52 protein-coding genes (1 of these 52 only partly in view) are annotated in these 56,459 nt (G+C 64.5%); 19 read left to right on the top strand and 33 right to left on the bottom strand.

Annotated elements, in window-relative coordinates; genetic code table 11:
- A protein-coding gene (locus U4Y90_RS15560; RefSeq protein ID WP_321795697.1) for a cytochrome b crosses the window boundary here: on the bottom strand, positions 1-417 show its 5' portion. Its footprint begins 117 nt before the window's first position; 417 of the gene's 534 nt are visible here — the first part of the coding sequence; it begins with the start codon at positions 415-417; the stop codon falls past the left edge of the window.
- A complete protein-coding gene (locus U4Y90_RS15555; RefSeq protein WP_321795696.1) occupies positions 414-1,475 on the bottom strand; it encodes a catalase family peroxidase in 1,062 nt (353 codons plus the stop codon). The genes U4Y90_RS15560 and U4Y90_RS15555 overlap by 4 nt, the downstream gene beginning before the upstream one ends.
- A gap of 422 nt (positions 1,476-1,897) precedes the next feature.
- On the opposite strand from U4Y90_RS15555, the gene U4Y90_RS15550 reads away from it, so the two are divergent.
- The 3 genes from U4Y90_RS15550 to U4Y90_RS15540 all read left to right on the top strand — a co-directional run bounded on the left by U4Y90_RS15550 (position 1,898) and on the right by U4Y90_RS15540 (position 6,026).
- The gene (locus tag U4Y90_RS15550) at positions 1,898-2,950 is read left to right on the top strand and encodes a glycosyltransferase (protein ID WP_321795694.1); all 1,053 of its coding nucleotides are present in this window, start codon (positions 1,898-1,900) and stop codon (positions 2,948-2,950) included.
- Positions 2,943-4,067, top strand: a complete 1,125-nt coding sequence (locus U4Y90_RS15545; RefSeq protein ID WP_321795693.1) for an FAD-dependent oxidoreductase — start codon at positions 2,943-2,945, stop codon at positions 4,065-4,067. Before U4Y90_RS15550 ends, U4Y90_RS15545 begins: the two co-directional genes overlap by 8 nt.
- Positions 4,068-4,154: 87 nt before the next feature.
- Positions 4,155-6,026: a hypothetical protein gene (locus U4Y90_RS15540; RefSeq protein WP_321795692.1), complete on the top strand. Its 1,872-nt coding sequence runs from the start codon at positions 4,155-4,157 to the stop codon at positions 6,024-6,026.
- A gap of 20 nt (positions 6,027-6,046) precedes the next feature.
- Here the strand turns inward: U4Y90_RS15540 and U4Y90_RS15535 are convergent, their stop codons facing one another.
- The 4 genes from U4Y90_RS15535 to U4Y90_RS15520 form a co-directional block, all read right to left on the bottom strand.
- Positions 6,047-6,376, bottom strand: coding sequence for a ribbon-helix-helix domain-containing protein (locus U4Y90_RS15535; RefSeq protein ID WP_321795690.1), 330 nt, complete (start codon positions 6,374-6,376; stop codon positions 6,047-6,049).
- 88 nt (positions 6,377-6,464) lie between these two features.
- Complete coding sequence (locus tag U4Y90_RS15530) at positions 6,465-8,048, bottom strand: GMC family oxidoreductase (RefSeq protein WP_321795689.1); 1,584 nt, start codon at positions 8,046-8,048, stop codon at positions 6,465-6,467.
- Between the two features lie 36 nt (positions 8,049-8,084).
- Positions 8,085-8,726, bottom strand: a complete 642-nt coding sequence (locus U4Y90_RS15525; RefSeq protein ID WP_321795688.1) for a twin-arginine translocation signal domain-containing protein — start codon at positions 8,724-8,726, stop codon at positions 8,085-8,087.
- Positions 8,727-8,792: 66 nt separating this feature from the next.
- The gene (locus U4Y90_RS15520; protein ID WP_321795687.1) at positions 8,793-9,191 is read right to left on the bottom strand and encodes a VOC family protein; all 399 of its coding nucleotides are present in this window, start codon (positions 9,189-9,191) and stop codon (positions 8,793-8,795) included.
- A gap of 298 nt (positions 9,192-9,489) precedes the next feature.
- Here U4Y90_RS15520 and U4Y90_RS15515 point away from each other — a divergent pair, with 298 nt between their 5' ends.
- The 3 genes from U4Y90_RS15515 to U4Y90_RS15505 are packed head-to-tail and all read left to right on the top strand — an operon-like array spanning position 9,490 to position 14,438.
- The gene (locus U4Y90_RS15515; protein WP_321795685.1) at positions 9,490-10,776 is read left to right on the top strand and encodes an MFS transporter; all 1,287 of its coding nucleotides are present in this window, start codon (positions 9,490-9,492) and stop codon (positions 10,774-10,776) included.
- Between the two features lie 24 nt (positions 10,777-10,800).
- A complete protein-coding gene (locus tag U4Y90_RS15510; RefSeq protein WP_321795684.1) occupies positions 10,801-13,215 on the top strand; it encodes a glycoside hydrolase family 31 protein in 2,415 nt (804 codons plus the stop codon).
- A 32-nt stretch (positions 13,216-13,247) separates the two neighbouring features.
- On the top strand, positions 13,248-14,438 hold the full coding sequence (locus U4Y90_RS15505) for a porin (protein WP_321795682.1): 1,191 nt from the start codon (positions 13,248-13,250) through the stop codon (positions 14,436-14,438).
- A gap of 51 nt (positions 14,439-14,489) precedes the next feature.
- Here U4Y90_RS15505 and U4Y90_RS15500 read toward each other — a convergent pair whose 3' ends face one another.
- A complete protein-coding gene (locus U4Y90_RS15500; RefSeq protein WP_321795681.1) occupies positions 14,490-16,052 on the bottom strand; it encodes a glycerol-3-phosphate dehydrogenase/oxidase in 1,563 nt (520 codons plus the stop codon).
- A 1-nt stretch (position 16,053) separates the two neighbouring features.
- Positions 16,054-17,580, bottom strand: coding sequence for a glycerol kinase GlpK (gene glpK / locus U4Y90_RS15495; protein ID WP_321795679.1), 1,527 nt, complete (start codon positions 17,578-17,580; stop codon positions 16,054-16,056).
- 221 nt (positions 17,581-17,801) lie between these two features.
- Between glpK and U4Y90_RS15490 the strand changes: the two genes are divergently transcribed.
- Positions 17,802-18,578, top strand: a complete 777-nt coding sequence (locus tag U4Y90_RS15490) for a DeoR/GlpR family DNA-binding transcription regulator (protein ID WP_321795678.1) — start codon at positions 17,802-17,804, stop codon at positions 18,576-18,578.
- 13 nt (positions 18,579-18,591) lie between these two features.
- Here U4Y90_RS15490 and U4Y90_RS15485 read toward each other — a convergent pair whose 3' ends face one another.
- The 7 genes from U4Y90_RS15485 to U4Y90_RS15455 all read right to left on the bottom strand — a co-directional run bounded on the left by U4Y90_RS15485 (position 18,592) and on the right by U4Y90_RS15455 (position 27,349).
- A complete protein-coding gene (locus tag U4Y90_RS15485; RefSeq protein ID WP_321795677.1) occupies positions 18,592-18,993 on the bottom strand; it encodes a hypothetical protein in 402 nt (133 codons plus the stop codon).
- Positions 18,994-19,035: 42 nt separating this feature from the next.
- Positions 19,036-22,320, bottom strand: coding sequence for an adenylate/guanylate cyclase domain-containing protein (locus U4Y90_RS15480; protein WP_321795675.1), 3,285 nt, complete (start codon positions 22,318-22,320; stop codon positions 19,036-19,038).
- A 111-nt stretch (positions 22,321-22,431) separates the two neighbouring features.
- On the bottom strand, positions 22,432-22,815 hold the full coding sequence (locus U4Y90_RS15475; protein WP_321795673.1) for a hypothetical protein: 384 nt from the start codon (positions 22,813-22,815) through the stop codon (positions 22,432-22,434).
- Between the two features lie 44 nt (positions 22,816-22,859).
- On the bottom strand, positions 22,860-24,038 hold the full coding sequence (locus U4Y90_RS15470) for a porin (RefSeq protein ID WP_321795671.1): 1,179 nt from the start codon (positions 24,036-24,038) through the stop codon (positions 22,860-22,862).
- Between the two features lie 255 nt (positions 24,039-24,293).
- Positions 24,294-25,109, bottom strand: coding sequence for a poly(3-hydroxyalkanoate) depolymerase (phaZ, locus tag U4Y90_RS15465; protein WP_321795670.1), 816 nt, complete (start codon positions 25,107-25,109; stop codon positions 24,294-24,296).
- 39 nt (positions 25,110-25,148) lie between these two features.
- Positions 25,149-26,840 carry an alpha/beta fold hydrolase gene (locus tag U4Y90_RS15460; RefSeq protein ID WP_321795669.1) on the bottom strand — a complete coding sequence of 564 codons (1,692 nt, stop codon included), beginning with the start codon at positions 26,838-26,840 and terminating at the stop codon, positions 25,149-25,151.
- 44 nt (positions 26,841-26,884) lie between these two features.
- On the bottom strand, positions 26,885-27,349 hold the full coding sequence (locus U4Y90_RS15455; RefSeq protein WP_321795668.1) for a MaoC family dehydratase: 465 nt from the start codon (positions 27,347-27,349) through the stop codon (positions 26,885-26,887).
- Between the two features lie 404 nt (positions 27,350-27,753).
- On the opposite strand from U4Y90_RS15455, the gene U4Y90_RS15450 reads away from it, so the two are divergent.
- Positions 27,754-28,809, top strand: a complete 1,056-nt coding sequence (locus U4Y90_RS15450) for a 3-keto-5-aminohexanoate cleavage protein (protein ID WP_321795667.1) — start codon at positions 27,754-27,756, stop codon at positions 28,807-28,809.
- 113 nt (positions 28,810-28,922) lie between these two features.
- Positions 28,923-30,254, top strand: a complete 1,332-nt coding sequence (locus U4Y90_RS15445) for an MFS transporter (RefSeq protein ID WP_321795665.1) — start codon at positions 28,923-28,925, stop codon at positions 30,252-30,254.
- 30 nt (positions 30,255-30,284) lie between these two features.
- Here U4Y90_RS15445 and U4Y90_RS15440 read toward each other — a convergent pair whose 3' ends face one another.
- Positions 30,285-30,740: a cupin domain-containing protein gene (locus U4Y90_RS15440; RefSeq protein ID WP_321795663.1), complete on the bottom strand. Its 456-nt coding sequence runs from the start codon at positions 30,738-30,740 to the stop codon at positions 30,285-30,287.
- Between the two features lie 7 nt (positions 30,741-30,747).
- Positions 30,748-31,608 (bottom strand): class I SAM-dependent methyltransferase, encoded by an 861-nt coding sequence (locus U4Y90_RS15435; protein WP_321795661.1) that lies wholly within the window; start codon positions 31,606-31,608, stop codon positions 30,748-30,750.
- Positions 31,609-31,712: 104 nt separating this feature from the next.
- Here U4Y90_RS15435 and U4Y90_RS15430 point away from each other — a divergent pair, with 104 nt between their 5' ends.
- Positions 31,713-32,636, top strand: coding sequence for a DMT family transporter (locus U4Y90_RS15430; RefSeq protein ID WP_321795660.1), 924 nt, complete (start codon positions 31,713-31,715; stop codon positions 32,634-32,636).
- A gap of 4 nt (positions 32,637-32,640) precedes the next feature.
- Here U4Y90_RS15430 and U4Y90_RS15425 read toward each other — a convergent pair whose 3' ends face one another.
- Entirely contained in the window at positions 32,641-34,383 is a 1,743-nt protein-coding gene (locus U4Y90_RS15425) for an IlvD/Edd family dehydratase (RefSeq protein WP_321795659.1), read from the bottom strand.
- A gap of 12 nt (positions 34,384-34,395) precedes the next feature.
- Entirely contained in the window at positions 34,396-34,608 is a 213-nt protein-coding gene (locus U4Y90_RS15420; protein ID WP_321795657.1) for a hypothetical protein, read from the bottom strand.
- Positions 34,609-34,711: 103 nt separating this feature from the next.
- On the opposite strand from U4Y90_RS15420, the gene U4Y90_RS15415 reads away from it, so the two are divergent.
- From U4Y90_RS15415 to U4Y90_RS15395, 5 genes are all read left to right on the top strand, one after another.
- The gene (locus tag U4Y90_RS15415; protein ID WP_321795655.1) at positions 34,712-35,818 is read left to right on the top strand and encodes a sugar ABC transporter substrate-binding protein; all 1,107 of its coding nucleotides are present in this window, start codon (positions 34,712-34,714) and stop codon (positions 35,816-35,818) included.
- Positions 35,818-36,828: an ABC transporter permease gene (locus U4Y90_RS15410; RefSeq protein WP_321795654.1), complete on the top strand. Its 1,011-nt coding sequence runs from the start codon at positions 35,818-35,820 to the stop codon at positions 36,826-36,828. The genes U4Y90_RS15415 and U4Y90_RS15410 overlap by 1 nt, the downstream gene beginning before the upstream one ends.
- Positions 36,828-37,634 (top strand): ATP-binding cassette domain-containing protein, encoded by an 807-nt coding sequence (locus U4Y90_RS15405; protein WP_321795652.1) that lies wholly within the window; start codon positions 36,828-36,830, stop codon positions 37,632-37,634. Before U4Y90_RS15410 ends, U4Y90_RS15405 begins: the two co-directional genes overlap by 1 nt.
- Before the next feature lie 21 nt (positions 37,635-37,655).
- Positions 37,656-38,399 (top strand): FadR/GntR family transcriptional regulator, encoded by a 744-nt coding sequence (locus U4Y90_RS15400; RefSeq protein WP_321795650.1) that lies wholly within the window; start codon positions 37,656-37,658, stop codon positions 38,397-38,399.
- Between the two features lie 301 nt (positions 38,400-38,700).
- Positions 38,701-39,957, top strand: a complete 1,257-nt coding sequence (locus tag U4Y90_RS15395; RefSeq protein WP_321795648.1) for a hypothetical protein — start codon at positions 38,701-38,703, stop codon at positions 39,955-39,957.
- Here the strand turns inward: U4Y90_RS15395 and U4Y90_RS15390 are convergent.
- The 10 genes from U4Y90_RS15390 to U4Y90_RS15345 all read right to left on the bottom strand — a co-directional run bounded on the left by U4Y90_RS15390 (position 39,950) and on the right by U4Y90_RS15345 (position 48,917).
- Positions 39,950-40,285, bottom strand: coding sequence for a Rieske (2Fe-2S) protein (locus tag U4Y90_RS15390; protein WP_321795646.1), 336 nt, complete (start codon positions 40,283-40,285; stop codon positions 39,950-39,952). The genes U4Y90_RS15395 and U4Y90_RS15390 overlap by 8 nt on opposite strands.
- On the bottom strand, positions 40,282-41,100 hold the full coding sequence (locus U4Y90_RS15385; protein WP_321795644.1) for an intradiol ring-cleavage dioxygenase: 819 nt from the start codon (positions 41,098-41,100) through the stop codon (positions 40,282-40,284). The genes U4Y90_RS15390 and U4Y90_RS15385 overlap by 4 nt, the downstream gene beginning before the upstream one ends.
- Complete coding sequence (locus U4Y90_RS15380) at positions 41,097-42,152, bottom strand: maleylacetate reductase (RefSeq protein WP_321795642.1); 1,056 nt, start codon at positions 42,150-42,152, stop codon at positions 41,097-41,099. Before U4Y90_RS15380 ends, U4Y90_RS15385 begins: the two co-directional genes overlap by 4 nt.
- A gap of 14 nt (positions 42,153-42,166) precedes the next feature.
- Positions 42,167-43,630: an aldehyde dehydrogenase family protein gene (locus U4Y90_RS15375; RefSeq protein ID WP_321795640.1), complete on the bottom strand. Its 1,464-nt coding sequence runs from the start codon at positions 43,628-43,630 to the stop codon at positions 42,167-42,169.
- An 87-nt stretch (positions 43,631-43,717) separates the two neighbouring features.
- Complete coding sequence (locus U4Y90_RS15370) at positions 43,718-44,713, bottom strand: hydroxyquinol 1,2-dioxygenase (protein ID WP_321795638.1); 996 nt, start codon at positions 44,711-44,713, stop codon at positions 43,718-43,720.
- 35 nt (positions 44,714-44,748) lie between these two features.
- Complete coding sequence (locus U4Y90_RS15365) at positions 44,749-45,240, bottom strand: hydroxyquinol 1,2-dioxygenase (protein WP_321795637.1); 492 nt, start codon at positions 45,238-45,240, stop codon at positions 44,749-44,751.
- Positions 45,241-45,377: 137 nt separating this feature from the next.
- Entirely contained in the window at positions 45,378-45,824 is a 447-nt protein-coding gene (locus U4Y90_RS15360) for a nuclear transport factor 2 family protein (protein ID WP_321795635.1), read from the bottom strand.
- 23 nt (positions 45,825-45,847) lie between these two features.
- Positions 45,848-46,225 carry a c-type cytochrome gene (locus tag U4Y90_RS15355; protein ID WP_321795633.1) on the bottom strand — a complete coding sequence of 126 codons (378 nt, stop codon included), beginning with the start codon at positions 46,223-46,225 and terminating at the stop codon, positions 45,848-45,850.
- On the bottom strand, positions 46,222-47,946 hold the full coding sequence (locus U4Y90_RS15350) for an FAD-dependent oxidoreductase (protein WP_321795631.1): 1,725 nt from the start codon (positions 47,944-47,946) through the stop codon (positions 46,222-46,224). Before U4Y90_RS15350 ends, U4Y90_RS15355 begins: the two co-directional genes overlap by 4 nt.
- 26 nt (positions 47,947-47,972) lie before the next feature.
- The gene (locus tag U4Y90_RS15345) at positions 47,973-48,917 is read right to left on the bottom strand and encodes a transporter (protein ID WP_321795629.1); all 945 of its coding nucleotides are present in this window, start codon (positions 48,915-48,917) and stop codon (positions 47,973-47,975) included.
- Between the two features lie 257 nt (positions 48,918-49,174).
- On the opposite strand from U4Y90_RS15345, the gene U4Y90_RS15340 reads away from it, so the two are divergent.
- The gene (locus U4Y90_RS15340) at positions 49,175-50,020 is read left to right on the top strand and encodes an AraC family transcriptional regulator (RefSeq protein ID WP_321795627.1); all 846 of its coding nucleotides are present in this window, start codon (positions 49,175-49,177) and stop codon (positions 50,018-50,020) included.
- Between the two features lie 31 nt (positions 50,021-50,051).
- Positions 50,052-51,017, top strand: coding sequence for a LysR family transcriptional regulator (locus U4Y90_RS15335; protein ID WP_321795625.1), 966 nt, complete (start codon positions 50,052-50,054; stop codon positions 51,015-51,017).
- 9 nt (positions 51,018-51,026) lie between these two features.
- On the opposite strand, the gene U4Y90_RS15330 is transcribed toward U4Y90_RS15335, so the two are convergent.
- The 4 genes from U4Y90_RS15330 to U4Y90_RS15315 all read right to left on the bottom strand — a co-directional run bounded on the left by U4Y90_RS15330 (position 51,027) and on the right by U4Y90_RS15315 (position 53,947).
- Positions 51,027-51,947 (bottom strand): AEC family transporter, encoded by a 921-nt coding sequence (locus tag U4Y90_RS15330; RefSeq protein WP_321795623.1) that lies wholly within the window; start codon positions 51,945-51,947, stop codon positions 51,027-51,029.
- A gap of 118 nt (positions 51,948-52,065) precedes the next feature.
- Complete coding sequence (locus tag U4Y90_RS15325) at positions 52,066-53,112, bottom strand: catalase (protein WP_321795621.1); 1,047 nt, start codon at positions 53,110-53,112, stop codon at positions 52,066-52,068.
- Between the two features lie 59 nt (positions 53,113-53,171).
- A complete protein-coding gene (locus U4Y90_RS15320; RefSeq protein WP_321795836.1) occupies positions 53,172-53,546 on the bottom strand; it encodes a c-type cytochrome in 375 nt (124 codons plus the stop codon).
- 23 nt (positions 53,547-53,569) lie between these two features.
- The gene (locus tag U4Y90_RS15315) at positions 53,570-53,947 is read right to left on the bottom strand and encodes a hypothetical protein (RefSeq protein WP_321795619.1); all 378 of its coding nucleotides are present in this window, start codon (positions 53,945-53,947) and stop codon (positions 53,570-53,572) included.
- 463 nt (positions 53,948-54,410) lie between these two features.
- Here U4Y90_RS15315 and U4Y90_RS15310 point away from each other — a divergent pair, with 463 nt between their 5' ends.
- Positions 54,411-54,878 carry a zinc-finger-containing protein gene (locus U4Y90_RS15310; RefSeq protein WP_321795617.1) on the top strand — a complete coding sequence of 156 codons (468 nt, stop codon included), beginning with the start codon at positions 54,411-54,413 and terminating at the stop codon, positions 54,876-54,878.
- A 28-nt stretch (positions 54,879-54,906) separates the two neighbouring features.
- Complete coding sequence (locus tag U4Y90_RS15305; protein WP_321795616.1) at positions 54,907-55,380, top strand: hypothetical protein; 474 nt, start codon at positions 54,907-54,909, stop codon at positions 55,378-55,380.
- The last annotated feature ends 1,079 nt before the right edge of the window (positions 55,381-56,459 follow it).

Here is a 56,459-nt window from a genome sequence, read left to right as displayed (position 1 = left end):
CGCGTTCCAGAGCAGCGTGTGCAATGAATTGCTGTGCGGCAGAAGCGATGGCAAGCGATAGCCGCCGATCACGACCGGATAATCCGCCGCGGACAACATGCCGTAACCGAGCAGCGGCAGCGCGATCATCAAGGCATAGAACGCATAGTGCGAGAGACGGGCGGCGAGCTTCATCGGCTCGGGCATGTCGGCGGGCAGCGGCGGCGCGCCGCGTGTGATTCTCACGACGAGACGTATCAGCGCGAGCACGAGTATCGCGACGCCGAGGGGCTTGTGGATCGACACGAGCGTCAGATAGTCCGGCCTCACCGTCGACACCATGCCGACGCCGATGAACAGCATCGCGAGGATGCATATCGCCATGATCCAGTGCAGGGCGCGTTGCAGCGGCGAGAACCGCTCGTTGATCGCGTTCATGGCCTGGCTCCTTGCGAAGGCGTGCGCGGATAATCCTTGTCCTCGGCGGCGCGTCGATTGAACGATACGGAGTAGGCGGCCGATCGTGCGGCCGGGAATGGATCGTCGGACACGCGCATGCCGGCCGGCAGCACGGTCGGATCGAAGTTGAGATCGCGGCACGGACCGTCCGGCTCGGGCTCGATCGCCTTCACGACGAGCGTGCCCACTTCCACCGTATGCCGGTCCTCCGGCCAGGCCTTGCTCGGATCGGCAGTGGCGTCGCCCGGATTCGCGACGGTCACGACCATCGCCCAGCGTTGCGGCGCGCTTTGCACGCGCTGCGTGATTTCGGCATCGAGAAAATTCGCGCCCTTTTGCTTCAACTCGTCAGGCGTCAGGTTCTCCGGCTTCGCGGCCGGAACGAAGGACCAGCGCACCGTCTGATCCTGTCCTTCGGCATTCGTGAAGACGAAGCTGTTGAGGCTGTTGTAGCGCTCGTCCGCATACGAGGCCGTCCACGGCGCGCTGCCCGCCCATGCGCCGAACGCGCCGATCTCGGGATGCGCGGTGGCGAACTTCTGCATCGACTCGGGATCGTTCTTGTTCGCGAGCGCGCGCTGCAACTCATAGAAGGCCTGCGGAGTCGCGACGGGAAAGAACGGCGCATCGATCATCGCGGAGCGCCACTCGCTTCCGTCGGGCGTCACGATGCGCAGGCTCAGGCCGCGCACCCGCGCCATCGCGTCGGATGCTTTCGGGTCAGGTGTCGCGAGATTGAAGCGCCCGGTGACGGGAAACGTGCCCGGCATGAACATCTTGGCTTTCGAGAGCGTCGCGCCCGAGCCGTTGGATTCGAAGTCGCCGGTGAAGCAGATGCCCTTCGCGTGATTGCGTCTGAAACCCGGCACCGCGCCGCCGGGCGGCGCCAGACTGCCGACGATCTTGGCCGGTGTGAGGCGATGGGGCGTGAGCCAGCCGCCCGTGTAGGCGAAGGCCGCGACCAGCACGACGACGACAGCCGCGATGAGGATCAGCGCAGGAAGGGGCGAGCGCGGGGGAACGGATTTGTCAGGCATCGTAGTCTCTCGATCAACGATTCTGTTGCACGGTAATCTAGCAGCGTGAGGAGAATCGTGCCAGCAACGCGCAAAATTCGCAGATACCCCCTGCTTGCCCGCTGCGGACGAAGTTTCTTTGCCTGACCCGCCGCGCGCTCCGACAGAGAACGCGTTTTATGTAGTGTGTGAAAAACCTGCCGCGATCCCGCGCGCGCCCTCTCTTCAGACGCCACCCGTCGCCGCACAGTCGGCCAATCCCTTGCCGTTTGCGGCCAGTCTGCCGGATCGGAAGACACGCGTTGCTAGACTCGGTCACGGAGCCGGCTTCGATACGGCCAGCGAAGGCGTGTCTGACAGACAGACCCGATTCTGTAGTCCGGTTCATCGGTGCCGGGACGAGCGCGAACACGCATGTCACAGTGATCTGAACAGGTAACCAAATGGCAGCATATCCGGTATTCCTTTCGGTCGTGGTTCCACTGCACAATGAAGCGGCCACTTTGGCCAATACGCTTCGGCAGGTTCACGAAACGGTATGTCATCTGGTGCGCGACTATGAAATCATCGTTATAGATAATGCTTCGGACGACGAAAGTATCGAACGGCTGAAGTGCGTCGCAGCCGCCGACGGCATTCCGAACCTGCAGGTTTTCGCGCTCACGAAACCCGTGGATGCCGACACCGTCGCCTGGATAGGCCTCGAAAACGCACTCGGCGATTTCGTCGTGGTTCTTCAACCGATGGCCGACGATATCGGATTCGTGCCCCAGATGCTCTCCAGGGCGCTGGCGGGCACGGATGTCGTTTTCGCTCTGAATACGTCGAAGCCGCGGCGGACATCGCTTTATGGAATGGGTTATGCGGCTTTCAACAAGCTCTACAAATGGTCCAGCGGGATCGATCTTCTGAACGAGGCGCCTGAGTTCCGCTTGCTCAGCAAGAAGGTGATCACCTTCATCCTGCAACATCCCCGGCCCGCGCTGGCTTACCGCAGCTTGCCTGTCAGCGGCGGCTTCACGCGTGCCAAACTGACCTATAGCAAAGAGCGGCCTTGCATGCCCGAGAGGCGCCGCGTGCTGACCGGTCTGGATCACGGCATTCGCCTTCTCGTTTCGACGACCCGCGCGCCGATGCGCCTGGTGACTGCGCTTTCGCTGTTCGGCGCCTTCAGCAATGTGATCTATTCGGGCTATGTCATCGTCGTCGCCATGTTCAAGACGGACGTCGCGCCCGGCTGGGTCACGCTTTCATTGCAACAGTCCGGCATGTTCCTGCTGATCTCACTGGTTCTGCTGGTATTGGGCGAATACATCATTCAGATTGCCCGCATCTCCAATGAAGGGCCGTTTTATCACGTCGCTCAGGAGTTCAACAGCGCGGTGATGACGCACGCAGACAAACTCAATATCGATGACGAGGCAATCTCCGAGGCGTTAAGGAACGGCCTGGCATACGGCCGTCAACCATCGCCTGAACCCGCCGATCATGTATGACGCCATCGTCATAGGCGGCGGGTTCTACGGAACGATGATCGCCCTCTATCTGCGCAGGCAGCGCGGCTTCGCCGATGTCCTGCTAATCGAGCGCGAAAGCGCGCTTCTCTCCCGCGCGTCGTACAACAATCAGGCGCGCGTGCACAACGGATATCACTATCCGCGCAGTTTCACGACGGCCTTTCGAAGCCGTGTGAATCATATGCGCTTCATTCGCGACTATCGCCACGCGGTCAAGACCGAATTCACGAGCCTGTACGCGATAGCGCGAAATAATTCGAAGGTGACCAGCCGGCAATTCCAGAGCTTTTGCGCCAGGATCGGCGCGGAGCTGACACCGGCGCCGGCGTCCTTGCGCTCGATGTTCGATCCGAATCTCGTGGAGGGTCTGTTCGTGGTCCAGGAATGTGTATTCGATTCCGAAAAGCTGCGAGCCTGGGCCCATGACGAACTCGTTCGAAGCGGTGTCAAAGTGCTGCTGGATACGCAGGTGGAATCCGTCGACGGCGACACGGCCAGCCTGCATGCCCGAATCGCGCGCCCGAATGGCCACCGCGAAACATTCGAGGCTCGATACGTCATCAACTGCACGTATAGCGGCCTGAATCAGCACTGCAAGGCCATCGACAGAACCGCCGCGGTGCTGAAGCACGAGATCACCGAAATGGGACTGGTGCTCATGCCGAAACCGCTCAGGGATCTCGGCCTGACCGTGATGGATGGTCCCTTTTTTTCGGTCATGCCGTTTCCTTCGCGCGGCCTTCACACGCTGTCGCACGTGCGATACACGCCTCACGTCCAGTGGCTCGACGAACCTCGGCTCGATCCTTATGCGATGCTCGCGAGCTATAAGGGCGCATCGCGCGTCGACCGGATGATGCGCGACGTCAAGCGCTTCATGCCGATGATCGAACACGCATCGCATGTCGACTCCCTGTTCGAGGTCAAGACCGTCTTGATGAAGAACGAGGGCGACGATGGCCGCCCGATTCTCTTTGAACGGCACGCGCGCCTGCCGAACTACTATGCGATCCTCGGCGGAAAGATCGACAACATATACGACGTGATTGAAAAGCTCGACGCCGAAGTATTTCCCGAGCTTTCCTGCCAGCTTTGATCCGCAACGCCAGGCTTCGCTTCTCGCTCCGGTGAGTTCCCGTCCCGGTGATCACGACCATGAGTTCGCCTGCAAGTGAGGTTATTCATGCGCAAATACCTTGCATTTCTCGGTGACAGGCCGGCGTTGTCCAGCCTGCTTGCCTGCGTAGGGTTCAGCATATGGTCACTGCTTCTCGGGCAGGACAACAACTGGGACTTGCGGAACTACCATCTCTACAATGCCTTCGCGTGGCTCAACGACAGAGTCGGGTCCGACATGGCTCCAGCAGGGATGGAGAGTTACTTCAATCCGCTGATGGACTTGCCTTATTACTGGATCACACGTCATTGGTCGGCGCCCGCCGCCGGTTTGATTCTGGGCGCGTGGCACGGACTGACGTTCGCGGTGCTGTGCATCATCGCGATCAATGTGCTGGAGCAAAGTGGTTATGCTCAACCGCGCCGTCTCGGCGTCGCCCTGGCGCTGGCCGGCACGCTGACCCCGAACTTCCTCGAAAACATGGGAACGTCGATGGGCGACAACAGCGTCGCCCTGTTCAGCATCGCAGCCCTCGCAATCATAGTCAGAAGCTGGCCTCGGCTGATGACAGGCCATGCGACATGGGCGCTCGCCGGAGCGGGAATGCTGGCCGGGATAGCCTGCGGCATCAAGCTCACCAACGCCATGTATGCGCTCGCCTTCTGTCTGTCGTTCCTATTCGCGCCGTTGACGGTTGTGAAGCGCCTGCGCCTGGTCGTCGTGTTCGGATTGGCGGCCGCTCTCGGCATGTCACTGGCGGCAGGCTGGTGGTGGATTCGTTTATGGCAAACCTTCGGCAATCCCTTTTTCCCGCAGTTCGCGCAGTGGTTTCCGAACGACTGGTCCACTCCCGTCAATGTCGCGGACGACCTCGGGGTCATGAGACCGGGTCTACCCGCGACGCAAGGCGCTCTACGCTGGCTGCCGAAGAGCGCGTTCGAATATCTGCTGTGGCCGTTCGTCTTTTCCATACATGGCCGCCGCCTCGGAGACTTCACGGCCCATCCGTTGCTCTGGCCGGTGACCTATCTGCTGTTCATCGCGCTGGGCGTCGTCTATCTGAAACGCCGCGGCGCGGCGCGACAGTTGTCGCCGGACGTTCGCCCTCTCAGTCCGGTTGCCATTTATATGCTGGCCTTCATGGCCATCGCATACGTACTCTGGATGAGACTGTTCTCGATCTATCGTTACACCGGTCCCATCGAAGTCCTGATGCCGCTCGCGATCTGGATGCTGCTGCACCGGCTGCTTTCGCAATCGCTGGCCCGCACCGTCGCGATCTGGACGCTGTGCCTGACGCTCTTCCTGAGCAATGTGATCAGCCAGAAAAGCTGGGGACATGAACCGTGGGCGAAGGAAGCGTTTCGTGTCGATGTGCCGTCCGTGCAGCAAACGGGAACCGCAACCGTCCTCATCATGAGCCAGCCTGTCGCGTGGATCCTGCCGTGGTTTCCCAAGCCGCTCGCCGCCGCCGCCGTGAACGCCAATTTTCCCGCTGATGTCGGCTACTGGAAGGACCTTTCGGCGCTGCTCGACAAGCGCGGCGGAGAGATATACGCCATCGTCGGCGGCGACAAGAGCTGGCGCGCGGACAAACTCTTGCGCGTGCAGAAGTTCAACGCGTTCATGGAAACGCTGGGCGCGACCGATCACGCCTACATCTGCGACCGGATGAAATCGCTGGTCGGGAAAGTCAGCTCGCAGGCCACGGTGGTCGATGTCGCGGCGGGTGCATCGAAGGGTGAACGATGCGCCGTCGCGCTCAAGCCCGAAGTCGACAGCGGGGAGCAGGCCGACATCGCGAGGCAGCTGAAGGAAGCCAACCAGGCGCTGAACCAGATCGGCCTGCGTCTCGATGGCGCGACCTGCAAGACCTACGACGCCTACATGGGCCAGGGCTACTTCCCCTATCAATGGTGCCAGGTGGCGCGTCTCTGACCGGCTTGCGGCGGGGGCCGCTACCCCGCCTTCAGCACGCGCAAGGCCACCGCGCCCGCCGCCTCGCTGTCCGCCGCGGGCTTCCCTTCGCGCATCGACAGATAGCGCAGACAGCACACGCGCAGGAACGACGCGAAATTGGTCGGCACCTCGCCGCGCAGCGCGATCAGCTCGTCGTAGAGCTTGACGGCGAACTGGCTCGTCGTCAGATTTTCGCGCCCGGCGATTTCCTGCAGCACGTCCCAGAAGAGATTTTCCAGCCGGACCGTGGTGATCACGCCATGAATGCGCAGCGAGCGCGTGCGCGATTCATAGAGGATCGGATCGGCGTTGATGTATACCCCGCACATGACGTCAGCCTCCAGAAAACGGGCCGTCATGCTCGCGCACGACGGCCGACCAACAAGCTACCCTGCTACGCGTGCGCCGGCAATCGCGTCAAACCCGGCGCTGCTTCATCTGCCCTGCGATGTAGTCGGCCTGACGGATCGCCAGCGTGACGATGGTGAGCGTCGGGTTCTCGGCAGCGCCCGTCGTGAACTGGCTGCCATCGGAGATGAACAGGTTCGACACTTCGTGCGTCTGGCCATGCGGATTGCAGACACCGTCGCCGGCTTTCGCGCTCATGCGCGCGGTGCCGAGATTGTGTGTCGACGGATACGGCGGCACGAGATACGTCGCCTTCGCGCCTGCCGCTTCGTACACCGCGCTGCCCTGCTTGTACGCATGCTGGCGCATCGCTTCGTCGTTCGGGTGATCGTCGAAGTGAACGTTCGGCACCGGCAAGCCGTACTGATCCTTCACGTCGGTATTGAGCGTGATGCGGTTCGACTCGCGCGGCATGTCCTCGCCGACGATCCACATGCCCGCCGTGTACTGATACTGATCCATCGCCGCCGCGAAGTTCGGGCCCCACGAGCCCGGATCGAGAAACGCCGCATAGAACGGCAGCCCGAGCGAGAGCGTCTCCATGTGATAGCCGCCCGCGAAGCCGCGCTTCGGATCGAACACGGATTCATCCTCGATGATGCCGGCCATCGTCGTGCCCTTGAACATCTCGACCTTGTCGTTGAACACGCCGTAGACCGAGCCGGTGGTGTGCCGCATGTAGTTGCGGCCGACCTGGCCCGAGCCGTTCGCGAGACCGTCGGGAAACTTGCCCGAATGCGAGTTGAGCAACAGGCGCGGCGTCTCGATCGCGTTGCCCGCCACCGCGACGACGCGCGCCTTCTGCCGCTGGAGCTTGCCGTCCTTGTCGTAATAGACGACGCCCGTCGCCTTGCCGCGCGCGTCGTGCTCGATCTTCACGACATGCGATTGCGGACGCAATTCCATGCGGCCCGTCGCCTGCGCGCGCGGCAGCTCGGTGTACAGCGTCGACCACTTCGCGCCCGTGCGGCAGCCCTGAAAACAGAAGCCGCGCTGGAAGCAGTGCGTGCGATCGTCGCGCACCGTGCTGTTGATCGCCATGTGGCCGGTGTTGCATTCCTTGTAGCCGAGCTTCGTCGCGCCCGCCGACATCACCTTGAAGTTGTTGTTGCCCGGCAGGCCCGGATTGCCGTTCGTGCGCGTCACGCCCATTTTCTTTTCGGCGCGGTCGTAGTACGGGTCGAGTTCCGTGCGCGTCAGCGGCCAGTCGAGCAGATTCGCGCCCTGTATGTCGCCGTAGGTCGTCTTCGCCTTGAACTCGTGCGGCTGGATGCGCAGGCTCGCGCCGGCCCAGTGGACGGTCGTGCCGCCCACGGTCTTGCAGATCCACGCAGGCAGGTTCGGAAAGTCCTTCGCGACGCGCCAGTTGCCCGATGTCGTCCGATTGTCGAGCCACGAAAGCTGCTTGAACGCGCTCCACTCTTCCGTCGCGAAATCGCCCTGCGTGTGCAGCGCGCCCGCTTCGAGCACGACCACGTCGACGCCCTTCTGCGCGAGTTCGTTGGCGAGCGTCCCGCCGCCCGCGCCCGATCCGATGATCACCACGACGTGATCGTCGTTGTGCCTGAACTGCACCTTGTTGTCCGTGTACATGTCTGTCTCCGTTTTCCGTCCGATCGCTCGATTGGGTTAGCTGTCTTTCGGAATCGGGCCGCTGTCGGCCGCGGGCGGATCGGGCAACCAGGACAGATTGTTGAAGCCCTGATTGAGATAACCGCCATCGCCCTTCGATGCGCCGTAGCCGAAGTGCTCGTAGGCCAGCGGATTGCTGTACAGGGAAACCACGGCGGTGCTTCGGACCGTGCCGAAGAACGGCGTGCCAGCAAGCGCGGCGACGTCCTGCGCCTTGTCGTTCGCGCCGCGTCTGGTCCAGTCGGAGCCGGCTTTGGCGTCGAGCTGCGCGACGCCATCGGCGAGTTGCTGGCGCACGGCGGGATCGGCTTTCGCCTTGGCGTCGAGATCCTTGACGACGAGCGCGTACACGGCGTCATCGAGCGTCGCATGCGGATAAATCTGCCGCGCGACCTGCAGCAGCACCTCGCCCTGATGCGTGCTCAAGCCCTGCATTTCGAGCGCCCAGACCCGGCTGGGCGCGAGGCTCGCGAAGATCGATGTCGCGGCGATCGTGCCGACCAGCACGCCGCTGCCGCGCAGGAATTCGCGTCGTGTCAGCGCGATCTTCGGGGGCGCCGCGATTTCATCATGGTCATGATGATGTTCACCGTCGTGCGCGCGCCGCTGCGCGACGATCGGAATGATCGTGTCTCGCATGTCTCTCTCCTTGTGGGGCACTGCAACAACTTATGTATGTGGTTCTGCCTGTTGCGACAGTGTTTGCTACTCGTAATGTCCGTGCCGTTCGAGTACTTCGATCTTGTAGCCGTCCGGGTCCTGAATGAAGAAGTAACGCGCGATCAGCGAGCCGTCGTCGCTCTTGAATTCGCGTACGTCGTTGGGTGCGAGGCCCATGCCGATCAGACGCTCGCGCTCCGCCTTCACATCCGGCACGCTCACCGCGACGTGACCGTAGCCGTCGCCGTGCGTATAGGGTTCCGCGCGCCCCTTGTTCCAGGTGAGTTCGAGTTCGGCGTTCGTTTCGTCGTTACGCAGATAGGCGAGCGTGAAGTCGGGAAAGTCCAGCCGATGCGCGACGCCGAGGTCGAACGCCTTTCGATAGAAGTCGAGCGAGCGTTGCAGATCCTGCACGCGAATCATCGTGTGAATGAGCTTTGACATGGGCGTCTCCTTTTGAAACAAGTTTAGGAAGCCGCGGGCACAAAGGGTAATGGCCGGCTAAATCGGGCGTAGGCGTTTCCCCGAGACCGGCCTCGACACGCCACCCGCGATGCGCGCAAACGAACATTCCAACGTCAAAACGAAATTATTTGTCGCATTTGCGATAAATTTGGCCACCAGTAGTACGATAAATGACGGATTCACGGTGCGGAATATTCGAATTCGATCATCGGAAACCGGCTGAAACGGGCACGGCACGCGCCGACTTCCGCCCGCCAAGAACAACGGAGACTCAATCTTGAAAACAGTCATCGGCTTGCGCTGGTGGATCATCGCGCTCGTCTGCGCGGGCACGATCGTCAACTATCTTTCGCGCAACGCGCTCGGGGTCATCGCCGCCGAGCTGAAAACGCTCATGAGCATGAGCACGCAGCAGTACTCGTATGTCGTCGCCGCGTTTCAGGTCGGCTATACGATCATGCAGCCCGTGTGCGGGCTCATCATCGACGTGATCGGGCTGCGGCTCGGCTTCGCGCTGTTCGCGTGCCTCTGGTCGGCAACGGGCATGGCCCACGCGCTCGCCACGGGGTGGCTGTCGCTCGCGGCGCTGCGCGGGCTCATGGGCCTGTCGGAGGCCGTCGCCATTCCGGCGGGCATGAAGGTGGTCGCGGAATGGTTTCCGAATCGCGAGAAGTCGGTCGCGGTGGGCTACTTCAACGCCGGCACCTCGCTCGGTTCGCTGCTCGCGCCGCCGCTCGTCGTGTTCCTTTCCCTGCGCTACGGCTGGCAAAGCGCGTTCGTCGTGACCGGCGCAATGGGCTTCGTCTGGGCCGCGTTCTGGTACTGGCTGTACCGCGCGCCGGGCGAGCATCCGAAGATCGGCGAGAAGGAAAAGCGCGCGATCTTCGAGGGCCAGACACCGCCCGCGCATCGCTCGGGCGAGAAACGCCGCATCCGTGAAGTGCTCGGCACGCGCCGTTTCTGGGCGATCGCGCAGGCGCGCTTCTTCGCCGAGCCCGCGTGGCAGACCTTCAGCTTCTGGATTCCGCTCTATCTCGCCACCGAGCGCCACATGGACCTCAAGCACATCGCGATGTTCGCGTGGCTGCCCTTTCTCGCCGCCGATCTCGGCGGGCTGTTCGGCGGCTATCTGTCGCCATTCCTGATGAAGCGGTTTCGCGTGCCGCTCGTCGCGTCGCGCATCACCGGCGTCGTGCTCGGCGCGTTCATGATGATCGGGCCGGCGTGCATCGGGCTCGTCGCGTCGCCGTACGAGGCCATCGCGCTGTTCTGCGTCGGCGGTTTCGCGCATCAGATGATCTCCGCGCTCGTCAACACGCTCGCCGCCGATGTCTTCGAGCCCGGCGAAGTCGGCACCGCCGCGGGCTTCGCGGGCATGGCGGCGTGGATCGGCGGACTGGGCTTCTCGCTCGTCGTGGGCGCGCTCGCGGATTCGATCGGCTACACGCCGCTCTTCGCCGCGCTCGGCGCGTTCGATCTGATCGGCGCGGCGCTGCTCATCGTGCTGATGCGCGGCGTGAGCAGCGACGCGAATCCTCCCGCCGCGGCGCATCGTGCCGCCTGAGACCGAATCAACCGGAACCACATCATGGCCAACCTGAAGAATCGTCCGCGTTTCGCCGTGTCGGAGCGGGCGGGCAACCGCGTCGCGCTGAGCTCCGCCGACGGAGCGCGCATCGAATTGTTCGTCCTCGCCGACGACATCATCCGCGTGCTGGTGCTGCCGCATGGCGAGCTGCGCGGACCGCGCTCGTGGGCGATCGCGCCCGGACAGGAAGACGTGCCGCTCGAAGGACGCGACCGTTACGACACCAGCGGCTTCGCGCCCGCGCCGTTCACGTTGTCGGACGATGCCGGCCGGGTCGTCGTCGAAACCGCGCAGGTCCGCGTGACGGTCGCGCTAGACGGCGGCTTCTGTTCGTGGCATCTGCTGCGCGACGGACAGTGGCGTCACGTCTTGAGCGATCGCAAGACGCAGGCGTACAACTTCGGCTGGTGGGACGAGCGCGTGTATCACTACGTCGAGCGCAAGCCGGGCGAGATGGTCGTCGGCCTCGGCGAGCGCGCGGGCTCGCTCGATCGCGCGAATCAAAGCTACGAGATGCGCAACGTCGACGCAATGGGCTACAGCGCCCGCACGACCGATCCGCTCTACAAGCACATTCCGTTCTACGTGACGTGGCAGCCCGACACGTCGACGGGCTTCGGCCTCTTCTACGACACGCTCGCCGATTGCCGCTTCGACATGGGCCGCGAGCTCGACAACTATCACGGGCACTATCGGCATTTCATCGCGGAGCATGGCGATCTCGACTATTACTTCATCGCATCGCCCGATACGCCGCTCGCCGCCGTGCGCCGCTTCACATGGCTGACGGGCCGGCCCGCATGGATGCCGAAGTGGGGCCTCGGCTACTCCGGCTCGACGATGAGCTACACCGACGCCCCCGACGCGCAAAAGCGCATGGGCGAATTCATCGATCGATGCCGCGAGCACGACATCCTGTGCGACTCGTTCCATCTGTCGTCGGGCTATACGTCGATCGGCGGCAAGCGATATGTGTTCAACTGGAATCGCGACAAGTTTCCCGATATCGACGGCTTCGTCGCGAGCTATCTGCGCGAAGGCGTGCGCCTGTGCCCGAACATCAAGCCGTGTCTGCTGCAGGATCATCCGCTGTTCGATTCGGTCGCCGACGCGGGCCTGCTGATCGAAACGCGCGACGGCGATCCCGCATGGGTGCAGTTCTGGGACGAAGTCGGCGCCTATCTGGACTTCACGAATCCGCAAACCATCGACTGGTGGAAAGCGCGCGTGAAAGACAGCCTGCTGCGTCACGGCATCGCCGCGACCTGGAACGACAACAACGAGTTCGAGATCTGGAGCCCGAACGCCATCGCACGCGGCTTCGGCAAGGCGTTCCCCGCGCGCGAGGCCAAAGTGCTGCAGACAAACCTGATGATGCGCGCCTCGCGCGACGCGCAGCGAGAACATGCGCCGGACGTGCGGCCGTTTCTCGTGTCGCGTTCGGGCGGTGTCGGCATGCATCGCTATGTGCAGACGTGGTCCGGCGACAACTACACGTCGTGGGAAACGCTGCGCTTCAATCTGAAGATGGGCCTCGGCCTCGCGATGTCGGGCGTGTCGAACAACGGGCACGACATCGGCGGCTTCGCGGGGCCGGCGCCCGATCCGGAGCTGCTGTCGCGCTGGGTCGGGTTCGGCATCTTCCTGCCGCGCTTTTCGATTCATTCGTGGAACGACGACGGCACCGTCAACGAGCCGTGGATGTATCCGGGAACCACGGAAGTCATCGCGGGGCTGATCAAGCTGCGGTACCGGCTCATTCCCTACCTGTACGAACTGCTGTGGCAATCGCATCGGGCCTATGAACCCGTGCTGCGTCCGATGTTCGCCGAATTTCCCGACGATCCGCGCTGCCTCGCCGATGGCGACGACATGATGCTCGGCGCGTCGCTGCTCGTCGCGCCTGTCGTCGAAGCCGGCCAGAGCGAGCGCCGCGTCTGGCTGCCGATGGGCGCCCGCTGGGCGTCGTACTGGAGCGGCGAAGTCTTCGACGGCGGCCAGATCATCACGCAGCCCGCGCCGCCCGATCGCCCCGTCATGCTGATCCGCGAAGGCCACGTGATCGCGCTGAACATCGCCGAGCAGCACTTCGCGCGTCCGGCCGACGAACGCGCGTTCATCGCGTTGCCTTGCGCGGGCGTCGGCGTCGCGCGCGGCGAATGCATCGAAGACGACGGCGTCAGCGAAGCCTGGCGCGATGGCCTGCAAGGGCGCTGGAGCGTCGTCATCGAAAGCGATGCGGAGAATCTGCGCATCGCGATCGAACGTCACGGCCCGATGCCGCGCGTGCAGGACGAAGTCCGCGTGAGCGTGCCCGCATCGGACGCGCGACGTGTGATCTGCACGACCGGCGAATCGACCGGCGAGCGCATCGCCGACGGCTGGCGTCATATCACGCTGCGCCTCGCGGCGTGATTCCCTCACCCTTCACGGAAAAATAACGAGCAATGAAGTCTTCGAATCGCGCGCGCGTGCGCGCAGGCGTCCTCACGTCCTTTTCACTTGCAACCGCCGCGCTTTCCGGCGCCGCGGCCGCCCAGAGCAGCGTCGCGCTGTACGGCGTCGTCGATAACGCGTTCGCCTATGTGAACAATCAGCGCGGGCACTCCAACATCTACATGAGCCAGGGCAATCTGCAGGCGAGCAAGTTCGGCCTCGTCGGCGCGGAGGATCTGGGCGGCGGCACCAAGGCCATCTTCCGTCTCGAAAGCGGCTTCAATTCGCTGACGGGCGCGCAAGCCAGCGCAGGCACGCTCTTCAACCGGCAAGCCTACGCGGGCTTGAGCAACGACCGCTACGGCACGCTGACCCTCGGCCGCCAGTACACGCCCTACTTCAGCATGGTCGGCGCGCTCGGGCCGACCGGCGTGCTGACCGGCGCGACCGGCGCGCATCCCGGCGACGTCGATGCCCTCGACACCACGCTGCGCTTCAACAACGCGGTCACGTATGCGTCGCCGGTCATCGCGGGGCTTGCGTTCAGCGCGCAATACGGTCTGGGCGGCGTGCCGGGCAGCATCGCGAGCGGCAGCAATTTCAGCGCCGCGCTGCGCTACGACTACAAGCCGGTGTCTATCGCAGCGGGCTACGTGAAGCTGAAAGACATCGCGACGAGCCCCGCGCTCGGCACCTTCGCGATCAACTCGCCGGTGAACAACGGCTACGCGAGCGCACAGAGCGCCCAGCTGATCGCGGCGGCCGCGCGCTACACGTACGACGATCTGATGCTCGGCCTCAATTACTCGAACGTGCGGTACGCGCCGGGCGCGCGCTCGCTCTTCGCCGACGAAGCGGTGTTCAACAGCTACGGCGCGATCGCCACTTACCGCTTCACGCCGGCGGTGAATGTCGCGGCGGGCTACAGCTATACGCGCGCGAGCAAGTCGAACGGCATCGCCGATCCGGCGCAGTATCACCAGATCTCGCTAGAGGAGACGTACAGCCTGTCGGCGCGCACCACGTTCTATGCGCTGCAGGCGTATCAGCGGGCGCACGGCCAGTCGCTCGTCGCGTCGGGCGGCGCGGGCGGCACGGTCATCGCGAATGCGGTGGCGGTCGTCGGCGACTCCCAGAACACGTCGCCTTCGTCGGGACCGTCGCAGTTCGTCGCGATGGTGGGCATACGCCACGCGTTCTGATGCGCAGCGGCCGGCGAAGCATTCACGCCTCGCCGGTCGTGTATCGGGCCGCTACGACAACATCCAGGTTCGCGCGAAGGCGTCGAAACGCGCGATCTCGTCGGACTGCCACTGCGCGCTCTGCCCCAGCTCTTCCGCGACGATCCGGGCGACTTCCGGCGCGGCATCGCGGGCAGCGGCGGCATCGAGAAACAGCGCGCGATTGCGCCGCGCCAGCACATCTTCGACGCCACGCGCGAGTTCCGCCCTAACGGCGAAGCGCGTCTGCGCCTCGGTCAGCCCGCTCGCCTTCACCAGCACGTTGCGCGCGCCCGGCAGCCGCGCGACCAGCGCGGCGTCGGAACCGTAACAGCCGTGCTGCTCGGCCGTCGCGCCGTGCAGCGGCAGCGACGCGGTCAGGCACGGGGCATCGGGCAACAGGCGCTTCGCGACCGCGAGATCGATGACCTGCTGCGCCATCAGCCGATACGTCGTCCACTTGCCGCCCGTCACGGTGATCATGCCCGTCGCGTTCATTTCGATCGTATGTTCACGCGACAGCGCCGCCGTCGACGCCTGGCCGTCGCCCTTCACGAGCGGTCGCAGCCCGGCCCAGACGCTCAGGACATCGTCGCGGGTCGGTTTCACCGACAGATAATCTCCCGCCGCCGCGAGAATGAAGTCGATGTCTTCGTCGCTCGCGCGCGGGTCGAGCGGCAAGTCCTGACGCGGCGTATCCGTCGTGCCGACGATCGCATGGCCGTGCCACGGCACGATGAACAGCACGCGGCCGTCCTTCGTCTTCGGCACGAGAATCGCCTCGTTGCTGTGCAGGAAGCGCGCGGGCAAGGTCAGGTGAACGCCCTGGCTCGGCGCGACGATCGGGCGCGCGCCAGGCTCGGCCATCGCGCGGATCGAATCGACCCAGACGCCCGTCGCATTGACGAGGCAGCGGGCGCCGACGCTGAAGGTGTCGCCCGTTTCGACGTCGGTCACCGTCAAGCGATGATGCCCCGCCGCGCGATCGAAGCCGACCCCGCGCACGGCGGCATTGTTCAGCGCGACGCCGCCGAGATCGAACAGCGTGCGCATCAGCGCGATGGCGAGACGGGCGTCGTCGAACTGGCCGTCGCTGTAGAGCGTGCCGCCGCGCAACGCGTGGCCGTCGAGGGAGTCGGCGAGCATCGGCGATTTCGCGCGCGTTTGCGCGAGGCTCAGGCTTCGGCTCGCGCCGAGGTTCAACGAGCCCGCGAGCCAGTCGTACATTTTCAGCCCCGCGCCGTAGATCAGCTTGTCTCCGAAGCGATACGCCGGAACGATGAAACCGAGCGCCTGCACGAGATGCGGCGCGTTGCGCGCGAGCAGGCCGCGCTCGCGCAGTGCATGGCGAACGAGCGGGATGTTGCCTTGCGCGAGATAGCGCACGCCGCCATGCACGAGCTTGGTCGCCTTGCTGGACGTGCCCTTGGCGAAATCGCGCGCCTCCAGCAGCAAGGTTCGATAGCCGCGCGACGCCGCATCGACGGCCGTGCCGAGGCCGCTCGCGCCGCCGCCGATCACGACGACATCGAAGAGCGGCGTTTTGTCCAGTTCGCGCAGCAGCGATGCGCGGTCGGAAGGCGTGATGACTCGCATGTCAGACCGCCGCGGAAGTGGCTCGGGCGGCGGGTGCTTCCCAGCCGCGCGTGCGCTCGATCGCGCGATGCCATCGTGCGATGTGGGCTTCGCGCTCGTCCGCGGACATCGCGGGTTCGAAGCGCCGCGCGGCAGGCCATGCGCGCGTGATCTCGTCGTGATCGGACCAGAAACCCGCGCCGAGCCCCGCGAGCCGGGCTGCGCCCAACGCGGTCGTCTCGGTGATGTGCGGGCGCACGACGGGTCTGTCGAGCAGATCGGCCTGAATCTGCATCAGCAAGTCGTTTTGCGACGCGCCGCAGTCCGCGCGAAGCTCGCTCACCGCGATGCCCGCATCGGCCTCCATTGCGGCGAGGACATCGACCGTCTGGAGTGCGATGGCTTCGAGCGCGGCCCGTGCGATATGCGCGCGCGTCGTGCCGCGCGTCATGCCGAGCAGCGTGCCGCGCGCATAAGGATCCCAATACGGCGCGCCGAGCCCCGCGAAGGCCGGCGCGAGCACGACGCCTTCGCTCGACGCGCATTGCGCCGCCAGCGCGCCCACGTCCTGCGCGCGCTCGATGATGCCGAGACCGTCGCGCAGCCATTGAACGATCGCGCCGCCCATGAAGACGGCGCCTTCCAGCGCATACGTGAGACGGCCGTCGCGTTGCCAGCCGATGGTCGTCAGAAGACGATGCTGCGACGCGACCGGTTCCGCGCCCGTGTTCATCAGCATGAAAAGGCCGGTGCCGTACGTGTTCTTCACGAGACCGGGCTCGGTGCATCCCTGGCCGAAGGTCGCGGCCTGCTGATCGCCGACGACGCCCGTGACCGGAATGGCCGCGCCGAACAACGCGGCGTCCGTATGCGCGATGAGGCCGCTCGAAGGCATCACGGCGGGCAGCACGGCGCGCGGGATATCGAAGAGCGCGAGCAGTTCGTCGTCCCACTCGCATGCGTGGATATCGAAGAGCGCGGTGCGCGCGGCGTTCGATATGTCCGTCACGTGCGCGCGCTGGCCGCTGAGCTGCCACACGAGCCAGCTATCGACGGTTCCGAAGGCCAGTTCGCCACGACGCGCCCGCGCCCGCAGACCCGGCGCGCTGTCGAGCAACCACGCGAGCTTCGTCGCGGAAAAGTACGGATCGATGCGCAGACCGGTCTTCTGCCCGATCAGCGTCTGCGCGCCGCTTTCGAGCAAGCGCGCGCAGTGCGCGGCGGTGCGCCTGTCCTGCCATACGATCGCGGGCCCGATGGGCGCGCCGGTCTGCCGGTCCCACAAGAGCGTGGTCTCGCGCTGGTTCGCGATGCCGATCGCCGCGATCTCCGAAGCCTGCGCGCCGGCCTTGCGCATGACCTCCCGCGCGACCTCGAGTTGCGATTGCCAGATGTCGCGCGGATCGTGCTCGACCCAGCCGGGCTGCGGATAGTGCTGCGCGAATTCGCGCTGCGCGCTCGCGACGACGCCGCCCGAACGGGCGAAGAGCATTGCGCGGGAACTCGTTGTTCCCTGATCGAGCGCGAGGATGAAACGTTGCTGGCTCATGCCGCCGACTCCTGACAATCGGTTTTTGTTATGTTCGTAAACGAATGTGTGGATTCGTTTTCAATCATCCTAACACCGGGCACGGATGGCGAAAAGGCGGCTGCCTGCGCGCATCGGCATCGCGCGGCGGTCATATCGGACGACGCCCTTAGGGCCGCAGTGCGTTTTCGTCGTACACTGCCGCATCCGACAATTTTCATTTTTTTGCGATTTTGCGCAATTTGACGACATCCGATCAAGCACTCAACGGCCGGCAGCGCGCGCTGCTCGACCGTGTCGCCCGGGACGGCTTCGCGACCATCGAAGATCTCGCCGCGCAGTTCCAGGTCACGCCGCAGACCATCCGTCGCGACGTGAACTGGCTATCCAACCAGAACCTGTTGCGCCGCTATCACGGCGGCGCGAGCGCGCTGACGAGCTCGGAGAACACCGCCTACACGGCGCGCCAGCAGATGTACCTCGACGAAAAGCGGCGCATCGCGAGGCTCGTCGCGTCCGAGATTCCGAATCAGGCGACGCTCTTCATCAATCTCGGCACGACGACGGAGGAAGTCGCCCGTGCGCTGCGTCAGCACACGGGCCTACGCGTCATCACGAACAATCTGAACGTGGCGAACATTTTCGCGGACGAGTCCGACGCCGAACTGCTGGTCGCGGGCGGAACCGTGCGCGCGCGCGACAAGGGCGTGGTCGGCGAGCAGGCCGTCGACTTCATCCGGATGTTCAAGGTGGACTTCGGGATCATCGGCATTTCGAGCATCGAGGAGGACGGCACGCTGCGCGACTTCGATATCGCCGAAGTGCGCGTGGCGCAGGCGATCATCGAGCAGTCGCGCACGGTGTTTCTCGTCGCGGATCACTCGAAGTTCGGCCGCGCCGCGCTGGTGAAGCTCGGGCATCTCGGTCAGATCGATGCGCTCTTCACCGATGCCCCGCCGCCCGAATGGATGGCCGAGAGCCTCGCGGCCGCCGACGTCGCCGTTCGCATCGCGGAGTAGACGGATTCCGGCGCTAGCCGAAAACGCGCGCCCAGGCCGCGCGGATGCGTCGCGCGCGATCTTCGAGGAGATACGCCGCGATCAGAGCCAGAAGCCCCGAGACAATGCCTGTCAGCACATGCTCGACGTAAGGCAGACGGTAGTGGCTTGTATGCGCATAGGTATCGCCGATCATGGTCAGCAGGCCGACGAGCGCCGCGTTCCCGTAGCGGTTTCCATAGAGCTTCGCGGCGGGCGTGAAGGTCAGAAGCACGGCGAGCAGCCCGGTGAGCAGCCCGGTCTTGAACGCGATCGCCCAGTGGGCGACGCTCGCGAAATTGCCCCAGCTACCGGGCATGCACGTCATGCACGCGCTAGTCGGCTGCCAGAATCGTTGCACAAAGAGTTTTATCCGATGCATCCACTCGTTCGACATGATCGCCGTCCTCATCGGCCGCTCACTGGTTGATCTCGGCGATCAACGAAGATTCGTCTCGCTGGACAGTGCGCCACGGATTGCCTCGAGCGCGTAGACAAAGCCGGCCTCTTCGCCCGCCTGTTCGAGCCGCCGAAGCGCCTGCAACGATGCCGCATCCCGGTCGCCTTTTCCATACGCGACGAGCGCGCGTGCGCGAGCCACGACGAACGCCGAAAAGGGCGACGGCTCGCGGCGCGCGTAATCTTCCAGCGCCGCGGCGTGATGCGCGGCCGCGTCCCAGCGTCTCCGTTCGAGGCATGCGTCTATCGCGTCACGTCGAAAGAGAAAGTGGTTGTGGCTCACCGCGCCGGCGGCGAGCACGGCTTCTCCTTGCGCGAGTGCGCTCTCGAAGACGGCGATGTCGTCCGTCGCGCGCGCAAGGGTGCCGAGATACGCCGCGCCCAGATACGCCATGCCGGTCTCCCGGCTGATCGACAGCGCCTCTTCTATGTCGTCGAGCGCTTCGCGCCGGCGGCCGGCCACACGATGCAACTGCGCACGCAACGCCAACGCCTCGCCTTCGAATCGACGGGACTTCAACTCGCGCGCGCATGCGAGCGCCGGGCCGACATGCTCCCAGGCGCGATCCCATTGCGCGAGATCGTAAAGACAATGCCACGCGCCATGATGCGCGACGGCGAGCGCCCGGAGATGACCGGCCTTTTGCGCCGCGGCGACGCTCGCAAGCGCGGCGTCGAGCCCTGCTTTCGCCTCGCCGGCAAACCAGGCCGTGATCGCGTGCATCGGCAGATTGGCGACCTCGATCCGCCCGAACCCGTGACGCCGGCACAGTTCGATGCAGCGGCTGAACGCGTCGTGCGCGCTGATCATCCGCCCGCGCATGTACGCCGCGTCTCCGAGTCCGCCGAGCGCGGCCGCTTCCTGCTCCGGGTCGCCCGCTTCCTGCGCGAGCGCCAGGCTGCGCTCGTGCTCGCGCACGCAGCCGTCGATATCGCCGCGCGGGAAACACAGATTGCCGCGCAGGAAGTGAATGCGCGCCTGCTCGCGCCGCAAGCCTTCGGCGGTGGCGGCGTCCGCGGCGTGGGCGAGATCGGCCCAGGCGCCATCGAGATCGTCTATCACGCGCTTCACGGTGGCGCGCCCGATCCATGCGTGGCAGCGCTGCGCATCGGTCGTGGCGATCGCGAGGGCCGTTTCGAATGCCGCGAGCGCCGACGTCATGTCGCCCACGTCGTGCAGGATATTGCCGCGCAGGCATTCGAGCGCAACGCGGTCGCTGTCCGCTTCCGCAAGCTCGAGTCCTCGCGCGACGAGCCGGAGCGCGGCTTCATGATGGTACGCGGACGCCTGCGAGCGCGCCGCGTCGCAATAGGCGAGCGCCGCCTCGCGGTCCGCCGCGCGGTCGAGATGCTCGGCCCGCAGGACCGGATCGCGCTCGCCGTACCACAGCGCGGCGCGACGATGCAGCTCGCGACGCCGGCTTTTGAGCAGCCCGTCGTAGACGGCGTCGCGAATGAGCGCGTGGTGGAAGATGAATCCCGCGCCCTGACGTCGCAACAGGCGACCGATCACCAAAGGTTCGAATGCAGCGCCGGCGGCATGCCCATCGACCAGATGTTCGACGGTATCTTTCTCGAAGCGCTGGCCGAGCACCGAGGCCGCCTGCAGGACGATCTTGCCTGCGGGATCGAGCCGGTCGAGCCGCGCCTGCACGAGACTTCGCACCGACCCGGGCACGCCGGTGCCCGCGCCGTCTTCCGCATGGTTGAGCAACTGCTCGAGAAAAAGCGGGTTGCCCGCTGCCCGCGCGATGCAACGCGCCGCCAGATCGGCCTGCGCATCGGGAAACGATTCGGCCATGACTTGCGCCTCGCCGGCGCTCAGCGGACCGAGATCGACGAGCGAACAGGGCGCGCCGTTCGCCGCGCGCCACGCTTCATCGAACGCTTCGCCGGAGGGCCGCGCGGTCAGCACCAGCACGGCAGGACACGCCGCGGCCGTCGCGGAGAGCGCCGCGAGATCCCGCAGCGTCGATACGTCCGCCCAATGAACATCCTCGATGGAAAGCACCCTCGGTTGCCGCAGGCTCGAGCGTTGCACGAGCCGGGTCACGACGTTGCGCCGGCCGCGCATGCGCGTCGCGTTGTCCATCGCTTCGTAGATGGTCCGATCTTCGAGCGGCATCGGGATATCGAGCAGATCGTCGAGAAAGAGCGCGTCGCCGGCATCGATCAGACCATCGGCGACCGCCCGCCCGATAGCCTTGCCGTCACCGTGCCCGTCGGGCGCCAGCAGGCCGCGCACGACGGATTGCATCGCGCCTTGCCCGGTGCTCGCGCCGAAATCGAGCACGAGACCGCCATGACAGGCGAATCCCGAGTCGCGAGCTTCGCGCTCGAATTCCTCGAGCAGGCGCGTCTTGCCGATCCCCGCCTCGCCGCTCAGCAGAAGCGTTCGTCCTGCGCCGGTCTCGCGGCACGATCGGAGGATCGAGCGAAACTGCCGCAGCTCGTCGCGGCGGCCGACGAACGGCCGGTCCCGGGTGAAACGCCGAAAGCCGTCCACGCGCCATGCCGTCACCGGCCCGGTGAAACCCTTGACGGCCAGCGCGCCGCGTTCGGCGCAGTCGAGACGATCGGCCAGACACTGCCGCACGGCTTCCGATATCAGGATCTCGCTTTGCCCGGCCGCATCGGTGAGACGCGAGGCGAGGTTGACCGTCTCGCCGGTGACGGTGTATTCCCTGTGCGCGGCGCTGCCGGTGCCGCTCGCGACGACCACGCCGCCGGCAATGCCGATATGCGCGAAAACCGGGCGTGCGAGGCTGCGCGACAGGCCGGGCATCGCGTCGCCGATAGCGAGCGCCGCCCGCACCGCGCGCTCGACGTCATTCCCGTGCGATACCGGCGCGCCGAACACCGCCATGACGGAATCGCCGACATGCTTGTCGACGCGCCCGCCGTGCTGCCCGATGATGCGATCGGCCTGCTCGAAGTAGCGTTCGAGCACGGCGAGCACATCCTCGGGGTCGATTTGCCGGCTCATGTCCGTGAAGCCGCAGAGATCCGCGAAAAGCACGGCGACCTGCCGCCGTTCTCCCTGCGCCTCGTCCAGATTCGCGGCCGCTCGGCCGGGCGTGTTCCGCTCTCGCAGCCCGGCCAGCGCATCGAGCAGTTTGCGACGATGGCCGACCGAGGCGATACCCAGTTCCTTAAGATCGTCGGCCGTAAGATTGCCGAGGACGTCCGCGTCGATGGCGTTTTCGCGAAACGCCCGCTCGTACCGTTCCATTCCGAGGCTGCGCAGCCACGCGGCGACGTCCACGATCTCTCCTGGGCGGAAGCTCTCCAGACCTTTCAAAAGATAGCATGCGGACGGATTCGTGCAGCGCGGCAGCCGGTGGGGCAGGCGCTCGCAGGATTGCGAAGATTCGACCTATTTCGCAGGCGCGGACGCCCCGCACTTCATGCCGGAGCCACCGACATTCTTGAGCGAAACGAGAAGTTTGCTTCCCGTCGTCGCCGTGATGATGTGGCCATAGCTGACCGTCGGGATGAACTTGATGTCCGGCGCCACGGCCACAGGCGGCGTCTGCGCGCCGTCGACGGTCAAATCCAGTTCCACGGTCACCGCGTCGATTGCGACGCCATAGTCTTGCTGACCGGCTGCCTGAGCCTTTTTGAAATCGCACAGGCCTTGCAGAACGTTCTGCAGCGCCGTGGGAATATCGACGGGCTTGCCGGCGGGAATGGGCGGCGTGTTGCACCCGGCGGCGAGAAGCGACAACGCAAGCACAGGCAGCGAGAAGTGGACGCGCATTGAAATCCTCCGGTCATACTGCTGATCCAACGGTATGCGAGACGTCAGAAGCGATGCCTTATTCCGGCCGTGGCCTGAAGCTGAGTCGTCGTGGACGACGGGTCGCTCACGCCGTTAATCCAGGCCACGCCCAACGGTGAAGTGCCGCTCGGGCTGACGCGCTGCCATGCGCCCTGAACATAGACATCGGTGCGCCGCGAGAAACGGTAGTCGGCCATCGCGCTCAACTGGTTCCAGTGGGGAATGCCGCCGCCTCCGTTTCCGCCCGCGCGCGAATAGGTGTACGCGCCCGAGAGCTCGATCGCCGGTGTCAGCGCGTAGCGAATGTTCCCTTCGAAGTTCTGGAAATTCGCGCTCAGGTTCGTCTGAAAGAATCGTGTGAGCTTGCTCTGCGTATAGACGAAGCCCGCGACGGCCGGGCCGAACGAGTAGTTCACGCCCACGCCCAATGTCTTCTGACTGTCGGCGAGCACGCCGACCGGCACGGCGCTCGTCGAGAGCACGCCCTGCAGCGATGAGGCGGTGGTGTCGGTCACCGCGCCGTTCGCGTTCAACTGGCCCGGCGTGCGCGCGGAGCTGTTGAGCTGGAGATAGCCGAAAGCGAAGTTCCATGCTCCTCGCACGTAAGACAGGCCGAAGCTATACGCGCGATTGTTGGTGAAGCCGCCCGCCTGATTGGAAAAGCCGTACAACGCGCCGAACCTGAAGCCGGCGAAATCCGGGCTCATGTACTTCACGGCGTTATTGATCTGGAACGAGTCGTTCAGATTGTCGATGTCGAACGGATGCGCGAAATGCGTGCCCCCGAACTCCGTGCCGGTCAGGGAAAGCGGCGCGACGAAGTCGACCATGCCGTCGGTCTGACGGCCCAGCGTGAGCGCGCCGTAGTCGCGGCTCGATACCCCGACATACGCTTGACGGTTGAAGATCCGGCTACCCGACGAGTACTGTCCGTTGTTCACGTTGAAGCCATTTTCGAGGGTGAACACGGCCTTCAGACCCGCGCCCAGGTCTTCGGCGCCGCGCAGGCCCCATCGGCTGTCCTGCACCGCGCCGCTCGTCATCTGCCAGTTGCTGTGTCCACCCCCCGTGCCGGTGATTTCGTTGCTCGTGTAGGTCACGCCCGCGTCGATCAGCCCATAGAGCGTGACGCTGCTCTGCGCATGGGCTGCGCTCGTCAGCGTGATCATCGTCGTCGCACCGGTAATAAGCATCTTCTTCATTTGCCTGCTCCAGTCAAGACCGAGAGAACCGAATCTCTTGGAACGCCATGAATACAGGACGTCGACGACTGCGGGGCGCGAAGCCATGCAGATCCTCGTCGGGAAAACGCACGATGTTCTCAACACACTCTATGCGACCGCGGCGGAAAACGGCAACCCGGAATATTGACGATCCCGCGCGATCCAGGGCTCACTCAACGGACGCCGGGCCGCGCGCATCCATTGTTTCGCTTCATGAATCACGCTGCCGCGCCGCTACTCGCTCAGCAAGAAACTGCGCACCAGCGGACCGACTTCCCGCGTGCGCGTGATGAGAAACAGATGCCCGTCCTCGATGACGTGCAGCGTCGCGCGACGGATGCGGCCCGCAAGAATTTGCGCGTTGACGAGCGGAATGATGGGATCGTCGTCGCCGTGCATGACGAGCGTCGGCTGGCGCAGCGAACCGAGCCACAGCAGGCTGCTCCATCCCCATGCGGCCAGCAGTTGATACAGGTAGCCGCGTCCGCCGGGCGCGCGGATGTGACGGCCGTGTTCTTCGAGCAGCGCGGGATCGTGCCGATAAGCGCCGCCGTAGATCTCCGCGCCGACTTCCCGCAGATAATCCGGATCCCGGTAGCGGCGCGCTCCGACCAGCTTCGTCAGCACGGAAAGCCGGCCGGGCACCATGATGACGCCCGGCGACGTCGCGGCCAGCACCAGCCTGCGGCAGCGGTACGGATACAGATGCGCGAACTGCTGCGCCAGCGCGCCGCCCCATGAGACGCCGAGGACATCCACCGGTCCCGCATAGCCGAGCTTCGCGAGCAGCTTGTCGGTCATCACCGCGAGCGTGGAAAAGCGATACGGCACGAGCGGCACGGGCGATCCGCCCACGCCGGGAATATCGAAGATGACGACCTCGACGTCGCCGAGCGCATCGGCGAACGGTTGTATCAGTTCGAGATTGGCGCCGATGCCGTTGAAGACGACGAGCGGCGGCGAAGCATCGCTGCCGCGCCAGATGCCGACGCGAAGCAGCTGGCCGTCGAGCGAGACGGTCTGTATTTCCGGTGCGCGCACATTCTTCATCGTTCTTGTCTCATGTGAGTGTCGACGGGCCGCTTCGAATCACGCCTCGACGACGTACGTTCCCGGCGCGTCGGCCAGTCGCTTGTGCCGCCGGCTGCCGAGCGCGCGGGGCGCTGGGCGCAGTTCGCCGGAGCGCCGGGCGAGCCACTCGCGCCAGTCGCTCCACCACGAATCCGCTTCGGGGCGGGCGCCGGCGAGCCATGCGTCGGCGTCGTCGGGCAGTTCATCGTTACGGAAAAACTTCGCCTTCGGATTGCCCGGCGGATTGATCAGGCTCTGGATATGGCCGCTCGAGCTCAGCACATAGCGCGTCTTGCCGCCGAATGCGCGCGCCGTGTTGTAGACGCCTTTCCACGGCGTGATGTGATCGGTCATGCCCGCCAGCACGTAGGTGTCGCACGTGACTTTCGACAGATCGACCGGCGTGCCGAGCACCGTCAGCTTGCCGGGCTCGCTGAACAGGTTGCGCGTGAAGATGTCGAGCAGCTGGCCGTGCAGCTTCGCGGGCAGGCGTGTCGCGTCGTTGTTCCAGTAGAGGATGTCGAACGCCGGCGGCGCCTCGCCCATCAGATAGTTGTTGACCCAGAAGCTCCAGACGAGATCGTTGGGTCGCATCCACGCGAACACGCGGCCCATGTCCTCGCCGGGCAGCACGCCCTTCGCCTTGCTGTTGCGCTTGGCGACCTCGATGGCCTCGGGCGTCGTGAACAGCCCCAACTGCGACTCCGATGTGCTGTCGAGCACCGCCACCATCAGCGTGGCCGCGTTGACCGTCTTGTCGCCGCGGCTCGCCAGATGGCCGAGCAGCGCGGAGATCGTCATCGCGCCGGAGCACGCGCCGTGCAGGTTCACGTCGTCGTGTCCGGTGATGTCGCGCACCGCGTCGATCGCTTCGACGAGCGCGGCGACATACGTGTCCATGTCCCAGTCGCGCTGCGCCTCGGTGGGATTGCGCCAGCTCACGGCGAACACCTGGAACTCGCTCTTCACCAGATACTCGACGATGCTCTTGTTCTTCGACAGATCGAAGATATAGAACTTGTTGATCTGCGGCGGCACGATCAGTTGCGGCCGCGCGTGCACGCTCTGCGTCGCCGGCGTGTACTGGATGAGTTCGAGCACTTCGTTGCGGAACACGACCGCGCCGGGCGTGCTCGCGAGATTCTCGCCGACGCGAAACGCGCGCTTGTCGACCTGCGAGGGCATGCCCTTGTTGCCGATCGCATCGGCGAGCATGTTCCTCATGCCGGCGACGACACTCGCGCCGCGCGACTCGACGAGCTTTCTGAGCGCCGCGGGATTGCCCGCCAGCGTGTTGGTCGGCGCGAGCGCATCCGTAACAAGCGACATCACGAACTGCGCGCGCTGCTTGTTCGCGTCGTCGAGCGCCGAGCGCTCAACGAATCCGGCCAGCGCGTCGCGCCATGCCAGATAGCCTTGCAGCGTCGTGCGATATAGCGCCTGCTCGCGCCACGCCGGATCGGCGAAGCGCTTGTCGCCCTGCCCGGGCGGACCGGCCTCCTTGCCGCTCGCCGCCGCGACCAGATCGCGGACGAGCGTCGCGGTCTGGCTCATCAGCAGCGCGGGATGCAACATCGCCTGAGCGCCGATCTGCCCGGCGGCGGCGAACATGTCGATCGCGCGCAGCCCGACGAACGGATTGGGTCCGAGCATGCCGTCGGTTGCACTGGCCGTGAGGCCGTCGTTTTCGCTGCTCATGTTCACTGCCATTCCAGTCTCCGTACTTTCATTTCTGTCTCCTCCACACCGGGCGGTCACGCCACGAGCATCGCGAGCGTTTGCGCGATCAGCGCCGGCTTCTCCTCGCCTTCGATCTGCAGCTCACAGTCCGTTTTCACCAGAATGCGGCCGCCGGCCTTCCTTTCCGCCGCGCTCAGCACCACGCGGCAGCGCACCCGCGCGCCGGACTTGACCGGCGTCATGAAGCGCACCTTGTCCAGCCCGTAATTCAGCGCGGCGGACGCATCCGCCGGAATGAGGCCGACCTCGATCGCGAGCGTCGCCAGCAGCGAGAGCGTCAGATAGCCGTGCGCGATCGTGCCGCCGAACGGACTCTCGCGTTTGGCGCGCTCTTCGTTTACGTGAATCCACTGCATGTCGCCCGTGCAATGCGCGAATGTCTCGATGCGCGCCTGATCGACGACGATCCAGTCCGACACGCCCAGTTCCTGGCCGACGAACGTTTCGATCGTCGCCATGCTGTATTCGATGGTGCTCATGTTGTTGCCTTGCGTTCCGGCGACGACACGAATGGCTCGCGCGCCGCCGTTTCTACTGAAAGCCCGCGTCCATCGACGCCGGCGCGATTGATGTGGCACGCGTTCGACCGCGTGGCCCGGTTCTCCGCGTGTCCAGGACATCGCCATGGCGCGTGAACTCATGCTGAAAGAATACGGAAAGCACGCGCGCCGAACCCCTCTCGCGGAGAGAGGGGGCGAGCGCGGCGGATCGCCCCTCCCGGCGGCGCGCCGGCCCCTCCCGTCGCGAGAGGGTTGCACGGGACTTCTCTCCACTACGATGGGATCAGTTGACACGCACCCGATCCGTGCGGCGACGCGCCTGACCGATCAGACGTATCGACCCGCCGCACCCTGCCCATCAGACTCAAATTGCTGGAGCCAACATGCAATTCCTAGACGATTCGCTGCACCCCGAGAACCAGGACAAGGTCGTTATCACCGTCGCGCCGTACGGCCCCGAATGGATGCCGGAAGATTTCCCGGAAGACATTCCGGTGACGATGGAACAACAGGTCCAGAAGGCCGTCGACTGCTACAACGCCGGCGCGACGGTCCTTCACCTGCACGTGCGCGAGCTGGACGGCAAGGGCAGCAAGCGCCTGTCGAAGTTCAACGAACTGATCGCCGGCGTGCGCGCCGCCGTGCCCGACATGATCATCCAGGTCGGCGGCTCGATCTCGTTCGCGCCGGAAGACGACGGTCAGGCGGCCAAGTGGCTCTCCGACGACACCCGCCACATGCTCGCCGAACTCGATCCGAAGCCCGATCAGGTCACCGTCGCGATCAACACGACGCAGATGAACATCATGGAGCTGCTGTATCCGGAGTATCTGGCCGGCACGTCGCTCTCCAACCCCGCGTTCATGGCCGCCTACAGCGAAATGACCGTGCCCGCCGGTCCCGCGTGGGTCGAAGAGCATCTGCGCCGCCTGCAGGCGTCGGGCATCCAGCCGCACTTCCAGCTGACCGGCATCCATGCGCTGGAAACGCTCGAACGCCTCGTGCGCAAGGGCGTGTACAAGGGACCGCTGAACCTGACGTGGATCGGCATCGGCGGTGGCTTCGACGGTCCGAATCCGTTCAACTTCTTCAACTTCGTTCACCGCGCGCCGGACGGCTGCACGCTCACCGCGGAGTCGTTGCTGAAGAACGTGCTGCCGTTCAACATGATGGCGATGTCGATGGGTCTGCATCCGCGCTGCGGCATCGAAGACACGATCATCGATCAGCACGGCAACCGCTTCACCTCGGTGCAGCAGATCGAGCAGTGCGTGCGCGTGGCGCGCGAGCTGGGACGCGAGATCGCGAGCGGCAAGGAAGCGCGCGAAATCTATCGCATCGGCGTGCAGTACGAAACCGTCGACGAAACGCTGGCCGCCAACGGCATGTCGCCGAATCGCGCGACGGGCGTGAAGAACCTGCCGCTGCGCGCGGCCTGACCGACCGATGCCGCGGCTCGCCCCGCGGCATCGACATAGATCGAAAGAAAAAGCGGCGCCCTGCGTTTGCAGGCAGAACAAGCCGCCCACCGAATTCATGAAGGAGACAATTCATGCTCTTGCAGCACGCCGAGCCCGCGACCGATGCGGGCGCCCAAACACGCGGCGACGTGCGCCCCTATGCCTGGGTGGTGTTCGCGCTGACAGTCGGATTGCTGCTATCCGACTACATGTCGCGGCAGGTACTGAATGCCGTATTCCCGATGCTCAAATCGACATGGGCGCTGTCCGACACGCAACTGGGCTCGCTCAGCAGCGTGGTCGCGCTGATGGTCGGCATTCTGACGTTCCCGCTGTCGGTGCTCGCCGATCGCTGGGGCCGCGTGAAAAGCATCATCCTGATGGCCGCGATGTGGAGTGTCGCGACGCTCGGCTGCGCGGTGTCGACCAACTACGGCGAGATGCTGCTGGCGCGCGCGTTCGTCGGCATCGGCGAAGCGGCTTACGGCAGCGTCGGCATCGCGGTCGTGCTCAGCATTTTCCCGGTCCGGCTGCGCGCGACGCTGACCGCCGCTTTCATGGCGGGCGGCGCGTTCGGGTCGGTCATGGGCATGGCGATCGGCGGAGCGGTCGCGGCGCACCTCGGCTGGCGCTCGGCGTTCGGCGCGATGGCCGTGCTCGGGCTCGTGCTGGTCGTCGTCTACCGGATTCTGGTCACTGAAAAGCGGCTCGCGCCGCTCCAGCCCGCCCTCGTCCAGGACGCGAAGACGTCGGGCCTCGGCATGCGCATGACGTTCCGCGCGTTGATGAAGGGCCTCTTCTCGACCCGATCGATCGTGTGCGCGTACGTGGGCAGCGGCTTTCATCTGCTCGTGCCGGCCGCGCTGTGGGCGTGGATGCCGAGCTTTCTGAACCGCTACTACGGCATGGCGCCGGGCAAGGCCGCCCTGTTCGCAGCGGCGTTCGTGATGGTGACGGGCCTCGGCATGGTCGTGTGCGGCAGCCTGACCGACCGCATCAGCAAACATGCGCGGGAAAAGAAGTGGCTCACGGCCATCGCGTTCTGCCTCGCGTGCTTCGTGTTTCTCGCGCTCGCCTTCCGGATGCCCGCGGGCCCCGTGCAACTGCTGCTGATCGCGGCCGGCATGTTCTTCAGCGCGGGCGCAACCGGCCCTTCCGGCGCCATGGTCGCGAACCTCACGCCGCCCTCGATTCACGCGTCCGCATTCGCCACGCTGACGCTCGCCAACAACCTGCTCGGGCTCGCGCCCGCTGCGATCCTCACCGGCATCGTCGCCGACAGGATCGGGCTCCTGGGCGCGCTGCAACTCGTGCCCTTCGCGCCCCTGCTCGCGGCGATCGTGTTCGCCATCGGCAAGCGGCATTACACGGGCGATCTGGATCGCGTGGCCGCGCTGCGCGACGAGGCCGCGCGCTGCCGGTAGCACGACCCTGTGACGCGCCGGCGCCGATCGTCATGCGATCGGCGTTCCGTCCTTGTGGACGAAGCGGCCATCGGCGTTGGCGCTCATCATGTCGACATCGGAGCAGGTCGTGAGATCGTCGTACACGCGGCTGCCGACTTCGAGAAACACCGCCGTCCTCCGCGACCGGTTGATCATGTGATGACCGTTGCCGCTGCCCTTTCGGAACGCCGCGCAATCGCCCGCGCGCAAGATCGTTTCGCCCTCGTCCTCGATCAGCACCAGTTCGCCTTCGAGCACATGGACGAATTCGTCTTCATGCGAATGCCAGTGACGCTGACTCGACCAGCCGCCCGGCGGCAGGCGCATCAGATTCACGCCGAAATCGCTGAGACCGGCTGCATCGCCAAGACGTTGACGAATGCGATCGGCGCACGGCGCATCGAACGGCGGCGGATATCCCGAGCCCTGTATTTCAGGCACGGCGGCAAGATCGATCTTCGGCATGGCAGGCTCACATAGTCGCGACGAGCAGCGCTTCGGCGTTGCGCGGCGGTCGAAGTCCATCGGTTCTGTTCGCGAAGTAGCGTTGCGTCAGATCCTGCGCCGAAACATGGCGCGCATCGCGGAAGCCCGCATCGTGCGCCAGCGACTGAATCTGCGCCGGCGTGAAGAAGCTGATGAACGGCGTGCCGCTCGCGCGCGCGCCCTTCTCGGCCATCTCCAGGCCCGGACGCGCATCGGGGTCCGCGAATTCTATCGGCAACAAGAAAGTCATCGCGAAGACCGACCCTGACGCGAAGCCCGCGACTTCGCGCAACGTGGCCGCGTTCGCTTCCATCGTCAGATACATGCTGACGCCGGTCGACACGACGATCGCGGGCTTGCGTTCATCGAAACCGTTGCTGGCGAGCTTCGCGCGCCACGACTCTCCCGCTTCGAAATCGACGGGCACGAAACGCAGCCCGTCCGGCACGCCGTAGCCGAGTTCGATCAGACGCCGGCGCTTCCACGACTGCGGCCCCGGCGGATCGACTTCGAAGATATTCAGCCGCGACGCGATCTCCGGCCTGCGCTGCGCGAAAGTGTCGAGACCCGCGCCGAGGATCACATATTGCGTCACGCCGCGCGCGGCCTCTTCCACGACGAGATCTTCGATGAAGCGCGCACGCGCGACGATCGATGCGCGAAAGGGCCGCGTGAATTGCGGATTCATGTCGCCCCGTTCGCGCCAGTTCGCATCGGGCGAGAGCAACTCAAGTCCCATGGTGTCTTCGAGCACATGCGGCGGCGCATCGGCCTGAACGTGCAGTGCGCGCCACAGCGCGACGCGCGCGGCCGTGCTGTCCGGAGCCGCGTTCGTGTTGTCGTTCATGATTCGGCGTTCAAAAGTCACGACTGTCTCACATTTCGTCCGCATCGACGCGACCACTACAATCGGGTACTTCCGCTGCACATGCAGACAACGAGGACGCGAACATGGCGCGAGCGCCGCACATCGACCGGCAAGAAGACGGCAGCACGCAAACCGGACGCCGCTGGCTCACGACCGGCGGTCCCATCCTTTTCCTGTTGCTCTGGTCCGCGGGTTTTCCGATCGCGAAGACCGGCCTGCATTACGCGTCGCCGCTGACGTTTCTGTCGATACGCTTCGCGCTGAGCGTCGGCGTGCTGCTCGCGGTGTGCGCGCTCAAGCGCCCGCAATGGCCGCGCAGCGCGCGTGCGTGGCTGCATCTGGGCGTCGTCGGCTTTCTCGTGCAGGTGATGTACTTCGGGCTCAGCTATCTGTCGATGACGGCGGGCATCGCGACATCCGTGCTCGCCTTGATCGTGTCGCTACAGCCGATTCTCGTCGGCGTGCTCGCGCCGAAGTTCGTCGGCGAGCGCATCGGCATGCGGCGCTGGGTCGGCTTGCTGCTCGGCCTCGCGGGCGCGGCGGGCGTGATCGTCGCGCGCGGGCCGCTGCATGCGCAATCGATCGGGCCCGTGCTGCTGGCGATCGGCGCGCTCATCGGCATCACCGGGGCGATGCTCTATGAAAAGCGCCTCGGCACCGCGCAGGACCCGGTGACATCGAATCTCGTGCAATACGGCGTCGGCTTCGTGTTCTGCGCGCCGATGGCCTTCTTCTTCGAGCACGCGCCCGTGCAATGGACGCCGACGTTCATCGCGACGCTCGCCTATCTCGTGGTCGGCAATTCGCTGATCGCGATCACGCTGCTGCTCGCGATGACGCGCGCCGGCAAGGTATCGCAAGTGGCTTCGCTGTTCTTCTTCGTGCCGCCGGCGGCTGCCGTGCTGTCGTACTTCTTTCTCGGCGAAGTGCTGCCGGCAGCCGCATGGTGGGCGATGGCCGTCGCGGTGCTCGGCGTCGCGATCGCTACGTGGAACCCGCGCAAATGACGCCTCAGTGCGAGTGCTTCGGCACGTCCGCGCCACGGCATCCGACGAGAAAGTCGAAGTCGCAGCCTTCATCGGCTTGCAGCACGTGCTCCACGTAGAGCTTTCGATAGCCCGTGCGGTCCTCGGGAATCTCGCGCTTCGACGCCGCCCATGCATCGAGGCGCGTGCGGATTTCGTCGTCGCCTATGTCGATGCGCAGCACGCCTTTATCGCAGTCGAGCTCGATCCAGTCGCCATCGCGCACGATCGCGAGCGGCCCGCCCGCGCGCGCTTCGGGCGCGACGTGCAGCACGACGGTGCCGTATGCGGTGCCGCTCATGCGCGCGTCCGACACGCGCACCATGTCCGTCACGCCCTGAGCGAGCAGCTTCGGCGGCAGACCCATGTTGCCGACTTCCGCCATGCCCGGATAACCCTTCGGCCCGCAATTCTTCATCACGAGCACGGAGTCCGCCGTGACGTCGAGATCGGGATCGGCGATACGCCGCTTGTAGTCGTCGAAATCCTCGAACACGACGGCGCGGCCGCGATGCTTCAGGAGCGCTGGCGTCGCAGCCGACGGCTTGAGCACCGCGCCATTGGGCGCGAGATTGCCGCGCAGCACGCACAATCCGCCATCCGCGACGAGCGGCTTGTCGATCGGGCGAATCACTTCGTCGTTATAGAGCGGCGCCTCCTTCACGTTCTCCCATAGCGTGCGGCCGTTGGCCGTGAGCGCATCCGGATGCGGAATCAGGTTCGCTTCGCCGAGCCGCCGCAGCACCGCGGGCAGGCCGCCCGCGTAGTAGAACTCTTCCATCAGGAAACGCCCCGAAGGCTGCAGGTCGACGAGCGTCGGGGTGCCGCGTCCGATGCGCGTCCAGTCGTCGAGTTCGAGCTTCACGCCGATGCGCCCCGCGATCGCCTTCAGGTGAATCGCCGCGTTCGTCGATCCGCCGATCGCGGCGTTCGCACGAATCGCATTCTCGAACGCCTCGCGCGTGAGCAGCTTCGAGAGACGCAGATCTTCCAGCGCCATGTCGACGATACGCATGCCCGACAGATGCGCGAGCACATAACGGCGCGAGTCGACCGCCGGAATCGCCGCGTTGTGCGGCAGCGTGACGCCGAGCGATTCGGCCATGCACGCCATCGTCGATGCGGTGCCCATCGTGTTGCACGTGCCCGTCGAGCGCGACATGCCCGCTTCCGCCGACATGAACTCGTGAATCGAGATCTTGCCCGCCTTCACCTGCTCGGAGAGTTGCCACACGACCGTTCCGGAGCCGATGTCGCGACCTTCATGCTTGCCGTTCAACATCGGGCCGCCGGAGACGACGATCGCGGGCACATCGCAACTCGCCGCGCCCATCAGCAACGCGGGCGTCGTCTTGTCGCAGCCGACGAGCAACACGACCGCATCGACGGGATTGCCGCGTATCGCCTCTTCGACGTCCATGCTCGCGAGATTGCGCGTGAACATCGCGGTGGGCCGCAGATTCGATTCGCCGTTGGAAAACACCGGAAACTCGACGGGAAATCCGCCCGCTTCGAACACGCCGCGCTTCACGTGCTCGGCGAGCTTGCGAAAGTGCGAATTGCACGGCGTTAGTTCGGACCACGTATTACATATGCCGATGATCGGCTTGCCCGCGAACTCGTGATCCGGTATGCCCTGGTTTTTCATCCAGCTCCGGTACATGAAGCCGTTCTTGTCGGCGGTGCCGAACCACGCTGCCGAGCGGAGCTTGGCTTTTGGGGCGCTCATGGCTTTGCTCACTCAGTGAGAAAGACCTATAAATAGCATGACTATATGGATGGCACGCACCGGGAAAACGCTAATCGAAACGTCAAAACACTCTGCATATAGTTTGTCTATTGAAGTCAGCGCGCGGGCTTCCCCAATCCCAATTACTAGTTCAAAACGCCGCGCTGCCGAATCGCCCTCTCGCACACCGTTCGCATTGTCATCCGCAACGCGTTCTTCTTTCATCGATGAAAGCCGCCTGCGCGTGACATGCGTTGAAACCCAGTATCTGAACGTGATCGACGATGAGTCGACCCATCGACCAACGAAGAAGAGACCGGAGGAAGATATGGCGCAGAATCGGGATGACGACGCGAAAGACGGCAGCCTCATCAGTGCGGGCCGGCGCGGCATCATGCAAGGGGCGGGACTCGGCGCGGCGCTGTCGCTCCTCGGCGGCGTGGCCGGCGGCGGCGGCCTGATTTCGACCGCGCAGGCGGCCGAAGCGGCGTTTCCGCAGCACAAGAAATGGAAGATCGTGTTCGTGAATCATGTGACGACGAACCCGTTCTTCGTGCCGACGCAATACGGCATTCAGGATGCGTGCGCGATGTTCGGCATGGACTATCAATGGACCGGTTCGGCCACCTCCGATGCGGGCGAAATGGTGCGCGCGGTGAATTCCGCGATCGCCGCGAAAGCCGATGCGATCGCCGTGCCGATCGTCGATCCGAACGCGTTCGACAAGCCCATTCAGGCCGCGCTCGACGCCGGCATTCCCGTATTCGCTTACAACGCCGACGCGCCGCGCGGCAAGTCGAATCCGCGGCTCGCGTATATCGGGCAGGACCTGTATCTGTCGGGCTATCAGATGGGCGAGCGCATCGCGAGTCTCATCGACAGCGGCATGGTCGCGCTCTTCATCGCGACGCCGGGACAGTTGAACATCCAGCCGCGTCTCGACGGCGCAAGCGATGCGATCAAGAAGTCCGGCAAGAAGATCGATATTCAGACCGTCGCGACGGGCGCGACCGTCAACGAAGAGCTGTCGAAGATCAAGTCGTTCTATCTCGGCCACCAGGACCTCAAAGGCATGTTCGCCGTCGATGCGGGCAGCACGCAGGGCGTCGCGCAAGTGATGAAGGAATCGAACCTGCCGTCGAAGGGCGTGCACGGCGGCGGCTTCGATCTGTTGCCGCAGACCATCCAGCTCATCCACGAAGGCTTCCTCGACTTCACGATCGACCAGCAGCCGTATGTGCAGGGCTTCTACACGGTGATGGAGGCGTTCGTGTTCCTGGCCTCGGGCGGGCTCGTCGGGCCGGCGAACATCAACACCGGTCTCAAGTTCGTGACGAAGGATACGGTCGAGCCGTATCTCAACACGTCGACGCGTTATGAAGGCAAGACCACCAAGCCGCAAATCGTGCCGATGAAAGGCGCGATCAAGTCCTGATGAACACGGTGAACGAACCTCGTAAAGCAACGACGCCCGCGCGGATGACGAGTCCGCGCGGCGCGTGGGCGTCGCACTGGGCGCCCGAGTTGCGCATCCTGCTCGTGGCCGTGCTGCTCGCGGCCTACTTCCAGTTCGTCAATCACGACTTCCTGTTCAGCAACGCGAGCCTCGTCAACCTCTCGCAGTATGTCGCGCCGGTCGCGATCATCGCGTTCGGCGAGATCATGCTGATGATCGGCGGCGACATCGATCTGTCGGCGGGCATGGTGTTCGCGTTCGCGCCGTTCATGATGGTGTTCGCGAACGATGCGGGTGCGCCGATGTGGCTCGCGGTGATCGCGGGGCTCGTCGCGGCGGCGATCATCGGCTTCGTGAACGGGGCGGTGACGGTCTTTCTGCGCCTGCCTTCGTTCGTGACGACGCTCGGCACGCTCTTCCTGATCAACGGCATCACGCTGACGGTCTCGCGCGGCACGCCCGCCGCGACGCCGGGTTCGCCCGGGTTCGCCGCCGTGATGGGCGCGTGGGGCTACAGCGAGATCATCTGGACCGTGGCGATCGCGTTCGTCATGCACGTGCTGTTGCGGCATACGCGCTGGGGCCTGCATACGCAGGCGGCGGGCGCGAACGCGCTCGGCGCGAGCGAGGCGGGCATCCACGTGAACCGGCTGCGGCTCGGCAATTTCGTGCTCGCCGCGGTGCTCGCGGGCTTCACGGGCATCCTCGAAAGCTTCCGCATCACGTCGATCGATCCGCAAGCGGGCGGCAACCAGATCATGTTTCTCGCCGTCGCCGCCGCGGTGATCGGCGGCACGCCGTTGACGGGCGGCTCGGGCACGATCGTCGGCGGTCTGCTCGGCGCGGCGGTGCTCGGCATTTTGAGCGACGGCTTCACGCTGATCGGCATCAACGCGTTCACCTTCAACATCATTCTCGGGGCCGCGATTCTCGCCGCGATGATCTTCAATATCCACGTCGGGCGCATTCGCCGCAAGGGAGCACGGTGATGGCAGATCCGCAAACGGCTCCCGCCGAACACGCCGATCTGGCGCTGCGCGGCGACAAGCTGGTCAAGCGCTTCGGCGCGGTCACCGCGCTCGACGGCGTTTCGCTCACGCTCGGCCGTGGCGAGATTCTCGGCATTCTCGGCGACAACGGCGCGGGCAAGTCGACACTGGTCAAGATCCTCACGGGCTTTCATCAGCAGACGAGCGGCACGCTCTCGGTGCACGGCGAAGAGACGCTGCTCAAGTCCGTCGATCATGCGCGCGCGCTCGGCATCGAATGCGTGTATCAGGATCTCGCGCTCGCGAACTCGCTGTCGATCTATCACAACATGTTCCTCAACCGGGAGATCGTGCGGCGCGGTCCCGCCGGCGTGTTGCGTCTGGTCGACCACCGGCAGATGCGCGAGCGCGCCGCGCAATGTCTCGAGGATATCGGCGTGCATGTGCCTTCGGTCGATCTGCCGGTGGAACGCCTGTCCGGCGGACAGCGTCAGGCCATCGCGGTCGCGCGCGCCGTGCATTCGAACGCGAGAATCCTGCTGCTGGACGAACCCCTCGCCGCGATGGGCGCGCGCGAGGCCGCGCTCATCATTGACCTCGTCATGCGTCTGAAGGAGAAAGGCGGGCTCTCGATCATCATGATCATGCACAACTATGCGCAGACGCTCGACATCGCGGATCGCATCATGTTGATGCAGCGTGGCCGCGTGACCTACGAGCAGAAGAGCGCGAACACATCGGTCGCGGAGTTGATGGATATCGTGCGGCGGGAATATCGGGCGATGCGCGCGACGAGCGCTCAGTAGCGGTCGTTCGAGCCGCTCATCATGGACTACCGCAATCCCAGGCAACGCAAGAGCATGCACGGACGCATCGTGCAGGAGCTCGGCATGCGGATCGTGAGCGGCGTGATTGCGCCGGGCGAACGTCTGCCCGCCGAGCCTACGCTGTGCGAAAGCTATGGCGTGAGCCGGCCGGTGCTGCGCGAGGCGACGCGCGTGCTCGTCGCGAAGGGGCTCGTCGTGTCGAAGCCGCGCGTGGGCAGCGTCGTGCGCGCGCGCGAGGAATGGCACATGCTGGACCCCGATGTGCTCGTGTGGACGATCAGTCATCTGCCCGAAGGCGAGTTCTTCCGCTCGCTGATGACCGTGCGCCAGATCATCGAGCCGGCCGCCGCCGCGCTCGCGGCCATCGCCGCCACGGATGAGGACATCGCGCGCATCGGCGCCGCGTATGAGCGCATGGAAGGCGCGAAAACGGCCGCCGATCTGCTCGATCCCGATCTCGCGTTTCATCGCGCGATCATGACGGCGACGCACAACGACATGCTCGCGTATATCGGCAACATGCTGTCGCTCGCGCTCACCGAATCGATCAAGCTCACGAGCCGTCATCCAAATACGCACGCGCTGTCGCTGCCGCGTCACAAAGCCATCTTCACCGCGATCTCGAATCGCGATGCGCTCGCGGCGCGTCAGGCGAGCGTCGTGCAGCTCGACAATGCGCGCGCCGACGCCACGTCGATCCTCGGCGGTGCGGCGCTCGAACCGGAGCGGCCGCTCTCGGGGTAAAAGTTCCCGTTCTCGCGCGCTCGCAACGTTTGCTTCCGGCAAATTTCGTTCAAGTCTCGTCCGTTCTCGCCGTAAACCCTATTGAGACCGGCTTCGACGCGGTCTCCTCTTCGCTCCCTGCTTTCGGCAGCGCCCTCCTTCGGGCGCATCGCCTGGGCTAATCGACGAGCATTCCATCGTCCCCGCGCGCGACGCGGGACAAAGGTCCGTCATCGGTCCGTCCGCGTTCGTCCGGACGACTCGCGGAACGTGCGCTTGTTTACTCGAGATGGATGTCGACCATTTAGTTGTGCATATCGACATGACGAACTTCGTTCATACCGGTGTTCCGGCTTTGCGCTTCATCCGATTCAAGGCCATTGCGCTAGCAGTCGCCGCAAGCATGCTGCTCGCCGCATGCGGCGGCGGTGGCGGCGGCGACAGCACCGCATCGTCCACGACCGCCACGCAGAGCGGCAGCGCGTCCGCTTCCGGCGTGAGCGTCACGGCATCGGATACGCCGGCTTCGGACTCGGGAACGTCGAAGAGCACGACGAGCCCGTCTTCGACCGACAGCACCGGGACGACGCCATCGACGGGCACGGACAGCGCCGCGTCCTCGTCCGCTGGCAGCGGCAGCGCGACCGCATCTCAGTCCGCGCGGCTCTTCTACGGCGTGAACGGCCACAATAACGAAGGCGGCGCCTACGATATTTCCAGCCCCGCGCTGCAGCTTTCGCAATTGCAGGATCTCGGCGCGAAGCTCTATCGCAACGAAGTTTATGACGAGCACACCGCGAACAAGCTCGCGGGCATCGCGCAGACGATGGCGGCCGGCGGCGTCACCGTGTATCCGGTGATCCTGTCGGCCATCAACATCTTCAGCAACGAAACCGACGCCTATAACGCCGGCTTCACGCTCGGCCAGAAGACGGCGAGCTCGCGCCGCTATCCGTACTACGAGGTCACGAACGAGATGGAAGCCGAGCTGCTCCTCGGCAATGTCGACGGCGTCTATCCGCAGCAGTTCGATCTCGCGAAGTTCCGGGTCCTGCGCGGCGTGATCCGCGGAATGATCGCGGGCATCAAGTCGATCGATACGTCGGGGAAGATCATCATGGGCGGCGGCACGTGGCTGCACTACGGCTTCCAGAAGATGCTCGCGACCGGCATGGAACCCGATGGCAGCGTCGGGCATCCGGTCGTCGACTGGGACATCACCGCATGGCACTGGTACTCGGAACAGGGCGACATCACCAACGCGTGCGGCGGCACCGGCTGTCATAACGTGCTCGCCGAGCTGAAGGCGCTCGGCAAGCCGATCTGGATCAACGAGTTCGGCGTGCGCCCGTACTACGGGACCGATCAGCAGATCGCGGCCTATCTCACCGGCAATCTGATGATGGCGCAGTTCGTCGCGCTCGCATCGACCTACGATATCGAATCGATCCAGAGCTACGAGCTCTACGACGATCCGGTCGGCGGAGAAGGCCCGTACGGTTTGCTGCAAAACGACGGCGTCACGCAGAAGCCCGCTTACGCCGCGTACAAGAACTTCGTCGCGACACACCCTATGTGACGTCGCCGCCCTCGATCAGCACACGGCCATGCTCGATGCGGATCGGAATGCGCCGCAGGCTCGCGCCGAGACACGGCCCGTCGACGCACACGCCGTCCTCGAAGCGAAACATCGCGCTGTGATGGGCGCACATCAGCAGCGCGCCTTCGTAGGTCCAGAATGCGTCGGGCTCGTAGTTGAGCGGAATCGAGAAGTGCGGGCAGACGTTGCGATACGCCCATGCCTCGCCGCCGCGACGCAGCACGAGCACCGAGGGCGCGGCTTCGAGGCCGCCGCCATCGGGGATGTCGTGGAGCGCGCAGACATCGGTGTGCGCCGGATGGCTCACGCTCGCACCCGCGGAATCAGGACGAAATCGCGCCTGGCATCGTAGCCTTCCTTGCCCGCGACGTACTCGATGACGAGCGAGGGCTTCACGCCGAACACCGCATCGGAACTCACGTAGGGATCGTCGGAAGAATAGAGCGCGGTCGTCAGCGATTCGTAGCCGGGCGCATCGATGCGAAAGTGAATGTGCGCGGGCCGCATCGGATGCCGGCCGGTCGCGACGAGCATCTGGCCGACGGGGCCATCGGTCGGAATCGGATAGCTCGTCGGCTTGATCGAATGGAACGCGTAGCCGCCTTCCGCGTTCGTGCGGAAGCGCCCGCGCAGATTGCCTTCCGGCTGATCCGGGTCCTGCCCTTCGTACATGCCGTTCGGCGCGGTCTGCCAGACTTCGATCAGCGCGTCCGCGACGGGCTTGCCGTTCACATCGCTCACCGTGCCGTGAAAGAAAACCGGCTCGCCATCGCTTTGCGCGATGTTCGCGCCGAACGGCGATTCCTTCACGCCATCGCGATAGAACGGTCCGAGCAGGCTGCTTTCGGTCGCGGCTTCGTCGTGATGCTGGTTGATGTCGTCGAGCACGATCGACAGCCCCAGCGTGTCCGACAGCAAGATGAACTCCTGGCGGATGCCATCGCACTTCTTGCCGGTCGCGGTCAGGAACTCGATGCCGCGTCGCCATTCATCGTGCGTGAGCTTCACTTCGCGCGCGAACGCATGCAGATGACGCACGAGCGCGGTGACGATTTCCTTCGTGCGCGCATCGGCGCACTCGCCGAAGGATTCGGTGACGGATTGCGTGAGTGACTCGTTCATGGTCGTCGTCCTTCGTAAGCCGCTTCGAGCAACGCACGCAGCGGCGCGCGCTCGACCGGCCGCGGATTCCAGTACGGGCTCTTCAACGCGATATCGACGGCGATATCGATATCGCTCTCTTTCATGCCGATGTCCTTCAGCGCGGTCGGCGCGCCGTTCACACGCGCGAGCTCGAACGCGCCTTGCGCCGCGTCCTCCGCGCCGAACGCGCGGGCGATGCGCTTCATCGCGTCCGGCGCGGCGTCACGGTTATAGGCGAGCGCATGCGGCAGCACGACAGTATGCGTTTCGGCATGCGGCAGGTTGAACGTGCCGCCGAGCGTGTGACACAGCTTGTGATGCAGCGACATGCCGACGCTTCCGAGCACCGCGCCGCACAGCCATGCGCCGTACAGGCAATCGCCGCGCGCATCGAGATCGTCGGGCTTGGCGACAACCTTGCCGATGCCATGCGCCAGCGCGCGAATGCCTTCTTCGGCCATCAGGCTCACGACGGGATTCGCGTCCTGCGCGTACAGCCCTTCGGCCGCATGCGCGATCGCGTTGATGCCGCTCGTCACGGAAAGCGACGCGGGCAGCGACACCGTGAGTTGCGGATCGTAGATCACGGTCTTCGGCAGCACGCGCAGATCGCGGCCGGTCTTCTTCAGGCCCGCTTCGGTGAGGCCGTAGATCGGCGTCATCTCCGAGCCCGCGTAGGTCGTCGGCACGGCGAGTATCGGCAGCGACGATGTCAGCGCGATCGCCTTGCCGAGTCCCGTCGTCGAGCCGCCGCCGATGGCGATCGCGCAATCCGCGCCGATACGCTGCGCATACTCGCGCGCCTCGCGCGCCGTTTCGACGGGCACGTGCATCACCGCTTTCGCAAACACGCCGGCTGCCCGATGACCGATGCGCTGCGCGAGCGCCTCGGCCTGGTCGCGCTGCGGCGGCGTCGAGAGGATGAGCGCGCGCTGCGCACCCAGAAGTTCGATCTCGCGTTCGAGATGTTCGATGCTTCCCGCACCGAACACGACGCGCGACGGCATGGCCTGATAGACGAACGATTGCATGGTTTCGAGTGCGCTCAGCGCGGATAGTAAGGCGGAATATTGGCGTCGACGTTCACCCACACCGACTTGGCCTGAGTATATTCGCGCATCACTTCGAAGCCCATCTCGCGCCCGTATCCGCTCGCGCCGACGCCGCCGAAGGGCGATCCCGGACTCACGCGCTTGTAGCAGTTGATCCACACCATGCCGCTCTTCAGTTGCCGCGCGAAGAGATGCGCGCGTTGCAGATCGCGCGTCCAGAGCCCCGCGCCGAGGCCGTATTCGGTGCCGTTGGCGATCGCGAGTCCCTCTTCGTCCGACTTGAAAGTGCTGACGGTGACGAACGGACCGAACACCTCTTCTTGCGCCACGCGATCCGTCGGCTTGGCCTGCACGATGGTCGGCTCGACATAGCAGCCATTTGCGAGCGCCGCGGCGTCCGGCGACTTGCCGCCCGCGAGCACGCGCCCGCCCTCTTCGCGAGCGATATCGACATACGAAAGCACGCGATCGCGATGCATCTGCGACGTGAGCGGCCCCATTTCCGTCGACGGATCGAGCGGATCGCCGATGCGGATCGAGCGCGCGAGCGACGTGAAGCGTTCGAGCAGTTCGTCGGCGATGGACTCGTGCACGATCAGTCGCGATGCCGCGATGCACGCCTGCCCCTGGTTATGGAAGATGCCGAACGCCGAGCCTTGCACGACGGCGTTGAGATCGGCGTCGCCGAACACGACGTTCGCGCCCTTGCCGCCCAGTTCGAGTTGCACTTTCTTCAGATTGCCGCTCGATGCCTGCACGATCTTGCGGCCCACCGCCGTCGATCCGGTGAACGCCACCTTGCCGATCTCAGGATGCTCGGCAATGTATTGCCCTGCAACGTGACCGAGGCCCGGCAGCACATTGACGACGCCCGCGGGAAAGCCGACCTCGGCCATCAACCGGGCAATCGCGAGGCTCGACAACGGCGTCAGTTCCGCCGGCTTCATCACGACGCAATTGCCCGCCGCGAGCGCGGGCGCCATCTTCCAGCTCGTGAACATCAGCGGGAAATTCCACGGCACGACTTGCCCGACGATACCCACGGGCTCGCGCGTCAGATAGTTGAGAAAGCCCGCTTCGACCGGTATCACCGAGCCTTCGAACTTGTCGGCCATGCCGCCGAAGTAGCGGAACGTCGCGGCCGTGCGCGGCACGTCGAGGTTGCGCGTATCGCGGATCGGGTGACCCGTGTCCATCGATTCGAGGCGCGCGAGTTCGTCGGCGTTCGCTTCGATGGCATCGGCGAGCTTCAGGAGCAGGCGTCCGCGATCCGCCGCCGCCATTGCGCTCCACGCCGGGAATGCCTTTTTCGCGGCCTGCACCGCGCGATCGACGTCCTCGCGGCCGGCCATCGAGACCTGCGCGATCTCGCTGTTGTCGTGCGGGTTCAGGGTCGCGAGCGTAGCGCCGGAAAGGGCGGGCACGAAGCGGCCATCGATGAAGAGTTGCGTTTGCATGTCTTGCTCGTGTCGAAGATTGAAGACGAAGCCTTCCCCGCGACGCCTTCGCAAGGCGCCGTCGTGAGGCATCGGAACGTGAAGGGTTTAAAGCGCGACCGGATACGGCGGCAGTTCGCCGCTTTCGTAGCGCTTCGGCAGATCGGGCGTCGCGTTCTCCCACACGAGCAGCATCGAGCGCTTCTGCGAATAACCCTTGTGGCGGATGTCGGCGGGCATCGCGGCGATATCGCCGGCGTTCATCGTGATGCGCGCGCGCGGCTCGCCGGTGTCCTTGTCGGCGACATCCCAGATGATCTGATCAGACAGTTGCAGGAACCACTCGACGCGATCATTGCCATGAAAGACCGGCAGCACGAACTCCTCGGTCGTCGGGCAAAAGAGACTTTGCTTGCACACCGAGGTGACCGACGGATTCCACGTCACGTCCGAGCGCGACAGATACTTGAAGAGACTGAATGCATGCAGTTGCCCTTCGAATCCCGCTTCGGCATGAATCTCCGGTTCGTCCTGCGATACGTCGGCAAACTGGCGATTCACCGGGAAGTCGTCGCGCAACGGCGAGTCGCCTTCGAGGCCCGGCATGCGCTTGGTCGCGATGCGCGTGCGGTCGATCGCCGCGATGTTGTCGCCGTGCTTCGCGCCGAATGCAGAGCCGGTTTCTTCCGGCGCCGCGAACGGGTCGAAGCCTTCGTTGACCCAGTCCTTCAGGATCGCCTTGAAGGTCGCCATGATGATCGGCGTTTCGAACTGCTGCGTGTAGTCGACGCCCGCCTCGCGAAAGCTCGCGTTGTACGCGCCGGCATACATGTCGACCTTGCCGTAGTGATTGCGCGTGCCGATCACTTCGTCGAAATTCACCCAGCCGTAGAAGAAGCCCCACGCGACGTCGCGCATCATCGCGCGCAGGAAGTCGTCGGCGTGCATCTGATGCGAGCGCGTCTGTCCCTGCGCGGGCCACTTAACGGTGACGAAATACGCGTCGCGACTGAATTCGAAATCGCCCAGCTTGAATGTGCGGTAGCCCGTGGTCGCATCGGGGTCGGTGGCGACGACGCTTTGCAGGAAAACGGTTTGATCCATGATGGTGTGCTCCGAAAGATGAGAGTTCGCGGGATTCACTGAATGCAGATATCGGCCCACTTCTCGACCGATGCCGCGCCGAGGATCGTCTGCACGAGCAGCACGCCGGTCTTTCTCGCTTCGAAGCGATACGCCGCGCCCGCTGGCAGCAAGGCCTGATGTCCACGACGCAGGCGCACGAAGCCCATCTTCTGGCCCGAGGGTTCGCCTTCGAGCTTCACCGTGCCTTCGGTGTCTTCGGCCACGAGCGCGCCATCGGAAGGCTTGATGAAGTGCACGTCGATCTCGCCATCGAGCGCGACGGCGAATTCATCGTGCGATGCCGTGAACCACGGCGACACGCCTTCCGCGCGCAAGGTTTCGATCACGTACTTGAGGTTCTTGCCGACGACCACTTTTTCATACGGCGCGGAATGGCTCGCGACTTCGAACACGTTGGACATCACGTAATGCGAGGCCTGGCCCTTGATGATTTCGATGGTGCCCTTGCAATAGTTATCGAGGCTGCCGAGTTGGGTCTGTTGCATGTCTGTCTCCATGTCTGCGTTCACGTTCGCGGTGTCGCGCTGGAATCAAGATTAGGGCTGCGAGAGCCGCGAGGCAATGAATCGAGGTTCGCGTTTGCCGAACGATGCGTGCTCGATCGTCACCCTAGGGAAAGTACTTACTTCTGCGCTTCCCGCTCCGCCAGCCACGGATAGCGCTGCGTGTCCGCGCCTTCGTAGTCGGGGTCGAGATAGATGAAGCAGCGCTGGATCTTGAAGTCGCGGATTTCGAACACATCGGTCCAGCGGCCCGCGTGCGTGACGCCCGCGCGCCAGTCGACGCCGTGCTTCGTCGTGCCGTAGCTCGTGCCTTCGACGACCACCGTATCGCCCTGCTGAATCACGTTGAGATAGGCGAGGTCGTGCTTGAACTTCGCGACGATCGAGCCGAGATCGGCGAAGAGCCTTTCGAAGGCCGCGCGGCCGGTCGCGATGCCCCACTTCGGGAAATAGACTTCGGCGTGGTCGTCGAAGAGATCGAAAAAGGCCGCGCCGCGATCGAGCCTGCGCAGATATTCGAGCGCAATGGTCTTGCGCTGTTCGTCGGTCATGGTGATGGGGTTCATGCTTTCGTCTCCTGATGGTCGGTTCAATGCAGCGTGCGTAGATAAGCGATGATCTTTTGCCGCCGCGCTTCATCGCCTTCGAAATAGGTCATCGCGTTACCGGGCGCGACGGATTGCGTATCGGTGAGCCAGGCGTCGAGCAGTTTTTCGTCCCACGCCTTGCCCGATGCGGCCGCCTTCATGCCCGCCGAATACTTGAAGCCCGGCTCCGATGCCATGGGCTTGCCGATAATCCCGAAGAGATTCGGCCCTTGCCCGTTCGGCTCGCCCTTGCCGAAGGTATGGCACACGGCGCAGTTGTTGGTCGTGAGCTTCTTGCCGATCGCGACGGGATCCTGTTGCGCATGGGCCGCGGCGCTGACGAGCGCGAGCATCGTCAATAAGTTAGCTATCCGAATCATGATTGGCTCCCGTTGGCGGATTGCGCCGCGCGATAGGCGAACGCGATGATCGGTCCGAGCGTGCCGCCGCCCGCCCAGTAAGCACGCGCGGACGCCGACGCGACGCAATTGCCGACGCCGTACAAGCCCCTGATCGGTTCGCCGCGCGTATCGAGCACTTGTCCGTGCGAATTGGTTTTCGGTCCGCCCTTGGTATCGAGATTCCCCGCGACGATCAACGCCGCGTAGTACGGCCCTTTCGCGGAGAGCGGATACATCGTCTCGTTCTTCTGATCCGCTTTCTTCGATACCGGCCCGTTGAACAGCTTCTCGACAATGCGCTCGCCACGATGGAAATCCTGATCCGTGCCGGTCTTCGCGAAGCCGTTGAAGCGCCGGATCGTCGCGTCGAGGTTGCGCACGAAGTCGCCGGAAACGTCGGCGCCGCCGAGCGCGCTCTTGTACTTCGCCATGCGTTCGCGGATCGCGCCCGCGAGTTCAGCAAGCGTATTGCCGCGCAACACATGCCGGTCGTTCGATCCCTTCGGCACGATGAGACTGCCGTAGTCATCGCTCGCGCAATGGTCCTGCGCCTGCTGATCCCAGATCGAGATGAGCGTGAGGTTCGGATACTCGCCCTTCGCGCCGTCCCATTCGGAAAACGTCGCGCAGACTTCGTTGTACGCGAGTTTTTCGTTGACGACGCGCTTGCCGTACTTGTTCACGTAGAGCATCGAATCGCCCGTAGGCGTGAAGATGCCGGAGAGCGAGCCGTCCTTCGCGATGGCCTTGTCGAGCGAGATCGGCGCCATCCACGAATAGTTCATGTTGCGCAACTGCACATCGAGCGCGCTCGCGATGCGCACGAAATCGCCCTCGTTGGTCGGCGCCGCACAGCCGCCATACACCGCGCCGTGCAGGAAGTTCTTGCGCAGTTCGGGATCGTGCGTAAAGCCGCCGGTGGCGAAGATCACCGCTTTCTTCGCCCGCACGCGATAGAGCGTGCCCTCTTCCGTCAGCGATTCGACGCCGATCACCGCGCCCGCTTCATCGACGAGCACCTTCTGCACGCGATAACCCGTCCTGATGTCGATGCCGTCGCGCCGTGCCGCCGCGCTCATCGTGCGGATCGCGACGCGCCCGCCATCGGACATGCTCGGCAAGCCCTCCTTCGGGAACAGCACGCGGCCGCGTGGCGCCTTGTCTTCGGGAAGCTCGGCCCAGTAGTCCGGCACCGCCGCTTCATGCCGATAGGGCAGCGCGCCCTTGCTCGCGAGCAGTTCCGCCGCGGGCGATGCGCTGTCATAGATCGCCTCGCACATCTCGTACTCCCAGTCGGAAAGACCGAGCTTGGGCAGCGACGGATCGTACTGCTCGGGGCGCGACAGTCGCGCGACATAGCGCATGTAGTCCGCCTTGGGATCGGCGATGCCCGCGCGGCGCATCGGCTCGTTGTTCGGCACCCAGTACCAGAACGCCGCCTTCGCGGCCGTGCCGCCCACGCTGCCCGCCTTCTCCAGGATCACGACGCGATTGCCGAGCCAGCGCGAGAACAGCGCGCACGGCAAGCCGCCGCCACCGCCGCCGCACACGACGACGTCGTACTCTGCATCGAATTTGATGTCGCTTGCGGCGCGCGCCGTGAGCGACACCGCGCCGAATGCGGCCGCCGCGGTTCCCGCGCCCGCGGCCTTGATGAAATTGCGCCGCGACGCGACGGGAGGATTGTTCGTCTCACTCATGTTTGTCTCCATCGTTGGAAATGTGCTCACCAGTAGTGCCACGCCTGCACGAGAATCCCGTTGGTGAGCGTGGTGTTGCGCCCCGAGACCGAATGCTGGTATTGGATGGAAAGCTGGTCGTACATCTTCTGGTGCAGGAACGGCAAGCTGTTCGGCTTGAACTGGAACAGCACGCCCAGCCCTACGGTCGTTTCGCGGCTCGCGCTGTTCGAGACCGGCATCGATGCGGTCTGGTCGAACGTGCCGCCGCTCGTCTGATAGTCGAGACCCACGAAGGGAATGGCGAAGGGGCTGTCGGGCGGCGAGATGCTGTAGCCGACGCGCAGATTCAGATGGAACGTGTTGCCCGGGCTCAGGTCGTCGTGGCCCGAGCGCAGTGTGCGGCCGCGCACGATGCCGCCGAGCAGCAGATCAACATTCAGGTGTCCGTACCAGTCGTCATAGAAAACGGAAGGCCAGAAGGACCACGTATTCGTCGATACCGCGTCCTGCCCGATCGGCACTTGCACGTAGGCCTGAAAGCCGAGCGTCGTCGCGGGCGCGGGGTTGTACCAGACGAGTCCGCCGACGAGCGGATCGCCGAGGCCGCTCGCCGAGAACTGCGAGCCTTGCGTGCGGATCGCGGGCAGCGTGATGCTCGCATTGAAGCCCACATGCGGCAGCGACGGCACTTTCCAGTAGTGAATGAATGTCGACAGCCCGACGAACGTGTTCGTGCCCGGACCCGCGACCTGATTGCCGTGCGAATCGAACGCGCGGCTGTCGTGATTCCATTCGAGGTTCTGGCCGAAGGAATCGTAGGTGCCTTCGAAGTCGCTGCTGAACTGCCAGGTTTGCGGGCGGTCCGTCGCGAAAGGAATGCCGGCGGCAAGCGCATCGGCTGCGGGCGTCATCGAGCAGGTCGCGCCGAGCACGGCGAGCGCGCATGCGTGACGTCTTCGTATCGTTCGTTTCGGGTGCCGCGTTTGCATCGTCGTCTCCGGTCGTTCGTGTCGTGTGAGCGAACATTACGGAGGCGCGGCGCGCAGGTCTTTCAGGTTTTGCGGATTACAGATTCCGGGCGAATCGTGCAGGGATTCGGGTAAACACCGGGCGCAAAGCACGCACGCGGCGTTCGCGAATGGCGACCCATCGCGCGTGCAGGCGCTTCGCGAGCGCATCTATACTCGCGTGAACAGCGGCGCGCGATGGTCCGATGCCGAGCCGCGAAGAAAATGGAGACACGCTCATGAGCGCCACCGCCGCGCCCGCCCGCATCGACCGCTTCAGCGCGGTCGCGGGCGTTCCCGGACTCGAATACTGCATCTCGGGCCCGCGTCCTTATTCGCTCGCGCTGAGCAATTCGTCGGACATGATCTGCCTTCTGCTCGGCACGATCGTGTCCGACACGCGTTACGACGACGGCCCCGCCGCGCCCTTCACGTTCCGCGCGGAAACCGCCGCGTATCATCCGCGCGGCGGCAGCATGCGCATCGAGGCGCATGACGTGCGGCACGGGTTCATCGCGTTTCGTTACGCCGATGCCTTCGTGAATCGCATCGCCGATCGCAATGCCGAAGCGCTGCGCCGCGCGGGCAGCCGCAGCAATCTCGGCGCCGATTCGATCCGTCACCTCGTGCGCTACGCGCGGCAGAAGGCGCACGGCGCGACCGGCAAGGTCGACCCGTGGGAAATGCAATGCGTCGCGACGCTCGCGTGGATCGAAACGACGCGCCATCTCGAACGCACCGTGCGCGAGCGCAAGTCCGCGCTGACGGACGCCGGCTTCGCGACGCTCGCAGCCTATGTCGCGGACAACATCGACCAGAGCCTCTCTTGCGCCGATCTCGCCGCCGAACTTCATCTGCCGGTGCGCGCCGTCTTCGATGGCGTGAAGGCGCGCACCGGTCATTCGCTCTATCGCTATGTGCTGGAAAAGCGCATCGGCGCCGCGGCGCGCATGCTGCGCTCGGGCGATGCACCGCTCGTCGATGTCGCCGCCGCGTGCGGATTCTCGTCGCAGCAACACATGACGGCGCTCTTTTCCGAACGGCTCGGCACGACGCCGCTGCGTTACCGGAACGGCACGGCCTAGCGCACGAGCACGGACGAACACAGGAGGAAGCATGGACCTCTTCATGTCGATGGAGGCCTTCGTTCGCGCGGCCGAAGCGCAGAGTTTCGCGAGCGCGGCGCGGCAACTCGGCGTGGCGAAATCGGTCGTCACGTCGCGCGTGAAGCAACTGGAGGAGCACTTCGGCGTCGCATTGTTTCATCGCTCGACGCGCGCGGTGCGTCTCTCCGAAGTCGGGGAGTCCTACTATCAGGATTGCCTGCTGCTGGTCTCGAAGGTGAACGAGTTGTCGGGGCGTGCGATTCCCGAAACGCAGTCGCTTTCGGGCACGCTCAATGTTCATGTGCTGCCGGGCTTCGCGCTGGGGCATTTCTCGCAGGCGCTGATCGCGTTTCGCGAGGCGCATCCGCGTATCGAGTTCGTCGTGACGGTGAACGATCGCGTGATCGATCCCGTGCAGGAAGGCTTCGATCTCGCGCTGCAGATCTATCCGCCCGCGTCGAATCTGCTGGTCGAGCGCAAGCTCTTTCCGGTGCGCGGCGTCTTGTGCGCGACGCCCGCGTATCTCAAGGAAGAGCCTGTCATCGAGACGCCGCTCGATTTGCTGCGCCACGATTTCGCGCGTTACGCGCACTATCCGTGGGGCGACAACTGGCCGCTCATGAAGGGCAACGAATGCTATGAAATCGCGCTCAACGCCGTGCTGAAGACGAACAGCGTTCATCTGCTGCTCGAATTCGCGCGCGCGGGCGCGGGCGTCGTCTATCTGCCGACGATGGTCGCCGCAAGCGATCTGCTCGAACAGCGTCTCGTGCGCGTGCTGCCCGACTATGCGGCGCCGCCGTTGTGGCTTTCCGCCGTGTATCCGACCTCGCATCGGTCGACGACCAAGGTGAAAGCCTTCGTCGACTTCCTGCGCGAGCGCTATCTGAGCGAGCCGCAGTGGGACAAGGCGCTCGGCATTTCGCCGCCCGATGACGAAGAGCGCAACGTCGACGAAGAACTCGGCGATGTGTGATTCCGTCGCCTACAGAATGTAGAGCCACGCGAGCAAGGTGACGATCGAAAAGAGCGTGGTCATCGAAATGACTGCGCCGACCACGCCTTTCTCGACGTCGTATTCCGAAGCGAGCACATAAGCGCTTTTCGCGGTCGGCACGGCGGCGCAGACGACCGCGGCGATGGTCGCGGTGTGATCGAGTCGCATCGCGAGGCAGAGCGCATACACGACGAGCGGCACGATGGCGAGCTTGAGCGCGGTCAGAAGCGCATAGAGACTCACGCGCCCGCGCAGCTCGTCGAGCGTCAGGTCCAGGCCGATCGCGAAGAGCGCGCATGGCGTCAGCGCCTCGCCGAGTATCGTCAGAAACGAAGCGAGCGGCGCGGGCAGCGTCAATCCGACGATGGACCACAGCAGTCCGCAAATCGTCGCGAGAATGACCGGGTTGGTCGCGATCTGACGAATGAGGGCCGCCACGTCGATCTTGCGCGTCGCGTCCAGCCGGCCGATCTCGATCAATATGACGAGCACGGGAAACATGACGGCGCCGACGAAAACCGTCGCGACCGCCGCGGCGAGCACACCGGGCTTGCCGTACAGCGTCTTCAGGATCGGCAGCGCGACGAACCCGGTATTGGTCATCGCGACGGCGGCGGCGAGCATCGCACTCGATGCAAGGCTCGCGCCCCGCGCGATGCGCGCGACGAGCAGCACGGCCACGAAGCAGATCATCGAGCCGCCGCCGAACGCGGCGAGAAAGCGCCATTCGAGCAGCGAGCGAAGCGACTCGTCGGCGATGGTGAGGAAGACCAGCGCGGGCATCGCGACGTAGTAGGCGAAGCGCATCAGCGACGGCGCCAGCGCGTGCGGCATGTAACCCGACACGCGCGCCACCCAGCCGGTCAGGATGATGGCGAAGATCGGAAGGATCATGCCGGCAAGATGCATGGCGGGCTCCGATGTCGATGAAGCGCCCGGGCGCGGACGCTCGTCGCTGAATGGGCATCATTATCGGAGAAAAACGTCGCGCGACGCACGATCCTGCGCAGTCGCGCGATGACCGCCTTTAGTGCGCGCCCAGCATTGCACGCGCTTCGTCGCTCGACATCACGCCGCGTCCCTTGCGATTTGCGGCGCTTGCGGCATAAACATCCTGACGCGCATGGGTGATGCCGAGCGGCGCGAAACCGTTGGCCGGATTGAACGCGAGCCGGTCGATGCGCGCTTCGTCGTCGGCCGATGGCGGCGTATCGAGTTCGATCTCACCGATCATCATGACATCCGACTTCCATGCGATGGATGCATCGTTGACCGGCGTCGTTGCTTCATCGACGAAGAATTGCACGCCGAGTTGCCACTTCACCGGCCCTTGCTCCAGACGATTGAAGATATCCGCGCGCAGATAGTTGTCGCCATGGCGTTCGGCGTTGGTACCGGCGGATGTCGACGGATGCGGATGCAGCGAGTACTTGATCGCCGCCTGCCCGAGCTGCACGACCGATCCCCAGTAATGCTCGGTCGCCACGCTATCGACGTGATGCACCTTGGTTTCCTTGAGAAGCACCGCCAGAATGCGCGCGCCCTCGACGGGCCCGAGCTTGGCCATCATCATCTCGCGCAAGCCCTGCGCGATGCCGCTGACCGTGCCCTCGGCAAGCAGCGCGACGATGATGTCGGCCACCGCCATGAACTGAACCGCGTTGCGCGCGTGCGAGCGGCCGCCTTCGTTCGTCAGCAGCAGATCGGTTTCGACGCCCTCCTCCGTGAAGAACTTGAGCGCGATGCCGCGCACATCGGATGCGGTGTCGGCCTGCGGGCACGGCTGTCCGTTGGAAATGCGGCACGCGATACGATACGTGGCCGGGTGCTTCGCGAACGGACCGAGTCGCGCGGCCTCCGGAATATCATCAGCAATCCGAATCGTTCCGAAGGCGCCGAGCAACTGCTTCTGATGCTGCGCGCGGTCGACCTGTCCGCTCAGGCCGGTGTGGCTGCTCGCGGCGAGTTTCGTCTGCTGCGCGCCGATCGCCGAGACGAGCATCGCGAGCGTGGCGGCATCGTCGAGTTTGTCGACCCAGCCAGTGCCGTCGCTGGCTGATTGCGTGGAGTTCATGATCAACCTCCGTTCGCGCTTCGAGTGATAGCGCGCTATTGAAGTCTAGGTGGGTTTTCTTACTTGCGACCCGGCATCGCGCCGGGCGCGATGCTGCCGTCGGCGCGTGCGGCGAAATAGCGGTAGATCGCATCGATATGATTCTCGATCAGCGGAGTGCCACGGTAGGCGGGCATACCCATCGGCGGATTGCCGTCGAGAATCGCCGCGATGAAGCGTTCGCGGCTCTGCGTGCGCGCAAAGCCGACGATCGACGGCGCGGCGAGTCCCTCGTGATCCTTGCCGTGGCAACGCGCGCAGTCGGCGATACGCACCGCCCGCCAGGCATCGACGAGCGCGGCGTCGGTTGTGGCCGGCGCGCCGGGCGTCTGTGCATGCGCGGACACCGACACGCCGAACACGCCCGCGATCGCGCACGACAGCGTTCGTCGCATCACGAAGGTCACCCGGGCGCTGCTCAACGGTTGTGGCCGGCGAGCTTGCCGACGTACTTCCAGCCCTGATCGCGCGACCAGACATAGGTGAAGCCCGTCGGGCCGTCGATGAAGACGGTCATCGGCCGCTCGCCCGCGGACACTTCTTTTCGAGGCTCCGCCGAGGCCGGCGTGATGCGCGCTTCCATCGGCTTGAGACGGGCGTCATGATCGTCGAGGCGCCAGCCGTCGTCATCGGCGTAGATCAGGCGCGACGTTCCGCCCGATGGCGTCTGAATGGTGAGCGCGAGCGAATCGGCATCGTCCATGCCGTTCGCGGCGAAGCTGGTCCCGCACACGGCGCTGAACGCGAGCACCGTGATCGCGACGAGCATCGCGCGCTTTGTCTGATGGGATCTCATTTCAGGTTACCTCCTTGCTGGCCGCGCAGTGGCGGCTATCCAGATGTGCTCATGCTTAGAGAACGAACGTGGCCTCGACGAGTGTGAAGCCCAGAGATCCGCGAGCGCTGGCGATATGGATTCGCTTCCTGATCAGGAGCGTCGCGCATGCCGCGCGTTGTAGCCGCTTCGCCGCAGATGAGAGTTTGTCGTGTGGAAACACCGCCACGCGTGGCCGATGTGCGGCCGTCTTCTGATGGCCTCTACTATCGACCGAACGATCGTCAGAAAAAACCACACACACGGAGGGAGAGCACCCCGCCATTGGGGGACTGCGAAAAGTGCGTTTCCGATCGACCGCCGCCCTTGACGACGCGCACGGCATCGATTTTGCGGCCGCGCTTGCTTATCCGGCGGCTGCGCATCGAGCCAGCCGGATCGGCGCATTTGTTATATTCGTCGTCCTGCCCGGGAGATTCTGGCGATGCGTGTCGGCCGACCTGTCAAACCTCTGCCTCATCCGAACTGCGACTACTGCGGCGCGCCCGCGACCCTGACGCGCGCTGGCGATGAAGCCTATCCGTATCGCGACGATCACGGCCCGCTCTGGACATGCGCCGATTGTCAGGCGTGGATCGGCATCTTTCCGCGCAGCACGCGCAATGTCCCGCTCGGCCGTCTCGCCGATGCCCGGTTGCGCGATCTGAAAGTGAAGCTGCACGCGGCGCTCGAGCCGCTCGTGCAGGCCAAGGTCCGGCGCGACGGCTGCAACGTCTTCGAGGCGCGCTCCAAAGGGATGAAGTGGCTTGCTCAGACGATCGGCGTCGAGCCGGACAAGTGCAGCATCCACACGCTGGACGCCGATCAGTGCGAACGCGCGATCGCGGTCGTCGAACATTTCGAGCAGGAACGCGGACAGCACCCTTCAGATTCGGCGGTCGATGAACGTTAACCTGAGAAGGTCAACCATCGATCCTCGCATGTCACGCACTATTCCTTTTCAGCGCTCGCCCCAGGCGACGCGCGCGCGGCTCGGCAAGGCGCAGCTGCTTCCCATCCCACGCGCGGTGGCGGACGAACTCGCGCTCGCGGCGCATATGTCGCTGACGGCGCTGCGCTCGGGTTCGCCGGACATCGCGCCCGCGCAGCACATCACCGAGGCGATGTATCTCGCCAAGTTCCTCGCGGAAGCGGGACACGGCGACTTCTCGCATGAAGAACTGCTTCGTGCGGACCAGACGATGGCCGCCGTGTTCGACGCCGGCCGTGCGTCCGGTTCGTGGACCGTCGCGGCGGACGACTTCGACCGGCTCGCGGCGATCGTGTCGCTCTACGATCATCAGTTGCGGCGCGCGTCGCTCGCGGCGCTGTCGGTCGCGAGCGAGCGTCTCGAGCGCTTCAAGGCCGGCGAGCCGTATCAGGCGATGCATGTGCGCAAGTCGGCGCCGGTTTGAAAAGGTCGGTCGTGGTCGTGGTCGGAGGGCCGCGAGTAACACGATCGTCAGGCTGCGATCAGCTTTCGATGCGGTGCCGCGCACGGACTCGATTCGAGCCGCGCGATGTGGCCGGCCATGCTCCTGTCGACATGCCCGACGCGTATATATCAAGTTTGTAGGTGGATAACCTGTTCCGCCATCGGCCTTTCTGCGCAACACGAAATTTGTATCGATTGATACAGGCAAATGGGGAAACTCGTCGAAGGTTCGTTCGCAGCCATCTACCCGACGTTTGCGCGTGGCATTCGACTGTGTCTTAGACCACTTTTCGTGAAACAAGCTGAGAATAATTTCATAACTATATGATTATAAAGCAATATGTGATGGTTTAATCTTATTCAGATTGTTTCACGGCGATTTCGGCGCGAGCGACCATCCGGAAGGTCCCGCAGCGACACCGGCTTGGCAATTAGTCAGGTTAATCTCACATTCCCATTCAGGATTTCGAAGGCGCTCTTGGACAGACTCGCTTACCCGCTCACAGATTTCGATCGCAACCAGACGGTGAGTGCGGACTTCATAGTCTCGGCGTCGAGAACGCAACCGCGAGTTCACAAGACTGCGTAATGAGCTTTCGGGACCTAATCCACCGTCCCACAATTAGCAATTCGGCTTTCGCCTTCTGGCTTCATCGACAATCGTGATTTCGGGTGACCTTCCCCAAGTGCACGAGTGCGATATGCGAGTTTGGCGCTTCAGCAAGGCGTTCGCCCGCCCGAACTCGAGGAATATGCGATCGATCCTGCGCCGGAGAAGGTCTCGTGAGCGCTCCGGATGCTCGTTCGAGACGCTCGAAGTATTCGCGTTTCCGATATCGGTTCGATGCCTGCCTGAACGAACCCGGCGGGTCTTTTCGTTTCGCCGTCGATATGCTTAATCTCAGCTAGCCATCTCGACGCGCGTGCGAATGATGAATCAGGTGATTGACTGTCCGAATTCGGACACTAACAACCGTGCCCGTTAAAGCTTAAAGCTTCCGGTACTCGACGGACTGGCTTTGATTTTCGAGGCATCGGGCTTCACTGGATTTAGCTTGC

This window comes from Caballeronia sp. J97, from assembly GCF_905220305.1.
Lineage (GTDB): Bacteria > Pseudomonadota > Gammaproteobacteria > Burkholderiales > Burkholderiaceae > Caballeronia.
Note: the sequence above shows the minus strand (reverse complement) of the source record. Positions and strands in the feature narration are given on the sequence as shown.

Excerpts from the sequence above, each read along its gene's own strand:
- U4Y90_RS15555 (WP_321795696.1), bottom strand. The coding sequence starts at position 1,475 with ATGCCTGACAAATCCGTTCCCCCGCGCTCGCCCCTTCCTGCGCTGATC.
- U4Y90_RS15550 (WP_321795694.1), top strand. The coding sequence starts at position 1,898 with ATGGCAGCATATCCGGTATTCCTTTCGGTCGTGGTTCCACTGCACAAT.
- U4Y90_RS15545 (WP_321795693.1), top strand. The coding sequence starts at position 2,943 with ATGTATGACGCCATCGTCATAGGCGGCGGGTTCTACGGAACGATGATC.
- U4Y90_RS15540 (WP_321795692.1), top strand. The coding sequence starts at position 4,155 with ATGCGCAAATACCTTGCATTTCTCGGTGACAGGCCGGCGTTGTCCAGC.
- U4Y90_RS15535 (WP_321795690.1), bottom strand. The coding sequence starts at position 6,376 with ATGTGCGGGGTATACATCAACGCCGATCCGATCCTCTATGAATCGCGC.
- U4Y90_RS15530 (WP_321795689.1), bottom strand. The coding sequence starts at position 8,048 with ATGTACACGGACAACAAGGTGCAGTTCAGGCACAACGACGATCACGTC.
- U4Y90_RS15525 (WP_321795688.1), bottom strand. The coding sequence starts at position 8,726 with ATGCGAGACACGATCATTCCGATCGTCGCGCAGCGGCGCGCGCACGAC.
- U4Y90_RS15520 (WP_321795687.1), bottom strand. The coding sequence starts at position 9,191 with ATGTCAAAGCTCATTCACACGATGATTCGCGTGCAGGATCTGCAACGC.
- U4Y90_RS15510 (WP_321795684.1), top strand. The coding sequence starts at position 10,801 with ATGGCCAACCTGAAGAATCGTCCGCGTTTCGCCGTGTCGGAGCGGGCG.
- U4Y90_RS15505 (WP_321795682.1), top strand. The coding sequence starts at position 13,248 with ATGAAGTCTTCGAATCGCGCGCGCGTGCGCGCAGGCGTCCTCACGTCC.
- U4Y90_RS15500 (WP_321795681.1), bottom strand. The coding sequence starts at position 16,052 with ATGCGAGTCATCACGCCTTCCGACCGCGCATCGCTGCTGCGCGAACTG.
- glpK (WP_321795679.1), bottom strand. The coding sequence starts at position 17,580 with ATGAGCCAGCAACGTTTCATCCTCGCGCTCGATCAGGGAACAACGAGT.
- U4Y90_RS15485 (WP_321795677.1), bottom strand. The coding sequence starts at position 18,993 with ATGTCGAACGAGTGGATGCATCGGATAAAACTCTTTGTGCAACGATTC.
- U4Y90_RS15475 (WP_321795673.1), bottom strand. The coding sequence starts at position 22,815 with ATGCGCGTCCACTTCTCGCTGCCTGTGCTTGCGTTGTCGCTTCTCGCC.
- U4Y90_RS15470 (WP_321795671.1), bottom strand. The coding sequence starts at position 24,038 with ATGAAGAAGATGCTTATTACCGGTGCGACGACGATGATCACGCTGACG.
- phaZ (WP_321795670.1), bottom strand. The coding sequence starts at position 25,109 with ATGAAGAATGTGCGCGCACCGGAAATACAGACCGTCTCGCTCGACGGC.
- U4Y90_RS15460 (WP_321795669.1), bottom strand. The coding sequence starts at position 26,840 with ATGGCAGTGAACATGAGCAGCGAAAACGACGGCCTCACGGCCAGTGCA.
- U4Y90_RS15455 (WP_321795668.1), bottom strand. The coding sequence starts at position 27,349 with ATGAGCACCATCGAATACAGCATGGCGACGATCGAAACGTTCGTCGGC.
- U4Y90_RS15450 (WP_321795667.1), top strand. The coding sequence starts at position 27,754 with ATGCAATTCCTAGACGATTCGCTGCACCCCGAGAACCAGGACAAGGTC.
- U4Y90_RS15445 (WP_321795665.1), top strand. The coding sequence starts at position 28,923 with ATGCTCTTGCAGCACGCCGAGCCCGCGACCGATGCGGGCGCCCAAACA.
- U4Y90_RS15440 (WP_321795663.1), bottom strand. The coding sequence starts at position 30,740 with ATGCCGAAGATCGATCTTGCCGCCGTGCCTGAAATACAGGGCTCGGGA.
- U4Y90_RS15435 (WP_321795661.1), bottom strand. The coding sequence starts at position 31,608 with ATGAACGACAACACGAACGCGGCTCCGGACAGCACGGCCGCGCGCGTC.
- U4Y90_RS15430 (WP_321795660.1), top strand. The coding sequence starts at position 31,713 with ATGGCGCGAGCGCCGCACATCGACCGGCAAGAAGACGGCAGCACGCAA.
- U4Y90_RS15425 (WP_321795659.1), bottom strand. The coding sequence starts at position 34,383 with ATGAGCGCCCCAAAAGCCAAGCTCCGCTCGGCAGCGTGGTTCGGCACC.
- U4Y90_RS15420 (WP_321795657.1), bottom strand. The coding sequence starts at position 34,608 with ATGAAAGAAGAACGCGTTGCGGATGACAATGCGAACGGTGTGCGAGAG.
- U4Y90_RS15415 (WP_321795655.1), top strand. The coding sequence starts at position 34,712 with ATGGCGCAGAATCGGGATGACGACGCGAAAGACGGCAGCCTCATCAGT.
- U4Y90_RS15410 (WP_321795654.1), top strand. The coding sequence starts at position 35,818 with ATGAACACGGTGAACGAACCTCGTAAAGCAACGACGCCCGCGCGGATG.
- U4Y90_RS15405 (WP_321795652.1), top strand. The coding sequence starts at position 36,828 with ATGGCAGATCCGCAAACGGCTCCCGCCGAACACGCCGATCTGGCGCTG.
- U4Y90_RS15400 (WP_321795650.1), top strand. The coding sequence starts at position 37,656 with ATGGACTACCGCAATCCCAGGCAACGCAAGAGCATGCACGGACGCATC.
- U4Y90_RS15395 (WP_321795648.1), top strand. The coding sequence starts at position 38,701 with ATGACGAACTTCGTTCATACCGGTGTTCCGGCTTTGCGCTTCATCCGA.
- U4Y90_RS15385 (WP_321795644.1), bottom strand. The coding sequence starts at position 41,100 with ATGAACGAGTCACTCACGCAATCCGTCACCGAATCCTTCGGCGAGTGC.
- U4Y90_RS15380 (WP_321795642.1), bottom strand. The coding sequence starts at position 42,152 with ATGCAATCGTTCGTCTATCAGGCCATGCCGTCGCGCGTCGTGTTCGGT.
- U4Y90_RS15375 (WP_321795640.1), bottom strand. The coding sequence starts at position 43,630 with ATGCAAACGCAACTCTTCATCGATGGCCGCTTCGTGCCCGCCCTTTCC.
- U4Y90_RS15370 (WP_321795638.1), bottom strand. The coding sequence starts at position 44,713 with ATGGATCAAACCGTTTTCCTGCAAAGCGTCGTCGCCACCGACCCCGAT.
- U4Y90_RS15365 (WP_321795637.1), bottom strand. The coding sequence starts at position 45,240 with ATGCAACAGACCCAACTCGGCAGCCTCGATAACTATTGCAAGGGCACC.
- U4Y90_RS15360 (WP_321795635.1), bottom strand. The coding sequence starts at position 45,824 with ATGAACCCCATCACCATGACCGACGAACAGCGCAAGACCATTGCGCTC.
- U4Y90_RS15355 (WP_321795633.1), bottom strand. The coding sequence starts at position 46,225 with ATGATTCGGATAGCTAACTTATTGACGATGCTCGCGCTCGTCAGCGCC.
- U4Y90_RS15350 (WP_321795631.1), bottom strand. The coding sequence starts at position 47,946 with ATGAGTGAGACGAACAATCCTCCCGTCGCGTCGCGGCGCAATTTCATC.
- U4Y90_RS15345 (WP_321795629.1), bottom strand. The coding sequence starts at position 48,917 with ATGCAAACGCGGCACCCGAAACGAACGATACGAAGACGTCACGCATGC.
- U4Y90_RS15340 (WP_321795627.1), top strand. The coding sequence starts at position 49,175 with ATGAGCGCCACCGCCGCGCCCGCCCGCATCGACCGCTTCAGCGCGGTC.
- U4Y90_RS15335 (WP_321795625.1), top strand. The coding sequence starts at position 50,052 with ATGGACCTCTTCATGTCGATGGAGGCCTTCGTTCGCGCGGCCGAAGCG.
- U4Y90_RS15330 (WP_321795623.1), bottom strand. The coding sequence starts at position 51,947 with ATGCATCTTGCCGGCATGATCCTTCCGATCTTCGCCATCATCCTGACC.
- U4Y90_RS15325 (WP_321795621.1), bottom strand. The coding sequence starts at position 53,112 with ATGAACTCCACGCAATCAGCCAGCGACGGCACTGGCTGGGTCGACAAA.
- U4Y90_RS15320 (WP_321795836.1), bottom strand. The coding sequence starts at position 53,546 with ATGCGACGAACGCTGTCGTGCGCGATCGCGGGCGTGTTCGGCGTGTCG.
- U4Y90_RS15315 (WP_321795619.1), bottom strand. The coding sequence starts at position 53,947 with ATGAGATCCCATCAGACAAAGCGCGCGATGCTCGTCGCGATCACGGTG.
- U4Y90_RS15310 (WP_321795617.1), top strand. The coding sequence starts at position 54,411 with ATGCGTGTCGGCCGACCTGTCAAACCTCTGCCTCATCCGAACTGCGAC.
- U4Y90_RS15305 (WP_321795616.1), top strand. The coding sequence starts at position 54,907 with ATGTCACGCACTATTCCTTTTCAGCGCTCGCCCCAGGCGACGCGCGCG.